The organism is Streptomyces sp. SD31, from assembly GCF_052068475.1.
Taxonomy (GTDB): Bacteria; Actinomycetota; Actinomycetes; order Streptomycetales; family Streptomycetaceae; genus Streptomyces.
The window spans coordinates 282,152-339,822 of record NZ_JBQHCX010000004.1 but is presented as its reverse complement, the minus strand read 5'-3'; the positions used below and the strand labels follow the sequence as shown (position 1 = coordinate 339,822).

Below are 57,671 nucleotides of genomic sequence, written 5' to 3'. Positions count from 1 at the left end.
GTCGACGTGGGCGTGGATCTCGTGACCCGGGAAGGCGCCCAGGCGCTCACCCTGCGGGAGATCGCCCGCCGGGCCGGTGTCTCGCACGGCGCCCCGCGCCGCTACTTCCCCACCCACCTGGAGCTGCTCTCGGCCATCGCACGCCGCGGCTTCGACGAGCTGGCGCGACGGGCTGCGGCTGCGGCTGCGGCTGCGGTCGGCGACGGTACGGCGAGTGCTCGTGCGGAGCTGGTCGCGCTGGGGCGCGTCTACCTGGAGTTCGCGCTGGGCAATCGCGGCATGTACGAGCTGATGTTCCGTCACGACCTACTGGCGAGCGGCCACTTGGGCCTGCGGGACACCAGCCTTCCCCTCTTCGGCCGCCTGGTGGAGCTGGTCGGCCGGGTACGTCCCGATGTCGACGCGCGGCTCGTGGCGGGCGCGCTGTGGGCCAACCTGCACGGCATCGCCCAGCTGTGGGGCTGGGGCAGCCTCCAACTCGCCACGGGCGCCGATGACTTCGCCCCCCTGCTGCGCTCGGCCCTGGACGCACACCTCGGGCCGGTGGGCGAGTGAACCCGCGCCTCACTCTCGCGAGCAGCGTCGTCGGCGCCGTGATCGTCGCGCTCGACGGCACCGTCCTGACCCTCGCCCAGCCCACCCTGCAACGCGACCTGGGCGCCTCCTTCGCTCGGGTCCAGTGGACCAGCACCGGGTATCTCATCGCGGTGGCGAGCCTGTTGGTGTTCGCCGGACGGCTCGGCGACCGGTACGGGCACCATCGCGTCTTCGGCATCGGCATGCTCGGCTTCGGGGCCGCGTCGGCCGGCATCGCCCTGGCGCCCGGTGTCGGCTGGGTCGTCGCACTGCGAGTCGTGCAGGGCGTGTTCGGGGCGCTGTCGCAGCCCGCCACGCTCGGAATGCTGCGGGCCGTGTTCCCGCCCGACCGGCTGCGGGCGCCGATCGCCGTACGGACCGCCGCGATCGGGGTGGCGGCGGCTGTCGGGCCGGTCCTGGGCGGCGCACTGGTGGCCGGGCCGGGCTGGCGGGCCGTGTTCCTGCTGAATGTCGTACCCGCCGTCGTGTTCGGTGGGCTCGCCCTCGCCGTACGGCCCGTGCGCAGCGCCTCCCCCGCCCGGCTCGACCTACCCGGCGCCCTTCTGCTCGCGGTGACCCTGGCCTGCCTGGTGCACGCCCTCGTCGCGCTGCCGGGGTGGCCCTGGACCGCCGCGACCGCCATGGTCACCGGCGCCGCCTTCGTCCGGCACGAGCGGCGCACCGCGAGCCCGCTCCTGCCACCCGACGTGATCGGCTCGGCGGCGATCGGTTCGGCGCTCGGCATGCTGGTGGCCGCGTCGGCGGCGCTGTCGGGAACGCTGTTCGTCGGCACGTTCCTGCTGCAGGGCACGCTCGGCCTGGACCCGTTGCGCAGCGCCCTGGTCAGCCTGCCGCTGGCCCTGCTGATGGTGCTCGCGGCGGCTTCGTGCGCGGTGCCGCTGCGCCGGGCCGGGGCCCGGCGTACGACGGTGGCGGCGATGACGGTCCTCGCACTCGGGATCCTCGCCCTCTCCCGCGCGTCGGCCACACCTGCCCTGTGCGCCGCGTTCGCCCTGGTGGGAGCCGGGTTCGGCACCGTGATGGTGACGGCGACGCACGTCGTCGTACGGGAGGCCGCCGTCGAGAGGGCCGGGGTCTCGGGCGGACTGCAGCAGACCGCGATGAACCTGGGGCCGGTGCTGGGCGTGGCCGCCGCGACCGCCCTCATGGGGTCGGGCGGTGGCCCCGAACTCCCGCTGAGCGTCCTCGCCGCCGTCGCCCTGGCCGGTGCGGCGCTGGGCCGGAAGCTGCCCGGACGCTCCGGAACGGCATCCGACGATCATGGCCAATCGAAGGACCGTACAGCTGTTCCTGCGCGACGATGAGATCCGAGGCCGGTCCGGCGGGGTATGCCGGAGCGCACCTCGTCGTACGCATTCGGAGGAGTAGCCATGGCACTGCTGACACAAGAGGTCGACCCGGGCGAGGTCGGACTGGACGGGAAGGCGCTGGACCGCCTCGACCAGCACTTCGCCCACTACGTCGACGAGGGACGTCTGCCCGGCTACCTGGTGTCCGTCGCCCGCGGTGGACGCGTCGCCCACCTCACCACGCACGGCCACCGGGACCTGGCGGCCGGGCTGCCCGTCGAGGCCGACACGCTGTGGCGGATCTACTCCATGACCAAGCCGGTCACCTCGGTCGCCGCGCTGCTGCTGGTGGAGGAGGGCAAGCTGTCGCTCGACGACCCGCTCGACCGCCATCTGCCCGCCTTCGCCGAGCCCCGGGTGTACGTCAGCGGATCGGGCGCCGACACCGTGACCCGCCCGGCGGACGGGCCGATACGCATCCGGCACCTGATGACCCACACCGCCGGACTGACCTTCGCCTTTTACCACACGCATCCCGTCGACGCCCTCTACCGCGACGCCAACCTGGACTCGGCGGTGCTGCCGGGCTCCGACCTGGCCGGGACGGTCGACGTGTACGCGCGCCTGCCGCTGCAGTTCGAGCCGGGGACGCAGTGGAACTACTCGGTCGCCTCCAACGTCCTGGGCCGTGTCATCGAGGTCGTGTCCGGCCGGCCGCTCGACGAGTTCTTCGCCGAGCGGATCTTCGGGCCGCTCGGGATGACCGACGCCGGCTTCTGCGTGAGCGACCAACAGGCGGGCAGGCTCTCGGAGTTGTACGGCGAGACCGAGGACGGCGGCATCGAGCCGATCCCCGGGCTCCCCCTGCACGGCCGCCCCCGCTTCCTGTCCGGCAGCGGCGGCATGGCGGCCTCCGCGCACGACATCCACCGCTTCATGGAGTTGCTGCGCCGCCGCGGCGAACTCGACGGCACCCGTCTGCTGGCCCCCGAGACGGTGGACCTGATGACGTCCAACCACCTTCCGGGCGGCGCCGACCTGCGTGCCTTCGGCAGCCGCCCCGCCCACGACGAGCCCGGCAACGACGGCCTCGGCTTCGGCCTGGGCGTCTCCGTGGTGATCGACCCGACCCGTACGAAGGCCCCGGCCGGGCTCGGCACCTACGGCTGGAGCGGGGTCGCGACCACGACGTTCTGGGTCGACCCGGGCCGTGACCTGACGGTGCAGTTCATGACGCAGGTACGGCCGAGGACCTCGCACACCATGTTCCAGGACCTCAAACGGCTCGTGCACGAGGCCGTCACGGCCGACTGAGCCCCTACTGGCCCATGTGTGCCCCTAGTTCTCCACGCGCAGCGTGAACTCCCTGCCCCCCCAACGGGAGTTCACCGACATGCGGCTCCGTCGTGCGGGCGCGACCAGCCACGACGGAGCCGCACACGACCGACGGCCCATCGCGGCCATTCCCATCGCGGCACAACCCAGCGGAGCGCCTCGTCAGGACAAGTGCGCGACCGCGTCCAGATGGGGCAGGTGGTGGTCGAGGCGCTCCCGCTTGGTGCGCAGGTAGGTGATGTTGTTCTCGCACGGCGGGATCAGCAGCGGGACCGTCTCGGCCACCTGGATGCCGTGCCGCAGCAACGCCTCGCGCTTGCGCGGGTTGTTGGACATCAGGCGGACGCTGTCCACACCCAGGTCGTGCAGGATCTCGGCGGCGACGCCGTAGTCGCGGGCGTCCACCGGCAGGCCGAGCGCGAGGTTGGCCTCGACGGTGTCCAGGCCCTCCGCCTGCAGCGCCATCGCCCGCAGCTTGGCGAGCAGGCCGATGCCGCGGCCCTCGTGGCCCCGCAGGTAGACGACGATGCCGCTCCCTTCGGCGACGACCGCGCGCAGCGCGGAGGCCAACTGGTCGCCGCACTCGCAGTGCTGCGAGCCGAAAGCGTCGCCCGTCAGGCACTCGGAGTGCAACCGGGTGAGCACGTCTTCCGTGCCTATCTCACCGTAGACGAGGGCCACTTGCTCGTCACCGCGGTCGTGGTCGAGGTAACCGATCGCGCGGAATTCCCCGTACACGGTGGGCAAGGGGGCATTCACCACGCGTTCCACGCCGGAACGCTGTGCACGCTGTGCGGACTTCTTGCCGAGGACGCCAATTTTTTCTGTCATGATTCTTCAGTTCCTAAGCAGAGACGAAAGGCCGGGAAAAGATGAGTGGTTCAAAAACGCGGCCGACGGCACACTCGTTGGTGCCTGCGGACACCACCGAAGACGTACGGACGCGAGGCGCGGGCGTTTCACGACAGGTCGCGGTCCTGCCCGTCGGAAGCTTCGAGCAGCACGGTCCGTTCCTTCCGCTGGCGACCGACACGCTCGTGGCGTGTGCCGTCGCGCGCGAGATAGCCGCCACGTATCCCGTGCACCTCCTTCCACCGGTGACGATCTCCTGCTCGCACGAGCACGCGGCCTGGCCGGGGACCGTCAGCATCTCCTCAGTGACCCTTCATGCGGTGATACGGGACATAGCGGCTTCGCTCCGCCGGTCCGGCGTGGACGCCCTGGTGCTGGTCAACGGGCACGGCGGGAACTACGTACTGGGCAATGTCGTTCAGGAGTCCTCCGCGCGCGGCGAGCGGATGGCGCTGTTCCCGGCCGCGGAGGACTGGGAGGCGGCGCGGGAGCGGGCGGGTGTGGAGACCTCGTTGCTCACCGACATGCACGCGGGGGAAATTGAGACCTCCATCCTTCTGCACACTCATCCCGAATTGATCCGACCCGGTCATGAGACTTCCGATTTCGTGGCGGACGACCGTCGCCATCTCCTCACCCTCGGTATGTCCGCCTATACCGATTCGGGTGTCATAGGCCGTCCTTCGCTGGGTTCCGCGGAAAAGGGGAAGCGGCTGCTGGCGAGCCTCGCGGATTCCTTCGGCGCGTATGTGTCACTGCTGACCTCCGCGGACGATTCCGTACGGGACACGGGAGACGCAAGGGCATAGCGGGCGGGTTCCGGGGCCGCCTCGCTCGCGGCAGTCCCGGAGCCGTTACGCAGGCCGGTGTACCAGCGGGCGACGAGGACGAGGGCGCCGGGCAGTGCGGCCACGAAGCTGAGCACGCCGTACACGACGGCGACGGCCAGCCCGGTGTCGGCACCCAGCCCCGCGGCGCCGAACGCCCAGGCGGTGACGCCCTCGCGGGGGCCGAAGCCGCCGACGTTCAGGGGCAGGCCCATGGCGAGCAGGGCGAGGACGGCGAGCGGCACCAGGACGGCCACGGAGGCGGCGGAGCCGGCGATCCTCGCGGCGAGCACGAACATCGCGAGGTGCCCGGCGAGGACGACGACGGAGGAGACGGCGACCCCGGGTCCGTTGCGGCGGGACAGCAGGGCCTCGCGGGCCTCGCCGAGCGTCGTGCGCAGAGCGGTCGGGTCGGTCCGGTCACGGCGGGAGGGCGCGCGGTTCATGCGCACGGCGGCCACCACGGCGAACGCGCCCACCGCGGCGAACAGCAGGACGGGGGTCAGGTTCCGGGCCTCGCTCAGCACCGGTGACGGCATGGTCAGCAGTACGGCGGCGCCGACGACCGCGAGGACGACCTGGCCGGCCGTCCGTTCGAGCACGACCGTGCGGACGCCGCGCCCCATGTCACCGGTGCTCTGCCCGTGCCGCACCGCGCGGTGCACATCGCCGAGGAGGCCGCCGGGGAGGGCCGCGTTGAGGAACAGGGCGCGGTAGTAGTCGGCGACGGCCGGCCCGAGCGGCAGCCGGATCCGCAGGCCTCTGGCCACCAACTGCCAACGCCAGGCGCTGAGCACGGTGGTGACGAGCCCGATCCCGAGCGCCGCGACCAGCGCCGGCCCGTCGATCCGCCGCAGCCCGTCGAGGAAGACACCGGTACCGAGCCGCCAGAACAGCACCGCGAGGATGACGACGCCGACGGCCGTGCCCAAGTGGGTGCGGAAGGCGGGAGTGTTGAGGCGGGACAGGAGGGTGCGTGGGGTCGTACGGGGGCGCGCCGCGCCAGGGGTGGGCGTTCCCGAGCGGGGCTCGGCGACGATGACGCCGATGCGGGAGGGGGAGACGGCTACAGGGGCGGGAGTGGTGGCGGAGGCGGGAGGTGCCGTGGGCTTGGTGGTGAGCCGGGCAGCGGAGGGCACCTCGGGGAGGGCGGCGACCGTGCTCACGGCCAGTGCCCTCACTCGCCGCTCTCGCGGCTTGGCGCCCCGCCGCGGGGCGCTCGCCTTCACCACCGTCTCCACGCTCATGACGCTCCGCCCGTCGGCCTGCACAGCGCCAGAAGGTCGCTGTGGTGGACCACGACGTGCAGCTCACCCGCCTGGCAGGCGGCGAGGCGGTCTTGCAGGTAGCGGTCGGCACGCTCGCGGAGTTCGGGGCGTTGCTCGACCGCCGCGCCGACCCAGCCGCGCAGCCACTGGGCGGTGAGCGCCGACTCGCCAGGGCCGAGACGCCAGGGGCTCGGGTGCACCTGGACGGTCGCGCCGTGCTCGGAGAAGGCCTCGGCCGCTGCCGTGATCGCGTCCGGGCCCAGCATGCCCGAGCGCCGCTGATGGGCGTTGAACGCCTCGGCGATCTCGGTGTCCAGCGGGTCGGACGGGGTGAGTTCGACGCGGCCGGCGACGGAGAGCGTCAGCAGTGCCGGGCAGCCGGCGCCCGCACACGCGGCGGCGAGGGTGTCGACCTCCTCGCGGGTGAGGACGTCCAGCAGTGCCGAGGCGGTCACCAGCGAGGCGCCGGCGAGGGCGTCCGGGGTGAGACGGCCGATGTCGCCGCGGCGCGTCTCGACCGTGACCCGGCTGCCGTCGGCGGAGGAGCGCGGGGAGGCCACGGCGGCGAAGTGCAGGAGGTAGGGGTCGCGGTCGTGCAGGACCCAGTGCTGGGAGCCGTCGAGGTGGGGCGCGAGCCAACGGCCCATGGAGCCGGTGCCGCAGCCCACGTCGTGGATGACCACTCCGGCCCGTCCCGGCATGTTGGCCAGCCGGATCCGCAGCGGGTCGAGCAGGTCGTGCGCCCGAGCGGCGGCATCGGCGCCTTCACGCAGCTCCAGCCACTCGGGGGCGTAGCGGGGCGGGTCGTCGGGACCGGCGTCCCTGAGCCGTACGGTGGCCCGCTCCCCGGGACGGAAGCTCGGCCCGGCCCCGAGGATCACGGCGTCCGTGTCGGACCCCGCCGGTACGGATACGCCGCCCATGTCGCCCTCCGCCGAAACGATCCCGCGCTGCGGGCCGGGCGGCTGCGCCGCAGCCGACGCGTTCGTCGCCTCCGTCGCGTCCCTGGGTCCCGGCTGTGCCGGAATCGTCCCCCCGCTCGGTGTCGTTGCCGTCTTCCTCATGCCGCCCTCCGGGGTTCGTTCGGCAGTCGGCCCAGTACCGCGGCCAGGCTGCGGGCCGTGCCGGCCCAGCCGTTCAGGGCGGCCCGGCGTCCCCGGGCCGCCGCCTTCAGTCGGCGTCGTACGTCCGCCTCGCCGAACCAGCCGCGCAGCTCGGCGGCGATCGCGGCGGGGTTCTCCGGCGGGACGAGGATGCCGGGGACGCCTCCGTCGGGCGCCCGGCCGACCGCCTCCGGCAGTCCGCCGACGTCCGTGGCCAGCACGGGGATGCCGCGTGCGAGCGCTTCCGTCACCGCCATGCCGTACGTCTCGGCGTAGGAGGTGAGCACCATGAGGTCGGCGGCGTTGTAGCTGGCGTCGAGTTCGGCGCCGGCCTGCGGGCCCGCCAGGATCAGTCGGTCCTCCAGGCCGTGCCGCGCTATCAGCGACCGCAGCCCGGCCACGTACTCGGGATCCTGGTTCAGCCCGCCCACGCACACACAGCTCCACGGCAGGTCGGTCACCGCCGCCAGCGCCTCCACCAGCCGGTGCTGCCCCTTGCGCGGGGTCACGGCGGCCACGCACAACAGCCGGGACACACCGTCCGTGCCGGACGCGAGGGGCGCGATGTCGGCGCCGGGGGCGGCGACATGGACCCGCTCGGGGGCGAGGCCGTGGTGGGCGACGAGGCGGCGGACCGCCCAGTCGCTGGTGGCGATGACCGCGGGGACGGCCCGCAGCACGGTGCGTTCGAGGGCGTCCAGCTCCGCGGCGACGGCGGGGTCGAGCCCCGTCTCGTCACCGAGCGGCAGATGCACGAGGACCGCGAGGCGCAGCCGCTCCACCTCCGGGACGATGATCTCGGGCACGCCGCAGGCGACCAGCCCGTCGAGGAGGACGACCGTGCCGTCCGGGAACTCCCGCAGCGTACGGGCGAGTTCCGCACGGGCCGCCGCCCCGGGGCTGGGCCAGCTCCCGTCCACCGCGTGCTTGTGGACCTGCCAGCCGAAGCCGGGCAGATCCAGACTCACCCGCCGGTCGTAGGCGTTGCCGCCGCTCGGCGCGGCCGGGTCGTCGACGCCGCCCGGCATGACGAAGTGCACGGAGCGCAGGGACATGGGAATGATGTCGGCATTCTTCAGAACGGAGTGCTGCATGGGCACGTAGCCGAGTCGCGCACCGTTCACGGTCACGTCGGTCCGGCTCACCATCGCGTCGGTGCGGCTCACCACCGCGTCGGTCCGGCTCACCACCGCATCGGTGCGGCTCACCACCGCGTCGGTGCGGCTCACCACCGCCCCGGTGCGGTCCACGGTCATGTCGGTCACAGCGCACGCTCATAACTCGCCCACGCGACATGCGACTCGTGCAGGGTGACGGTGAGCCCTGCGAGACCCTTCGCGCCCTCGCCCAGCGCGCCCTTCTCGATGCGCTCGGCGAGCCGGTCGGCGATGACCTTGGCCAGGAACTCGGTGGACGTGTTGATCCCGGCGAAGTCGGGTTCGTTGTCCAGGTTCCGGTAGTTGAGCTCGCCGACGACGGCGCCCAGTTCCCGCGTGGCCAGTCCGATGTCGACGACGATGTTGTCGTCGTCCAGCTGCTCGCGCCGGAACGTGGCGTCCACCAGGAACGTCGCTCCATGCAGGCGCTGCGCGGGGCCGAAGACGTCGCCGCGGAAGCTGTGGGCGATCATGATGTGATCGCGGACGGTGATGCTGAACAACGGACGACCCTCCAGGTGCGGTACGCCTAGTCCCCGGCTCGTCGCTGCCGGGGATGCCGTGTAGTACGGCTCTTCGCTTCCCGTTGTTCAGCCGTCTCTCACTCTTTTCTCAGGTCAGGCGCTCTTGTCGTCCCCAATTGAACGAGTCCGTCAGGGCGTGTCCGTGTACCTGACGCGATGACAGAGCGCCGGGATCTCCCCGGAGGTGAGCTTCGGCATGACCGCGGGCAGTTCCTCGAACGCGCTCTCCCCGGTGACGAGGGCGTCGAGGGCGGGGTCGGCGAGCAGGTCGAGGGCGAGGGCGAGCCGGTCGGCGTAGGTACGGCTGGCGCGGCGGGCCGGGGAGACGGTGCCGACCTGACTGCTGCGGATGACGAGCCGCCGGGAGTGGAAGGCCTCGCCCAGCGGGAGGCTGATCTGCCGGTCGCCGTACCAGCTGAGTTCGAGGACCGTGCCCTCGGCGGTGAGCAACTCCAGCGCCCTGGCGAGGCCCTGCTCGGTGGCGCTGGCGTGGACGACCAGGTCGCAGTCGCCGAGCGCGTCGTCGGGCGTGGCGAAGTCGATACCGAGAGCCTCGGCGACCTTCGCCCGGCCGGGGTCGGCGTCGACCAACTGGAGCCGTATGCCCGGGAAGCGGGCCAGCAGGGCGGCCACCGAGCAGCCGACCATACCGCCGCCGACCACGGCGATCCGGTCACCGATCAGGGGAGCTGCGTCCCAGAGCGCGTTGACCGCGGTCTCGACGGTGCCGGCGAGGACGGCCCGTTCGGCGGGGACGGTGTCCGGTACGACGGTCACCGCGCTCGCGGGGACGACGTAGCGGGTCTGATGCGGATGGAGACAGAAGACGGTGCGGCCGAGGAGTTCGTCCGGTCCCTCCTCCACCACGCCGACGCTCAGGTAGCCGTACTTCACCGGGGCGGGGAACTCGCCCTCCTGGAACGGCGCCCGCATGGCCGCGTACTGGCTCTCGGGGACCTCGCCCCGGAACACGAGCGTCTCCGTGCCCCGGCTGACTCCGGAGTACAGCGACCGCACGAGCACGTCTCCCTCGCCCGGTTCCGGCAGGATGACCTCCCGGATCTCTCCTTCACCCGGAGAGCTGAGCCAGAACGCACGTGCGGTGCGGTTCATCGGGATCCTCCTGAACGATCGGGAAGCTGTTCACGTACCGAGGTGTGCACAGGTCGCGCACAGTACGCGGCCTTGATCGACTCTGTCACCTGGCCGGAGGAATGTGCGGTGGCCCTGAACAACACGTACGAAGCAAGGCTGGTCCAGCAGGAGACCGCTGTGGGAGCGGGCGTGCAGATCCTGTTGCTGGCCCTGCTCGGTTCGGCGATCGGCCTGGGGCCGGCGGGGTGGCTGACCGGCCTCGTCTTCGCCATCGCCTCCTGGGCGCTGCTCTCGCTGGCCCTGCACCGGTCCGGGCTGCGCTCGTTCGGCCCGGCGAACCGGGTCACCCTCGGCCGCGCGACGCTGGTGGGCGGCGTCACGGCGCTGGTGGCGGACTCCTTCGAGAGTTCACCGCCGGTGACGTTGTTCGTCGGTCTGACGGCGGTCGCCCTGATCCTCGACGGCGTGGACGGCAAGGTGGCCCGCCGCACCGGGACGTCGACGGCGCTGGGCGCACGCTTCGACATGGAGGTGGACGCGTTCCTGATCCTGGTGTTGAGCGTGTACGTCTCGATGTCGCTGGGGCCGTGGGTCCTGCTCATCGGCGCCATGCGCTACGGCTTCGTCGCCGCCGCCCGCGTCTGGCCCTGGCTGAACGCCCCGCTTCCGCCGAGCACGGCCCGCAAGACGGTCGCCGCCATGCAGGGCGTGTTCCTGCTGCTGGCCGCGTCCGGGTTCCTCCCCTACATGGGGACGTTCGCGGTCGCCGCGACTGCTCTGGCGGCGCTGGTCTGGTCGTTCGGCCGGGACATCCTGTGGCTGTGGCGGACGTCGCGGGTGGAGCGGGTTTCCGTGGCGGAGGTGCGGGAGTTGGTGGCGTCCTGAGCGGCCTGCCTCCGGCGGTTGGGCGGGGGTGCCTGCGGCGGCCTGTTGCTGTTCGGTGGGGGTGCGTGTCGGGTGCCTGCGGCGCCTGTGCCGGTTCGGTGGGGGTGCGGGTAGCGCCTGCGGGTGGGTGGTGGGTCGGGGCCGTGCCGGGGGGTGTCCGTCCTCGGTCGGGCGGTGGGCGTTGCGCTGGAGGTGCCGTGTCTTGACGCCCGACTCTGCGGGCGGACACCCCCCGGCACGTCCCCTTCCCGCCGTACGCGACTGCGGGCCGTCCCGCCCAACCCGCGGGCAGTCGTGCCGCTGGGGCGGCACGGGTGGGCGCGGGCGGCACCCCGCTGGCGCCGGGTCGCGCGATCTACCCCCGCCCAGCCCCCACGCCGGGCCCGTCGGCAAGCGGGCGATGCCTATGACCCCGCCCGACCGACGGAGTCATTCCGCGCCGGGCCGCGCGACCCACCCCCGCCCAGCCCCACGCCGCGCATGCTTCCACCCGGCCGCGGCAACGCCGTCGCGGGGGCGCACCGCCTCTATCTGCGCGGTAGCAGGGCTATCGCCGCGACCGGTACGGCCGCCAGCACCAGCCAGGGCACGGCGGTCGGCAGACCGGTGTCTAGGAGGGTTCCCGTCGCCGAGCTGCCGACGAGGACGATCAGGCCGGAGACCGAGGACAACGCGCCGGTGTAGAGGCCGAGTCGGCCCTCCTCGGCGAGGTCGGGGACCCAGGCGCGGGCGACCGGCGCGACGAGCATCTGGCCGAGGGTGAGCAGGACGACGAAGCCGGCCGCGGGCAACAGACCTGCCGTGCCCGTCCAGTCGGCGGGTCGGGCGGCGGCCACGACCGCGAACCCCGCCGCGATCAGCAGCAGTCCGGCCACCATGGACCGGCGCAGGGTGAGCCGCTCCCCCACCCAACGGGTGACCGGCAGCTGGGCGACCACCACCAGCAGCGAGGACAGGGCGAACAGCCAGGCCAGCGCCGCCTGGGAGCCCGTGGCGCGCTCCACCTCGTCGGGGAGGGCGAGGTAGAGCTGGTTGTAGGCGAGCAGGTAGGCGCCGTACGCGCAGCACAGGGCGAGGAAGCGCCGGTTGCGCAGCAGCTTCCCCATGCCGCCGCGGAACCGGACGCCCCCTCGCCCGGGTATGTGCTGCGGCAGCAGCCACGCGTGTCCGGCGAGGACGAGTACGAAGATTCCGGCGCCGGCGAGGCAGACCGTGCGGAAGTCCACCGAGAGCAGGAGTGCGCCGATCAGTGGTCCGACGAACGCGCCCGCCTGTCCGGCCACCGTCAGCAGGGCGAGGACGCGGGTTCGGGAACCGGCCCCCGACTCCTCCCACAGCACCGCCTGCCGGGCGACCTCGGACTCCACGGCGGGTGAGAACAGCGCGGCGGCGAACCCGATCAGCAGCACCGCGCCGATGACCGCCCAGGTCTCGCGTGCGTACCCGAGCCATGCGAACCCCGCGATGCGCAGGACGCAGCCCGTGAGGACGACCGGCCGGATGCCGTACCGGTCGGCCAGCGCCCCGCCCACCACGAACAGCCCCTGTTGGCTGAAGGTCCGCAGCCCCAGCACGAACCCGACCAGCCAGCCCGCCATGCCGACGGCCTGTCCCAGGTGCTCGGAGAGGAAGGGCAGGACGGCGAAGAAGCCTATGTTGAAGGCGAGTTGGGTGAGGATGAGCAGACGGAGGAGGGGAGAGAGGCGGGGGCGGTCCGGCGCCTTGCGCAGGCCGTGCGACAGCAGCGAGGTCATCCGGTCTTCACCAACTCCCGAGTGGGTGACTGTGGTTCGGGCGACTGCGGGACGGGCTCGGCCCTGCGGTGTCGACGGCGGCCCCAGGACACTCCCCCCGCCGCCGTCACCGCCAGCGCGCCCAGCAGGGCGAGTACGGCGGCGGGGGCGAGGACCGCCCAGGGGGCGCGCTCGGCGTAGGGCTGGTTCTCGGCGAGGAGCAGGCCCCACTCCGGGGAGGGCGGCTGCGCGCCCAGGCCGAGGAAGGCCAGCGAGGCGAGCGCGAGGGCGATGCCGGGCAGACGGAGCAGGGCGTGGCGGGTGACGGGGGGCAGGACGGCGGGGAGGAGTTCGTGGCGCAGCAGGTACCAGGGGCCGGCGCCCAGCGCGCGGGTGGCGGTCAGGTGGAGTGCCGCGCGCTCCTGCCGTAGCAGCGCGGAGGTGTGGGCGGCCAGCGGCGCCCAGGCGACGGCGGCCACGGCGAGCGCGGGCGTGGCGGTTCCGCTGCCGACGACCGCGGTGACGAGCAGGGCGACGAGGACCGGCGGCAGCGCGGTGACGGTGTCGACGAGCGGGCCGGACAGCCGGGGCAGCAGGCCGAGCGCCAGCCCGGTGAGCAGGGTGGCGGTGGTGATCGCGAGGGCGAGCAGCAGGGTGTCGAGGGCGCCGTGGGCGACGCGGGCGAGGACGTCCCGGCCGAGGGCGTCGGTGCCGAACGGGTGCGCCGGGGAAGGGGCGGCGAGTCGCTCGGCGGTGTCGAGGGCCAGCGGGTCGCGGGGCAGGCCGAGGGCGATGACGGCGACCAGCAGGCTGCCGTAGGCGAGAGGCAGGATTCCGCGGGCGGGGGGCGACGGCCGGTGCAGGGACGGCAGTGCGCCGTCGCGCAGGGCCGGGCCGATCAGCAGGCGGGCGAGGAGGCGGGCCAGTCCGGCGGCCACCGCGGCGAGCAGGATGAGGGCGAGCGTGCCGACCTGGAGGACGGGCAGGTCCTGGGCGAGGGCGGCCTGGAGGGTGGTGCGGCCCAGGCCGGGGATGTCGAAGATCTGCTCGACGGTGACCGATCCGCCGGTCAGTCCTACGACGAACAGGCCGGTGTTGGGCAGCAGTCCGGGCATGCAGCGGCGCAGGGCCTGGCGGGCGACGGTGCGGCCGGGAAGTCCGCGTGCGGTGGCCGCCAGGGCCCAGGGCTCGGCGAAGGCGCCGGGCAGCAGGTCGTCGAAAAGGCGGCCGAGGACGGCCCCGGCGGGGAGGCCGAGGGCGAGGGCGGGGAGGATCGTCCACTGGGGGCCGTACCAGCCGAGGGCCGGGAGCCAGCCGAGTTGGACGCCTACGACGGTGGCGAGTACGGAGGCAGTGAGGAACTCGGGCAGTGCGGCGAGGACGGCGGAACCGCTGCCGCCCGCCCGTCGCCCGCCACCACCCCTCCAACGAGGCGCTCCGCGCCACACCTTCTGATGGCGTCGCCCGTCGAGTCGCCGGTGTGCGCCAAGCCACAGGGTGCGGGCGCAGATCAGCGCCGCGGTGACGGCGGCGACCGCGAGGGCCACCGCCATCAGCAGCAGGGACACGCCCAGGGCCTGGAGCACGGCGGGCGTGACCTCGGTGCCGGAGATCCACGAACGGCCGGCGTCCCCGTGCCACAGCCCACCCAGCCAGTCACCGAGGAGGTGGAAGGGGCCGTTGTCCAGGCCGAGTTGGGCTCGGATGTCCGCGAGCACCTCGGGGGTGGGGTCGCGGTCCGCCGAGCGGACCTTGAGCACGGTGAGGGCCGGGTCCGTGTGCGAGAGCCAGGGCAGTACGCCGATGGCGATGACGAGTGCGACCGCGATCCCGACCCGCCACAGGAACGTGGCCGTGCGCTGCCGCATGGGTCAGCGCCGGGTGCCGGTGCCGACGAGGGTGCGCTCGTACGGGTCGAGGAGCGCGCCACGGACGTCGGTCCCGACGCCGGTGATGATGCGCTGGTGGACCAGCGGTACGACGGCGTCCGTGCCGAGGATCCGGGCCTCGGCGGCCATCGCCGCGTCCTGCCGCTCGGCGGTGTCGGCGGTGCCCTCGGCCTTGGCCACGGCCCGGTCGACGTCCCTGTCGCACAGCTGGGCGATGTTGTAGCCGCCGTCGCAGGTGTAGTCGCTGGCCAGGACGGAGACGGGGTCGCCGGTGTCGACGAGGGTGTTGCGGGCGAGGACGAAGGCGTCGAACTTGCCGTCCAGCGCGTCGCTCTCCAGCCGTGAGTACTCGCGCACCTCCAGCGTGACCTCGAACCCGGCCTTCTCCAACTGCTGATTCAGCACCTGGGCGACTTCCGGGAGTTCGGGCCGGTTGTCGTAGGTGGCGAGCGTGATACGTGTCCCCTCGGGCTGTGCGGGCTTCGCCCGCCCGACCGGCTCGGTGCGCTTGCCGGCGGCCCAGGTGACGGCGGGCCCGTAGACGCCGACGCCGGCGTCGGCGTACCCCTCATAGACACCCGTGGCGAACGCGGAGGTGTCGACGGCCTGCCGGGCGGCGGCCCGGAGCGCGGCGTCCTTGAAGGCGCCCTTCTCGGTGTTGAGGAGCAGGCTCGTGGTGCGGGTCGTGGCGGTCGCCTCGCGGGTGGCCTTGTCGAGGGTGGCGGCCTGGCCGACGGGGATCGCCTCGGCGAGGTCGACCTGGTCCGTTCGCAGGGCGTTTGCGCGGGCGGTGCCGTCGGCGACGAACTTGACGTCGATGCCGGTGGCCTGGGCGCGGCCGCCCCAGTAGTCGTCGTAGCGGTCGAGGGTGGCGGCGGTGGCGCCCATGACCTTGGTGAGCTCGAAGGGCCCGGTGGCGGTGCCGACCGGGTCGACCTTGTCCTTGGTGCCGTACGCCTTGCCGGAGAAGACGGCGAGGGCAGGACTGGACAGACGCAGCGGCAGGACGGGGTCGGGGTCCCCGGTGGTGATCCGTACGCCGGTGCTGCCCTCGGCCTTCGCGGTGAGGGTGACGCCGGAGAGGGCGGCCGGGACGGGCTTGGCCTGCGTGGCGTGGGTGAGGGCGGCGGCGACGGCGGCCGGGGTGACGGCTGTGCCGTCCTGGAAAGTGGCCTCGCGCAGGGTGAACAGCCAGGTGCGGTCGTTCTCCTGCTGCCAGGAGGCGGCGAGGGCCGGAGCCGCGGCGCCGTTGGCGTCCAGCGCGGTCAGGCCCTCGGTGACGCCGAGGCGGCTGAGGATGGTGGAGTCGGCGCCGTACGGCGAGAGGTTCTCGGCGGGCGGGAAGGCGAGGGCGACGCGGAGGCGGGAGCCGTCCTGGGCGTCACCCGCGGCGCCGGTGCCACCGCCGGAGGCGAAGCAGCCCGCCAGGATGGGGGCCAGCACGAGGGCGAGGAGCGGGCGGAGTGGGCGCCGCACGTTCTGTCGCACGTTCTATCGCTCCATCGGTATCTCGAAGTGGACGACGCCGCAGGCGCCGTCGGGATCCACGCGTTCGTCGTGCACGACCTTGCCGCGCGAGCGCCAGAAGGCCTCGGCACCGGGCACGTTCGGGTCGGTGTGCAGATAGACGGACCGGTAGCCGCCGTCCGCCGCCGCGAAGGCGAGCAGTTCGTCGACCATCCGCCGGGCGAGTCCGCGCCTGCGGTGCTCGGGACGGACGTAGACGCGGCGCAGCTGTGCGGTCTCGCCGCAGGGGTAGCGCTCGGCGAGGTGGCGCGGGTTCGGCGGGTGGGCAGGACCGCGGGAGTCAAGGGCGGCGGTGGCCACGACACCGTTGTCGCGCGGGTCGAGCGCGACGAGGAGGGTGTGGCGGGGCGGGGCGAGGTAGGCGGCGGCCGGGTCGATGATGTCCGTGTGCCAGCGGGGCACATAGCCGGTGCCGAAGTCGCGGTAGACGGTGTCGAGCATCAGGGCTCGCGCACCGTCGAGGTCGTCCGGGCTTGCCGCCCTGATGCTGTAGTCGTGCACTTGCACATCATATGCATTAAGCATCAGGGCTGATCACGGCCGACCCCGCGACCCGCCCGCCACTCGCCCGCCGCCCACCCAATCCCCTTACAGGTCAGGCGATTTGACAGTGATCGCGAGCCGCCGACAACCTAGCCACATGACATCCATTTTCAACAAGGGCAGCCTGAAGGCTGCCGCCCTGGTCAGGAGGGCGGCCCTGACCACCCTGGCCGCTCCATCTGCTCCATCTGCTCCAGCCGCTCCAGCCGTGAAAGCGGGCGGCTGCTGATGCGTATCGCGTTCGTCGGCAAGGGCGGCAGCGGCAAGACGACCCTGTCGGCACTGTTCTCCCGCCACCTCGCCCGCGCCGGCGCGCCCGTGCTGGCCATCGACGGCGACATCAACCAGCACCTCGCCGAGGCACTGGGCCACGACGGGAAGGCCCCCCTGGACGCCCCGCCCCTCGGCGCCCACCTGAGGGACATCAAGGAGTTCCTGCGCGGCACCAACCCGCGTATCCCGTCCGCCGACGCCATGATCAAGACCACCCCGCCCGGCAGAGGCTCCCGCCTCCTGAACCTGCTCGGCGACGACGAACTGCACGCGCGGCACGTCCGGCACGTGGGGGACGTGCCGGTGATGGTGACGGGCGAGTTCGACGAGAGCGACCTGGGCGTGGCCTGCTACCACTCCAAGCTCGGCGCGGTCGAGCTCTACCTCGGCCACTTGGTCGACGGCCCCGGCGAATACGCCGTGGTCGACATGACGGCCGGCGCGGACGCCTTCGCGTCGGGCCTGTTCACCCGCTTCGACATGACGTTCCTGGTGGCGGAGCCCACACGCAAGGGCGTCTCGGTGTACCGCCAGTACCGGGACCACGCCAGGGAGTTCGGCATCCGCATCGCCGTCATCGGCAACAAGGTGACATGCGAGGACGACCTCCTCTTCCTCAAGGAAGAGGTCGGCGACGACCTCCTCACCCACCTGGTCCACTCCTCCTGGGTACGCGCGGCCGAGCAGGGCCGGGAACAGGGCGAGTTGGAGTCCCACAACGTCCACGCCCTCAACATCCTGCGCGAGGCGGTCGACGCCCACCCCAAGGACTGGCCCACGATCCACCGCCACGCCGTCGAATTCCACCTGCGCAACGCGCGCGCCTGGGCGGACGACAGGACGGGGCTCGACCTGGCCGCTCAGGTGGACCCGGAGTTCGTGCCCGGCCCGACGGCACTGACCTGACGACGACGTATCTCCCAGCACCACGGATCGCCACCACCGAACAGGAACATACGCACATGTCTCTCGACGTCTCCCCCAAGCTCCTCGCCGAAGCCGAACACGGTGACATCCGCGAGGAGGACTTCGTGGACACCGTCCGCACTTCACTGCCGTACGCCTACGACCTGATCGCCTCCCTCGCGACCGAACTGCGCGAGGGCACGGCCGAGTTCACCGACAACCAGACCCCTCCCCCGTCGGAGCAGGAACGCGGCCAACTCCTGCGCGCCCTGGCCAGCGACGCGATCCGCACCAGCCTGGAGCGCCACTTCGGCGTGACCCTGGCCTTCCAGAACTGCCACCGGGTGGCGGCGTTCCGGACGGAGGCGCGGGGTGGGGAGACGTATGCGCGGTTCACTTCGGTGCGGTCGCAGGTGCTGAATCAGTCGCCGGAGTTCAGGGACTGCTGAACTGACGCACCCGCTCGGCACCCGCTCGCAGCGATGGCCGTCCTGGGACGGCGGTGCTGGGGCTTCCCTGAGAAGGCGTCGCGACCCCGCCGACGGGGACGGCCCCTCCCGCGTGCGGCAAGGGGCCGTCCGTGGACGGCGGAGGGCGCTGTCCTCACGAAGGGACGGGCCCTGCTGCGCTACCGCGGTGCGGCGGCCACCGGCGCCGCCGCGTACCCCGTCGGCCGAGCCGTGAACGTCCCCCGCCCCTGCGTCCGGCTCCGCAACCGCGTCGCGTAGCCGAACAGTTCGGCCAGCGGCACGGTCGCCGTCACGGCCGCCGCGCCCGTGCGCGTGGACGAGCCCGAGACGCGGCCTCGCCGTGCAGCCAGGTCGCCGAGGACCCCGCCGACCGCGTCCTCGGGCACGGTCACCGTGACCTCGACGACCGGCTCCAGGAGGACCATCGCGCAGGTGCGCAGGGCATCCCGGAGGCCGAGTCGGCCGGCCGTGCGGAAGGCCGTGTCGGAGGAGTCCTTCACGTGGGTCGAGCCGTCGGTGAGGGTGACGCGCAGCCCGGTCACCGGGTGGCCGCCGAGCGGGCCTTCGGCGAGGGCGTCCCGGCAGCCGGCCTCCACGGCGCGTACGTACTCCTGCGGCACGCGACCGCCGACGACGGTCGAGCGGAACTCGAAACCCGCCTCCGTCTCCAGCGGTTCCACGTCGAGGATCACGTGCGCGAACTGCCCCGCGCCGCCGTCCTGTTTCACGTGTCGGAAGACGAAGCCGGACACCCCGCGGCCGACCGTTTCGCGGTGGGCGACTCGGGGGCGGCCGACGTTGACGTCCAGCCCGGCCTCCCGCCGGATCTTCTCCACCGCGACCTCCAGGTGCAGTTCGCCCATGCCGGACAGCACCGTCTGCCCGGTCTCGGCGTCGGTCCGCACGACCAGCGACGGGTCCTCCTCGGCCAGCCGGGCCAGCGCGGAGGCCAGCCGGTCGGTGTCGGTGGACCTGCGGGCCTCGACCGCCACGGACACCACCGGGTCTGCCACGCTCGGCGGTTCGAGGACGAGGGGAGCGCCCGGTGCGCAGAGCGTGGAACCCGTGCGAGCCGACTTCAGGCCGACCACGGCCACGATGTCCCCGGCGACCGCCCGGTCCACCTGGGCGTGGCGGTCGGCCTGGACCCGCAGGATCCGCCCGATCCGCTCACTGCGCCGCGCACCGGCGTCGAACACCGTGTCTCCCTTCTCGATCGTTCCCGAGTACACGCGCAGGTAGGTGAGCCTGCCGGTCGACGTGGCACTCACCTTGAACGCCAGCGCCGCGAACGGCGCCGACGGGTCCGCGGGCCGGTCCTCCTCCACCCCGTCGTGCAGACCGCGTACGGCCGGTACGTCGAGGGGCGACGGCAAATACGCCACGATCGCGTCGAGCAACGGCTCGATCCCGCGGTTGCGGTAGGCCGAGCCGCACAGCACGACCACGCCGTCGCCGCTGCCGGTCAGGTCGCGCAGGGCGGTGACGAGGGTCTCCGGCGAGAGCGCCGACCGCGCGCAGAACTCCTCCAGCGCGCCGGCATGCAGTTCGGCCACCGCCTCCTCCAGGAGCCGTCGACGCCGGTGCGCCTCCTCCCGCAGATCGTCCGGCACGTTCTCTTCTACGAGCGTCTCGGCGCCGTCGACCCACACCAGCGCCCGCATCCGCACGAGGTCCACGACACCGCGGAAGCCGTCCTCCGTGCCGATGGGCAACTGGACGACCAGCGGCGCCGGATGCAGCCGTTCCCGGATCGACGCCACGGCCGTGTCGAGATCGGCCCCTGCCCGGTCCAGCTTGTTGACGAAGGCGATTCTCGGCACGCCGTGCCGGTCGGCCTGCCGCCATACCGACTCGCTCTGCGGTTCGACCCCGGCCACGGCGTCGAACACCGCGACCGCGCCGTCGAGGACGCGCAGCGAACGCTCCACCTCGTCGGCGAAGTCGACGTGCCCCGGGGTGTCGATGAGGTTGATGCGGTGGCCGTCCCAGGCGCAGCTGACCGCCGCCGCGAAGATGGTGATCCCGCGATCACGCTCCTGCGGATCGAAGTCGGTGACGGTGGTGCCGTCGTGGACCTCGCCGCGCTTGTGCGTGGTCCCGGTGGCGTACAGGATCCGCTCGGTGACGGTGGTCTTTCCCGCGTCGACGTGGGCGAGGATGCCGAGGTTGCGGATGGCAGTGAGGGTGGTGAGGGTATCGAGGTTGATGCGCACGGCCCTTGGCCTTTCGGATGATCCGGAAGCGGAACGGAAGCGGGTCAGCGCGATTCCCGGACGACATGCAGGCGCACGTGAGCATGACCTGCTGCCCCGTCAGACTGCGGGGCAGCAGGAACGGCAAGGTACGGCAAGGGAGTTGACGTAACTCAGGCGCTCTCGGAGCTCTCAGGCGTTCGTCGCGGGCATCCGGTACCGGCCGCGCAGCGGGCACCGGGCGGACGAGGACACGAGGATCACCACGTACCGGCAGGGGGAGACGACGACAGCGGTGCGGTCACGCACGGCCCGGCTCCCCTCGACTCGTCACGACGACGCGCCGCCGGGTGGTGGGCGGCGCGTGATTGCGTGGTGAGTCTAGGGAGCCGGGCCAGGTCTGAGCACACGATTTTCCTGCCGGCGCCGCAACATGTGAACCGGTGCGCGAGCCGTCACCACCGTACGGGCAACGTCCGCAGTCCGCCGAGGAGAAGACTCTCCGCGCGATGCAAGTCCTTGGCCTACATGGCTAGTTGATGGGCCGCCTGATTACGGAGAAGGACCTCGCAGGTGACCTGGAGCCCGGTGCGCGCCAGGCTCTGCCCGAGGCACGAGTGCAGTCCGGCGTGGCCCTGGAGGAGTTCGGCCGGGTCGTCGCCCCGGGCGGGGCAGGCGTGATCATCTCCAGCATGGCCGGGTATCTCGGCTCGCCGAAGCCGCCCCTGGACCGGCGGCGCCCGCCAGCACCTCCGCAGGCCGACGATTCGTACAACCCATGCGATTCATACAGACGCCTGATGCGAATCTCATGGACTTCCGGTGACAGACGATCGATGTCCCGCAGCCCCTGTTCTGCCATCGTGGGAGGTCAGAGGCGCAGGTGAGGGGCCCCACCCCGCCGTTCGCCCGTCCCCCCGCGGGAGGCATACCGTGGACAAGCGGTACGAGGTGTACTGCCTCACTCACCCGCACTTCTACGACACGCCGTCCCACGGCCGGACGCGCCGCCGCTTCCACCAGACGCTCCGCCCGCCCCCTCCCTCGTGGTTGCGCGAGGAACTCGGCGACTGGGTGGTCTGCCGTCCCGTCGACAGGCAACTCCCCACGCAGGGCTGGAAGATCCACGCCTCGGCGTGTCCGGACAACGCGCAGGCGATCCTGGACGCGGTGTGGGACTACTGCGTCCAGCGTCGTATCGCCTTCAAGTTCCTGCCCGGCCTGGACACCCTGTTCCTCGCCAACGCCAAGTACGCGCATCGCGGATCCAGCGGCAAGTTCGTGACCATCTACCCGGCGGACGAGGCCGAGTGCCGGCGCGTGCTCACCGAGCTCGGCACCGCCCTCGACGGCCTGCAGGGGCCGTACATTCTGAGCGATCTGCGCTGGGGCGCCGGTCCGCTGTACGTCAGGTACGGCGCCTTCGCCGACCGGTACTGCGTCTCGGCCGACGGTGTGCTGGAGCAGGCGGTGGCGGACCCCTCCGGACGGCTGGTCCCCGATCTGCGTGGCCCCACCTTCCAGGTGCCGGAGTGGGTGCCGCTGCCCGCGTTCCTCGAACCCCACCTCGCCGAGAGCCGGCGGACCACCGTCGCCGACCTGCCCTACCGGATCGAGAAGGCGCTGCACTTCTCCAACGGCGGAGGGCTGTACGCCGCGGTCGACACCCGCACCGAGGAACGCGTCGTCCTCAAGGAGGCCCGGCCCCACGCGGGGCTCACGGCCGACGGCGCGGACGCCGTCACCCGGCTGGAGCGCGAGCGGACGGCCCTGGAACGGCTGCGTGGCCTGCCCTGCGTCCCCGAGATCCGCGATCACTTCGAGCTGGGCGGTCACCGGTTCCTCGTCGAGGAGTTCATCGAGGGAAGGGCCCTGCACAACGTGTTCGTCGAACGCTATCCGCTGACGAACCTGGACGCCGACGCGGCGGCCTTCGCCGACTACGCGTCCTGGGCCCTCGACATCCACCGGCAGGTGGAGGAAGCGGTCGCCGCGGTCCATGAGCGGGGCATCGTGATCGGCGACGTGCACACGTTCAACGTCCTGGTCCGCCCCGACGGCAGGGTGGTGCTGATCGACTTCGAGGGAGCGTCGGACGTGGCGCAGGCGGGGCGCCAGGTCCTCGCGGCCCCAGGTTTCATCGCCCCCGGCGGGGCCACCGGCTTCGACATCGACCGGTATGCGCTGGCCTGTCTGCGGATCTTCCTCTTCCTGCCACTGACAGGCCTCATCGAGCTGGACGGCAGGAAGGCCGGGCAGCTCGCCAGGGAGGCCGCCCGGCTTTTCCCTGTTCCCCGGCGGTTCCTCGACGACGCCGTCCGCACACTCACCGGCGACGGCGGGATGACCTGCGGGACGGACGACGAGCCCCGTCTCGAGCCCGACCCATCAGGCTGGCTGCGCGCCCGCACCTCGATGACCGACGCCATCCTGGCCGCCGCCACGCCCGAGCGCCACGACCGGCTCTTCCCGGGCGACATCGAGCAGTTCCTGCTCCCGGGCGGCGGCCTGGACGTGGCCCACGGCGCGGCCGGCGTGCTGTACGCGCTGGACGTGACCGGCGCCGGCCGCCGATCCGACCACGAGGACTGGCTGATCCGGCACGCGCTGAACCCGGAACCCGGAACCCGCCTCGGCCTCTACGACGGGCTGCACGGCGTCGCATACGTCCTCGAACACCTCGGGCACCACGAGGAGGCCGCCAAGGTCCTCGACATGTGCCTGGGCGAGCACTGGGAGGCCCTCGCCCCGGACCTCAAAGGCGGCCTGTCCGGCATCGGGCTCAACCTGCTGCACTTCGCCACCGCCCGCGGCGACGCCGCCTGCGCCGACGCCGCCCTTCGCGTGGCACAGACCGTCGCCGACCGCCTCGGCCCGGCCGACGCCGTGCCCGAGACCAGTGGCGGAGTCCACCCGAGAGCGGGGCTGATGTACGGCTCGTCCGGGCCCGCGCTGCTGTTCCTGCGTCTGTACGAGCGCAGTGGCGACCCGGCGCTCCTCGACCTGGCCGCCACCGCGCTGCGCCAGGACCTGCGCCGCTGCCTGGAGCGCGCGGACGGGTCGATGGAGGTGAACGAGGGCTGGCGCACCATGCCCTATCTCGCCGACGGCAGCGCGGGCATCGGCATGGTCCTCGACGAGTACCTCGCCCACCGCGCGGACGAGCGGTTCTCGGCCGCCGCCCACGCGATCCGCAGGGCCGCCGGCGCATCGTTCTACATCGAACCCGGTCTCTTCGACGGCGTGGCCGGAATGATCCTCCACCTCAGCCGCGGGCACCCGCCCGGCACCGCCGCCGCCCGCGACCCCGTGATCGCGGACCACGTACGCCACCTGGCGCGCCATGCCTGCCTGCTCGACGGCCGACTCGCCTTCCCGGGCGAGCAGTTGCTGCGGCTGTCCATGGACCTGGCCACCGGCACCGCGGGAGTCCTGCTGGCGCTGGGCGCGGCCTTCCACTCCCGGCCCACCGGACTGCCGTTCCTGACACCGGGCCTGCCCGCTCATGACCTCCCCGTCCCCACACAAGTACGAGAGAGGAGGTGAGGACACATGTCGCTCCTCGAACTGCAGGGTCTGACCATCGAGTCGGAGACCGGTTACGCGCCGCCGCCGGGCAGCCGGGCAAGCAAGGGCTGCGGTGGCAGCCGCCTCAGCCTGCTGATCTGCTAGTCCTTCCGACTAGTCCTCACCCACACGGCGGGGGCAGGCACACCGCGCGCCCCCGCCCCATTCGCTGGAACCGTACGCCGACGGGAGCAGCCCGTGGACCGACGCGCGGCGGACCGTCTGCTGCTGACGACGGTCCGGCGAGGCGGTGTGTGGGGCGGGATCCAGGCCGCCGTGTCCCTGCTGCTGGCAGGCGTCTACGTTCTCCTGCCCGCCGTCATGGGCCGCACGGTCGACGCCGTACTCGGGCGCGGCGACACCTCCCTGTGGCTGACCTTGTCCGCCGTCACCGTCGCCCTGCTGGTGGCGTGCGACGCCGCGGACGACTACGCGGGCGCCGTGGCCAACGCCCGCTGCACGGCATGGCTGCGGCACACCCTGCTCGGCCATGTCCTCGACCTGGGCGCTTCCGCCGGCCGCCGTCACACCCCCGGCGACCTGGTGGCCCGTCTGGTGGGCAACACCGCCCGGGCGGGCAGTGCCCCGTCGAGCCTGGTGTGGGCGGTGACCGACCTGGTCCCCCCGGTCGGGGCCGTGGTGGCCTTGGCCCTCATCGACCCCTGGTTGTGCCTCACCTTCGTGGCCGGACTGCCGCTGATCGCCCTGATGGTGCGCGCCTTCGTCCGCGACGTCTCCGACCTCAACGACCGTTACTTCGCCACGCAGGGCCGCGTCGCCACCCGACTCGTCGACGCCCTCACCGGAATCCGCACCATCACGGCGGCCGGGACCCTGACCCGCGAGACCGAGCGGGTACTGCAGCCGCTTCCAGAGCTGCACCGCCACGGCCTGGGCATGTGGCGCGCGGTCGCCCGGGTCTCCGCACGGGACGCGGCGATCGTCCCCCTGCTGGAGATCGCCGTACTGGCCGTCGCCGGGCTGGGGCTCGCCCAAGGCCGCATCACTCTTGGTCAGATGCTCGCCGCGAGCGGGTATGTGGTCCTGGCCACCGGCGTAAGTTCGCTGGTGGCCTCGGTGAACCGACTGGCCTTCGCACGCGCCACCGCGGGCCGGATCGCCGAGGTGCTGGGCGAGCCCACGGTCGCGTACGGCGACGCGCGCCTGCCCCGCGGGGGCGGCGGACGTCTGGAGTTCCGCCAGGTCACGGTACGCACAGCCGAGGGCGACGCCGCGCTGGACGGCATCGACCTGGACCTGCCGGCGGGTGCGCTGACCGCCGTCGTAGGACGCTCGGGAGCCGGCAAGTCCCTGCTGGCCGCGCTGGCCGGACGGCTGGCCGACCCCGACGAGGGCGAGATACGGCTCGACGGAGTGCCGCTGCGCGACGTGGACCGCACGGAGCTGCGGCACGCCGTCGCCTACGGCTTCGAACGCCCGGTGCTGCTGGGCGAGACCTTCGCCGACGCGATCGGATTCGGGCCGCGCACGCCCAGGGGTGGGGAGGTCCGCGCCGGGGCCACCGCGGCACGCGCCGACGCCTTCATCCGGACCATGCCCGAGGGTTACGGCACCCGGCTCACCGGTGCTCCGCTGTCCGGCGGCGAGTACCAGCGCATCGGCCTGGCACGCGCCTTCGTCCAGTCCGCACCCTCCGGCCGCCTCCTGGTGCTGGACGACGTGACGGCCAGCCTGGACACCGTCACCGAGCACCACATCAGCCAGGCCCTGACCGGCACCGGGCCACTCGCCGGCCGGTCCCGGCTGGTCGTGACCCACCGTGCCTCCACGGCCGCCGACGCGGAGGTGGTGGTCTGGCTCGACGCGGGGCGGGTGCGGGGGGTGGGCACGCATCGGGAACTGTGGATGGAGGAGGGGTATCGGGCGGTGTTCCGGCCGGAGCCGGGGGGTGACGGGGAGGCGGGTCCGCAGCTGGTTCGGCACCGGGGCGTACATCCGAAACCGGCATCGGCACCGGCACCGGATCGCGACGCAGCCGTGTGGGACGGAGGCGTGTGGTGAGCCCGGCGCCTGGGGCGTTGCTGCGCTCCACACTGCGCACGCGGCGCCGGGCGTACGTACGACTCACCGGCTGGTCGCTGGTCGAGGCCGTCCCCGCGCTGCTGTCGGGCTGGCTGGTCGCCCGTGCCGTCGACGAAGGCTTCCTCGCCGACCGCACGGCGGAGGGCCTCAGCTGGCTCGGCCTGCTGGCCTGCGCCGTCCTCGTCGGTGCCTGGGGCACCCGGCAGGCCACCCTCCAACTGGCCGCGGTCGTCGAGCCGCTCCGCGACGACCTGGTCAGGCTCGTCACCACCGGCACGCTGCACCGCTCCGCCCACGTGGGGCAGAGCGCCGACACGGCGGGCGTGGCACGGCTGACCGAACAGGTGGAGATCGCCCGTGAGTCGTACGGAGCGGTCGTGATGTTCGTGCAGAGCTTCGCGGTCACGACGGTGAGCGTGCTGCTCGGGCTCGCCGCACTGGATCCCGCCCTGCTGCTGTTCGTCGTGCCGCCCCTCATGGCCGGGCTCGTCCTCTTCCTGCTGGCCCTGCGGGCGATGGCGGCCCGGCAGCGGGCGGTCGTCCTCGCCGACGAGGCCATCGCCGAGCAGGTGAGCACGGTGGCCGGCGGCCTACGGGACGTGACGGCCTGCGGTGCCGAGGCGACGGTACGTCGTCGAGCCGGCGCCCGTATCGACGAGGCGGCGCGCGCTGCCCGCGCCCTGGCCCGGCTCACCGCGTTGCGCACGGCCGCGCTGGGTGTCGGCGGCTGGCTGCCGATCGTGCTCATCCTGGCCGGTGCGCCCTGGCTGGTACGCGGCGGGGTGACGGCCGGCGCGATCCTGGGAGCGCTGACCTACGTCGCGCAGAGCCTGCAACCTGCCCTGCGCGGCTTCGTCCAGGGACTCGGGGGCAGCGGGCTGTGGCTGCTGGTCACACTCGGCCGAATTCTGGAGGCGGCGGGGACGGGGGTGGGAGGAGCGGCGGGGAGGGCCGGGCCTGCAAGGGTGGCGGAAACTGCTGAGGCAGCGGGGATGGCGAAGCCGGCGGGGCCTGCGGGGTCGTCGGCGGGGGTAGCGACGGCGGCAACGTCGGACGGCAGACTCCCCCGCGACGGCCGTGTCGAGCTGCAGGGCGTCACCTTCGGCTATGCCCCCTGCGCCGAACCGGTCGTCCGGGATCTCGACCTGTCCCTCCCCTCGGGCACCCATCTGGCGGTCGTCGGCCCCAGTGGCGCGGGCAAGTCCACGCTCGCCGCGCTCATCGCGGGGATGCTCGACCCGCAGGTCGGCCAGGTACACCTGGGCGGCGTCCCGGTCCGCGCCCTGGACGTCGGCCGACTCTCCCGGTCCCGCGTGCTGATCCCGCAGGAGGCGTACGTCGTCGCCGGCACCCTGCGCGAGAACCTCGCCTATCTGCACCCGGCGGCCACCCCGCCCGACCTCGACGCGGCGGTCGACGCAATCGGCGCCACCGCGCTCGTCGAACGCATCGGCGGCTACGACGCCCCGGTGAACCCGGCCCTGCTGTCCGCCGGCGAGCGCCAGCTGATCGCCCTTGTCCGTGCCCTGCTTCCGCCCGCCCCGCTGATCCTGCTGGACGAGGCCACCTGCCACCTCGACCCGGCCGCCGAGGCAGGCGCCGAACGGGCCTTCGCCTGCCGCCGGTCCACCTTGATCGTCTGCGCCCACCGGATCAGCTCCGCCCTGCGCGCCGACCTCGTCCTCGTGATGGACGGGCCGCGTTGCCGCCTGGGCACCCACGACCAACTGCTGGCCGACTGTGCCCTGTACCGCGACCTGATCGGCCACTGGGACCAGATGGCGACTGACGTCCGACGCTGATGGCAGAGGTGCAGTGCGGCAGGCAGCACTTGCCTGCCGCCGGCCCGGCTACAGCCAGCCGGACTCCCGGGCGATCCGGATCGCGTCGATGCGGTTGCGTGCGCCGGCCTTCCTGGAGACCGCGTTCAGGTGATTGCGGACCGTTCCCACCGATAGCGACAGCCGGTCGGCGATCTCACGCGTGGGCGTGCCGTCCGCCGCCAGCCGCAGCACCTCGAGTTCCCTCCCGGTCAGCGGGTTCTCCACCGAGGAGAGCGCCAGCAGCGCGAGTCCCGGGTCGATGAACCGCTCGCCCGCCGCCACCTTGCGGACCCCCTGGGGCAGGATGTCGCAGGGGCTGTTCCTGCCGATGAGGCCCGCGACGCGACGCGCCAGCGCCCGCCGCAGATACTCGGAGGTGGCCGACCCGACCACCAGCAGGGTGCGGCACTCCGGCAGCCGCGTGGCCAGCTCCAGGGAGGTACCGAGCACGCTGTCCTCCCCGCCGTCGGCATCGATGACGACCACGTCGGGCCGGTACGACAACGCCTGAACGACCGTCTGACTGTGCTCCGGCGACGCCGGGACCACCTCGATGTCCTTCTCACGTGTGAGCAGGGCGGCGAGTGCCCCCCGCACGAGGCCTGCCTCCTCGACGAGAAGAACACGGATCAACATCGCTCCTACCCGGCCGGACCCGGCCTCCATGACGCAGCGCGCCCCGGACACTCCGGCGGCGCCATACGAAGTATCTCCACCTTTCCACCCATTCGCCGGGAGCCGCCCCGCCCACCCGCGACCGAGTCGAGGTCCTGCACATGGCTCAACCGCTGAACGCCGCCCGGCCGGATGCGGTCGTGGTCCGGCACGGCCGCCGCCTGCGGTTTCAGCCGGGGAACCCGGCCAACCGGCCCACCGACCCACAAAACAGTTCATGCGGGCCGAGGTAACCCTCGACCCGCATGAACTGGAAGTGATCTGTTGAATCTGTTGATCTGTGTCCGAGGGGGGACTTGAACCCCCACGCCCGATAAAGGGCACTAGCACCTCAAGCTAGCGCGTCTGCCATTCCGCCACCCGGACTAGGTGTCTGCCGCCTTGCCGGGGGTCTTCCCCGCGGCGACATGGACAACAATACCAAGGTTTCGGAGTGCCCTTCACCTGCATATCCGTCCGTCGGACGGCGGCCCGGCGGGCGCGCGAGGCGAGCCGGAGGCGAGGCCGTTCGAGGGGTTTCACCTCGCGTGATTCCGTGGTCACGCATGGCTGAGACCGGCCGGTGGCGTCCCTGCGGAGCGGGCGCACCACCGGCCCCCGTCCCGGCGCGGGGGATCACGTCACGGCATGCCCGATGCCGTCACGGCGTACCAGATGCCGTCACGGCATGAGGTGGTAGTCCGGGAAGTTCCCGGGCAACCGCTCCCCGGCCGGCCCCTGCGTCACCGCGCGCACCAGCAGCTCGCCACCGACGAACGCACCCCGCCAGGACGCGCCGAAGCCGCCGAACAGCTCGTCGCGGTCGCCGCGGGAGCGCGGTTTGCCGTGGCCGACCTTGAACGCGCGGATCTGCGGGGCCAGGCGGCCGTAGGTCTCCTGGTCGTCCGTGGACAGCGTGGCCACGAGCGCGCCGTTGGACGCGTTCATCGCCGCCAGCAGCTCTGCCTCCGTGTCGACCAGGACGATCGTGTCGACCGGCCCGAACGGCTCCGCGTGGTGCAGCGGGGAGGACGGGGGCGGGTTCAGCAGGGTGACCGGCTGGACGTACGCCGAGGTGTCCTGGCCGGGCAGGTATCGGGCGTCCGACAGCTGTCCCCGGTGCAGCGGGACGGCGCCTCGGTCGATCGCCTCGGCGACCTGGTCCTGGAGTTCCTTCGCCTTGGCGGCGTTGATCAACGGCCCGAAGTCCAGCCGCGGGTAGGGGTCGTCCCGCTGCTCGACAGCCAGGGGGTGGCCGACCGTCAGCGTGCGTACCGCCGGGAGGTACGCCGCGAGGAACTCGTCGAACAGCTCACGCTGGACGACGAAGCGCGGGTACGCGGTGCAGCGCTGCTTGCCGTAGTCGAAGAGCTTGGGGATGACCGCCGTGAGCGCGTCCCAGTCCGTGTAGTTCCAGATGCCCCAGGTGTTGAGTCCTTCCTGTTCGAGTACGTGTCGTTTGCCGAGGTCGGCGACGGCCGTGGCCACCGCGGCGCCGGTGTCGCGGCCGCCGACGAAGGAGACGCAGCCGATCTCGGGCGCCCGCACCAGCGCCTCCGACAGCTCGCCTCCGCTGCCGCTGACGAGGGTGACGGGAATTCCCTCGCGGGTGGCGAGCGCGCAGGCCAGGGTCAGACAGGCGACACCGCCGTCGGTCGGGGTCTTGGCGATGACCGCGTTGCCTGCCAATGCTTGTACCAACACTGCGTGAACGAGCACGCTCATCGGGTAGTTCCAACTGGCGATGTTGGATACCGGACCGTCCAGCGGGGCCCGGCCTGCCACCATTGGCTCGATGCCGTCGACGTACCAGCGCACGCCGTCGATGGCCCGGTCGACGTCCGCCTGGGCGAGCCGCCAGGGCTTGCCGATCTCCCAGACGAGGAGCAGTGCGAGCAGTTCCCGGTGCTGGGTCAGGGCGTCGAGGGTTGCCGCGACGCGGGCCCGGCGCTCCTCCAGCGGGATGTGCCGCCAGGCGCGGTGCTGGTCGAGCGAGGCGCGTACGGCCTGGTGGGCAGTGGCCCGGTCCAGGCGCGGCGGGCCGGCGATCGGGCTGCCGTCGACGGGGCTGGTGGCGGGCAGGGCTCGGCCGTCCGCCTGCCAGGTGGAGTTCCAGAGGTTGAGGACACGGTCGTCCCGGAAGGCCTCCGGGGCCACGGCGAGGCAGCGCTGCCAGGCGTCGGTCCAGGAGGTGCCGGATTTCAGGGTGAGGGTGGTTGCCATCGGGGTCTCCGCTCTCGGTGCACAGTCGAGAGAAAAAAGGGGGCCGTAGGACCCTTCCTTGAAAGGGTGGGGTGGGAGACGGGTGGGCGGTCGTACATGGCTGCGGCGGACGCTAGCGGGGCGCGGGCACAGCTGAAAGTGACCTCGCGTCGACTATGAGTGACGTCACGCTCGGGCTCCCAGGCGCTCCAGCACAAGGCGCGCGGTCTCGGTGGGCGTTTGGCCGACCCGTACCCCGACGGCCTCAAGCGCCTCCTTCTTCGCGGCCGCCGTACCGGAGGATCCGGACACGATCGCGCCCGCGTGCCCCATCGTCTTGCCCTCGGGCGCGGTGAACCCGGCGATGTAGCCGACGACCGGCTTGGTCACGTGGTCGCGGATGTACGCGGCCGCGCGTTCCTCCGCATCGCCGCCGATCTCCCCGATGAGGACGATGAGTTCGGTGTCGGGGTCGCCCTGGAAGGCGGCGAGGCAGTCGATGTGGGTCGTGCCGACGACCGGGTCGCCGCCGATGCCGACGCAGGTCGAGAAGCCGATGTCGCGGAGCTCGTACATCAGTTGGTACGTGAGCGTGCCGGACTTGGAGACCAGGCCTATGCCGCCGGGCTTGGTGATGTCGGCCGGGATGATGCCCGCGTTGGACTGGCCGGGGGTGATCAGGCCGGGACAGTTGGGGCCGATGACGCGGGTGCCCTTGGCCTTGGCATACGTGGTGAAGGCGACGGAGTCGTGGACCGGGATGCCTTCCGTGATCACGACGGCGAGTCCGATGCCGGCGTCGGCGGCCTCGACGACGGCCGCTTTGGTGAAGGCGGGCGGCACGAACACAACGGTCACGTCGGCGCCGGTGGCGCGGATGCCGTCGGCGACCGAGCCGAAGACGGGGACAGCACGGTCGTCGAAGTCGACGGTGCGGCCGGCCTTGCGCGGGTTGACGCCGCCGACGACGTTCGTACCCGCGGCGAGCATGCGCCGGGTGTGCTTCATGCCCTCGCCGCCGGTCATCCCCTGGACGAGGACCTTGCTCTCCTTGGTGAGGTAGATGGCCATGTCGTCATGTCTCCTCAGGCTGTGGCGGCGGCGAGTTGGGCGGCCCGCAGCGCGGCGCCGTCCATGGTGGTGACCTGCTGGACCAGGGGGTGGGCGCGTTCGTCGAGGATGGCGCGCCCGCGGACGGCGCTGTTGCCGTCGAGGCGTACGACGAGCGGCTTGGTCAACTGGACGCTGTCCAGGGCCCGCACGATGCCGTCGGCGACCGCGTCGCACGCGGTGATCCCGCCGAAGACGTTGACGAAGACCGACTTCACGGCCGGGTCGGAGAGGATGACGGACAGGCCGTCGGCCATGATCTGGGCCGATGCCCCGCCCCCGATGTCGAGGAAGTTCGCGGGGCGGGCGCCACAGCCCGCGACGACGTCGAGGGTGGACATGACGAGGCCGGCACCGTTGCCGATGATGCCGACTTCGCCGTCGAGCTTGACGTAGTTGAGGCCCTTGGCTGCGGCCGCCGCCTCCAGCGCGTCGTCGTGCTCCACGCCGTCGGCACCCCAACGCGCCTGCCGGAAGCGGGCGTTGTCATCGAGAGTGACCTTGCCGTCGAGGGCGATGATCTGCCCCTGCGCGGTGCGGACGAGCGGGTTCACCTCGACGAGGAGGGCGTCCTCGCGGACCAGCACCTCCCAGAGCCGCATGAGGACGTCGACGGTCTGCGGCGGCAGTCCGGCCGCCGCGGCGATCTCGCCCGCCTTCGCCGAGGTGACGCCCTCGGCCGGGTCGATGGGGATACGGGCCACGGCCTCGGGCCGACTGGCGGCGACCTCCTCGATCGCCATGCCGCCTTCGGCCGAGGCGATGGCGAGGAAACGGCCCGCGGCGCGGTCGAGAACGTAGGACACGTAGAACTCGGTCGCGATGTCCACGGGTTGGGCCAGCATCACCTTGCCGACCGTGTGGCCCTTGATGTCCATGCCGAGGATCTGCCGTGCCGTGATCTCCGCCGCCGCAGGGTCCGCGGCGAGCTTCACACCGCCCGCCTTGCCGCGGCCACCGGTCTTCACCTGCGCCTTGACCACGACCCGGCCGCCGAGTCGGCGTGCGATCTCGCGGGCTTCCTTGGGTGAGTCGGTCACCTCTGCCCGTGACACCAAGATGCCGTGTTCTTCGAAGAGTTCCCTTGCCTGGTGTTCGTACAGGTCCATTCCGGCTCCTGACTCAAAAGTGCCGCACGCCCCCTGGACACCACCCACCGGATGCGGGATAACAAGGTTCATACAGTATTCGTCGACTGTATGCAATGTACCGCGAGAGCCTTCCAACCCCCTACGAAGGGACAGGACTTCGCCATGCCCGACGACACTCAGGACGTCATTTCCGGTGGTCATCTCGTTGCCAAGGCGCTGAAGGCCGAGGGGGTCGACCGCATCTACACCTTGTGCGGCGGCCACATCATCGACATCTACGACGGCTGCGTCGACGAGGGCATCGAGGTCGTCGACGTCCGTCACGAGCAGGTCGCCGCCCACGCCGCCGACGGTTACGCCCGTATCACCGGCAAGCCCGGCTGTGCGGTCGTCACCGCGGGTCCCGGCACCACCGACGCCGTCACCGGCGTCGCCAACGCCTTCCGCGCCGAGTCACCGATGCTGCTCATCGGCGGCCAGGGCGCCCTCACCCAGCACAAGATGGGCTCCCTCCAGGACCTGCCGCACGTCGACATGATGACGCCGATCACCAAGTTCGCGGCGGCCGTGCCGGACACGGCGCGCGCGGCGGACATGGTGTCGATGGCGTTCCGCGAGTGCTACCACGGAGCGCCCGGACCCTCCTTCCTGGAGATCCCGCGCGACGTCCTCGACGCCAAGGTGCCGGTGAGCAAGGCGCGCGTGCCCAAGCAGGGCGCCTACCGTGCCTCCACCCGCTCAGCCGGCGACCCCGAGGCGATCGAGAGGCTCGCCGACCTGCTGGTCCACGCCGAGAAGCCGGCCATCCTGCTCGGCAGCCAGGTGTGGACGACGCGCGGCACCGAGTCGGCCATCGAGCTCGTGCGCACCCTCAACATCCCCGCCTACATGAACGGCGCCGGACGCGGCACGCTCGCGCCGGGCGACCCGCACCACTTCCAGCTGTCGCGCCGGTACGCCTTCTCCCACGCCGACGTCATCGTGATCGTCGGCACGCCCTTCGACTTCCGCATGGGCTACGGCAAGCGGCTGTCGCCGGACGCCACCGTCGTGCAGATCGACCTCGACTACCGCACCGTCGGCAAGAACCGCGACATCGACCTCGGGATCGTGGGCGACGCGGGGCTGGTGCTGAAGTCGGTGACCGAGGCGGCCTCCGGGCGCGTCAACGGCGGCGCGTCGAAGCGCAAGGAGTGGCTCGACGAGCTGCGCGCGGCCGAGCAGACCGCCCTGGAGAAGCGGCTGCCGAGCCTGAAGTCGGACGCCTCGCCGATCCACCCGTACCGGCTGGTCAGCGAGATCAACGACTTCCTCACCGAGGACTCCATCTACATCGGCGACGGCGGCGACATCGTCACCTTCTCCGGTCAGGTCGTGCAGCCCAAGTCACCGGGTCACTGGATGGATCCGGGCCCCCTGGGCACGCTCGGCGTCGGGGTGCCGTTCGTGCTCGCGGCCAAGCAGGCGCGGCCCGACAAGGAGGTCGTCGCGCTCTTCGGTGACGGCGCGTTCTCCCTCACCGGCTGGGACTTCGAGACTCTCGTCCGCTACAACCTCCCCTTCGTCGGCATCGTCGGCAACAACTCCTCGATGAACCAGATCCGCTACGGCCAGGCCCAGAAGTACGGCCTGGAGCGCGAGCGGGTCGGCAACACCCTCGGCGACGTCCACTACGACAAGTTCGCGCAGATGCTGGGCGGTTACGGCGAGGAGGTCCGTGACCCCGCCGACATCGGCCCCGCGCTGCGGCGCGCCCGCGAGTCCGGCAAGCCGTCGCTGATCAACGTCTGGGTCGACCCCGACGCGTACGCCCCCGGAACCATGAACCAGACCATGTACAAGTGAGGTGGCCTCCATGACTGGTACGCCGACCAAGGCCCTCGAAGGCATCCGCGTCCTGGACATGACCCACGTCCAGTCCGGTCCCTCCGCGACCCAGCTGCTCGCCTGGCTAGGCGCGGACGTCGTCAAGCTGGAGGCGCCGACCGGTGACATCACGCGCAAGCAGTTGCGCGATCTCCCGGACGTCGACTCCCTCTACTTCACGATGCTCAACTGCAACAAGCGGAGCATCACCCTGAACACCAAGACCGAGCGCGGCAAGGAGATCCTCACCGAGCTGATCCGGCGTTCCGACGTCATGGTCGAGAACTTCGGACCGGGCGCGGTCGACCGAATGGGCTTCACCTGGGACCGCATCCAGGAGATCAATCCGCGTATCGTCTATGCCTCCATCAAGGGGTTCGGTGACGGCCCGTACACCAACTTCAAGGCGTACGAGGTCGTCGCGCAGGCCATGGGCGGGTCGATGTCGACCACCGGTTTCGAGGACGGGCCGCCGCTGGCGACGGGGGCCCAGATCGGGGACTCGGGGACGGGTGTGCACGCCGTGGCGGGGATTCTCGCGGCGCTGTTCCAGCGCGAGAACACCGGGCGTGGGCAGCGGGTCAACGTGGCCATGCAGCACGCTGTACTCAACCTGTGCCGGGTGAAGCTGAGGGACCAGCAGCGCCTGGCACACGGGCCGCTTGCTGAATATCCGAACGAGGACTTCGGCACGGAAGTTCCCCGCTCGGGAAACGCGTCCGGCGGCGGTCAGCCGGGCTGGGCGGTCAAGTGCGCGCCGGGCGGGCCGAACGACTACGTGTACGTCATCGTGCAGCCCGTCGGCTGGCAGCCGATCAGTGAGCTCATCGGCCGGCCCGAACTCGCCGACGACCCCGAGTGGGCGACCCCGGAGGCCCGGCTGCCCAAGCTGAACAAGATGTTCCAGCTGATCGAGGAGTGGTCCTCGGCCCTGCCCAAGTGGGAGGTGCTGGAGAAGCTCAACGCGCACAACATCCCGTGCGGGCCGATCCTGTCCACCGAGGAGATCATCGAGGACTCGTCGCTGGTCGCCAACGAGATGGTCGTCACCGTGCCGCACCCCGAGCGGGGCGAGTTCGTGACCGTCGGCAGCCCGCTCAAGCTCTCCGACTCCCCCGTCGAGGTGAGCAGTTCACCGCTGCTCGGCCAGCACAACGAAGAGGTCTACATCGGCGAGCTCGGCCTCGGCGACGAGGAGCTGCGCCTGCTCAAGTCGAACGGAGTGATCTGACGTGATGGCCGAAGACCGCGTCCTGAGGGTGCGGACGCTCCTCGACTCCGTGCGGGCCGAGGGACGCACGGCGCTGACCGCGCCCGAGGGCAAGGTGATCGCCGACGCGTACGGGATCGCCGTACCGGGCGAGGAACTCGCGACGGACGTCGACGAGGCGGTGGCGTACGCGGCCCGCTTCGGCGGACCGGTCGTCATGAAGATCGTCTCTCCCGACATCCTCCACAAGACCGACGCCGGAGGCGTGATCGTGGGCGTCGAGGGGGCGACGGACGTACGGGCGGCGTTCCACACGATCGTCGACAACGCGCGCGCGTACAACGCGGATGCCCGCATCGAGGGCGTGCAGGTGCAGGAGCTGCTCCCCAAGGGGCAGGAGGTCATCGTCGGCGCGGTCACCGATCCGACGTTCGGGAAGGTCGTGGCCTTCGGGCTCGGCGGGGTGCTCGTCGAGGTCCTCAAGGACATCACCTTCCGGCTGGCTCCCGTGGCCGCCGACGAGGCGCTGTCCATGCTGGACTCGATCCGGGCGGCGGAGATCCTGCGCGGGGTACGCGGCCAGGCGGCCGTGGACCGGTGGGCGATAGCCGAGCAGATCCGCCGGGTGTCGCAGCTCGTCGCGGACTTCCCGGAGATCGCCGAGGTGGACCTCAACCCGGTGATCGCGACGGCGGAGGGGGCTGTCGCGGCCGATATCCGGGTGATCCTCTCCGAGGCGCCCGTGAAGCAGCGCCGCCGCTACTCGCGCGAGGAGATCCTCACCTCCATGCGCCGGTTGATGCAGCCGTCGTCGGTCGCCGTGATCGGAGCGTCCAACGAGCAGGGCAAGATCGGCAATTCGGTCATGCGCAACCTCATCGACGGCGGTTTCGCCGGGGACATCCATCCAGTGAACCCCAAGGCCGATGACATTCTGGGCCGCAAGGCGTACAAGAGTGTCACGGACGTTCCCGGTGAGGTGGATGTGGCGGTCTTCGCTATCCCCGCCAAGTTCGTGGCCTCGGCCCTGGGGGAGGTGGGACGCAAGAAGATCCCGAACGCCGTGCTGATCCCCTCCGGGTTCGCGGAGACCGGTGAGCACGAACTCCAGGCGGAGATCGTGGAGATCGCCGAGCGGCACGGCATCCGCCTCCTCGGCCCGAACATCTACGGTTACTACTCGACGTGGCAGGACCTGTGTGCCACGTTCTGCACGCCGTACGACGTCAAGGGCGGGGTGGCGCTGACCTCGCAGTCCGGCGGCATCGGGATGGCCATCCTGGGCTTCGCGCGGACCACTAAGACGGGCGTGTCGGCGATCGTGGGCCTCGGCAACAAGTCGGATCTGGACGAGGACGACCTGCTGACCTGGTTCGGTGAGGACCCGCACACCGAGTGCATCGCCATGCACCTGGAGGACCTCAAGGACGGGCGCGCCTTCGTCGAGGCCGCGCGGGCGACCGTACCGAAGAAGCCGGTCGTGGTGCTGAAGGCGGGACGTACAGCGGCGGGCGCGAAGGCCGCGGGCTCGCACACCGGAGCCCTCGCCGGCGATGACGCCGTGTACGAGGACATCCTGAAGCAGGCCGGTGTCATCCGGGCGCCCGGGCTGAACGAAATGCTGGAGTACGCGCGCGCGTTGCCGGTGCTTCCGGCCCCCAAGGGCGACAACGTCGTGATCATCACCGGGGCGGGCGGCAGCGGCGTACTGCTGTCGGACGCCGTGACCGACAACGGCCTGTCCCTGATGGAGATCCCGCCGGACCTGGACGAGGCCTTCCGGAAGTTCATCCCGCCCTTCGGGGCCGCGGGCAACCCGGTGGACATCACGGGGGGCGAGCCGCCGTCGACGTACGAGGCGACGATCCGGCTCGGTCTGGAGGATCCGCGCATCCACGCCCTGGTGCTGGGCTACTGGCACACGATCGTCACTCCTCCGATGGTCTTCGCGGAGCTCACCGCGCGCGTGGTGGCCGAGTTCCGGGAGCGCGGCGTGGAGAAGCCCGTGGTGGCGTCGCTCGCGGGTGACGTCGAGGTCGAGGAGGCCTGCCAGTACCTGTACGAGCGGGGGGTCGTGGCGTACCCGTACACGACCGAGAAGCCGGTGGCCGTGCTCGGCGCGAAGTACCGGTGGGCGCGGGCGGCGGGGCTGTTGGGGGGCGGTTCATGAGGTGAGTGGGCGCGGGTCGGCCGACGGTGCGCGTCGGCCGGCCCCGGGACCCGTGCGCACACGAAAGGCATTGGACAGGGGGCGCTGGCCAGAACTTTCGACGCAAGGGGTGCAACTAACGTGACAACTACCGATGTTCCACGGGTCGCCGCCTATCGAGAGGTGACCGACAAGAACGGACGCGTCTATCGCGTCGGTGAGTCCGACATCGACATCATGGGGCGCAAACGCAAGTGGATGGTGATCCTGCCCTGGATCGGCATGATGGGCATCTCCTCCGCCGAGTACGCGTTCGCGTCCGCCGAGGACACCCTGCACACGGCGCACCACTGGAACAGCATGCACATCTTCTGGATGATGACCGTCTGGGTCTTCTTCCAGGCCGCGGTGGCCTTCCCCGCGGGCAAGCTGCGTGAGAGCGGAAAGCTGCCGGCCCGCTGGGCGATGATGTGCGGGGCGGCGGGCACATTGCTGGGCTATCTGTCGCTGGCCTTCGCGCCGCATGTCGTCTTCGCCTACATCGGCTTCAGCATGTTCAGCGGCATGGGCGCGGGCATGGTGTACGCCACCTGCGTCAACATGGTGGGCAAGTGGTATCCGGAGCGCAAGGGCGGCAAGACCGGGTTCGTCAACGGCGGTTTCGCCTACGGCTCGGTGCCCTTCGTCTTCATCTTCAACGGCTACATGGACCTGACCAACTTCCGCTGGGTGCTGGTCTCGGTCGGTGTCTTCCTGGCCGGAATCGTCGCGTTCTCCGGCTACTTCTTCAAGGACCCGCCGAAGAACTGGTGGCCCGCCTCGATCGACCCGCTCAACCCGCCGAAGGACCCGCGCGCGGCCCGCTCGCTGCGGATGAACCCGCCGGCGGTCCGCCAGTACTCCCCCAAGGAGGCGTGGAAGACCGGCCGGGTGGCCCTGATGTGGTTCTGTCTGGCGTGCACGTCCGGCGTGAACATCTTCGGTATCGCGTTCCAGGTGGACATCGGCGAGGAGGCCGGCTTCGCGGGCGGGATCGTGGCCACGGCCATGTCCCTCAAGGCGATCGTCAACGGTACCGGCCGTGGCGTCATCGGCTGGCTCTCCGACCTCTACGGCCGCAAGCGGTGCCTGCTCGCCGTGTGCGTCATCCTGGGTCTCGCCCAGTTCGGCATCCTCTGGTCCGCGGACAGCAAGAACCTGACGCTGTTCCTGATCTTCTCCGCGATCTCCGGCTTCGGCGGCGGCGCCATCTTCCCGATGTTCGCGGCGCTCACCGCCGACTACTTCGGCGAGAACAACAACGCGTCCAACTACGGCATGGTCTACAGCGCCAAGCTCGTCTCCGGTCTGGGCGCGGGCATGGGCGCCGTGGTCGTCGGCGCCTGGGGGCACTCCGGTGCCTTCATCCTGGCCGGCTCGATCTCGCTCTTCGCCGGCTGCGTGGCGCTGTTCCTCCGCCCCCCGGGACGCGACAACGAAACGCGCATCGCCCCCAACCCCCAACCGCTCGGCGAGGACACGGCCTGACATGACGGCAGATCCGCACACGGCAAACAGCTCGTCCGCACAGTCCGACGCCGCACACCGTCCCTACCGCGAAGTGACCGACGCGCGAGGCCGCGTCTACCGCATCGGCGAGACCGACCGCGACGTCCTCGGCCACTCCCGCAAGCTCATGGTGTATCTCCCGTGGATCGCCATGATGGCCATCAGCGTCTTCGAATACGCGTACGGCTCCGCGGAGGACACCCTGTCCCACGCGCATGGCTGGACGCAGAGCAACACCTTCTGGATCCTCAGCGTCTGGGTGTTCTTCCAGGCCGGCATCGCCTTCCCCGCGGGCTGGCTGCGGGAGAAGGGCATCCTGACGGCCCGCACAGCGATGTACCTCGGCTCGGGCCTGTGCCTGCTGGGCTTCCTCGCTCTGTCGCACCTGAGCAACGTCTGGCTCGCCCTCCTCGGCTTCGGCGTCATCGGTGGCATCGGCGCCGGCCTGGTCTACGCGACCTGCATCAACATGGTCGGCAAGTGGTTCCCCGAGCGGCGTGGCGCGCGGACCGGGTTCGTCAATGGCGGGTTCGCGTACGGATCGCTGCCGTTCATCTTCATCTTCAACTACGGGTTCGACACCGCGAACTACCACCGGGTGCTGGACCTGATCGGCTGCTACGTCATGATCGTCGTTCTCGGATGCGCGTTCTTCTTCAAGGACCCCCCGAAGAACTGGTGGCCCGCGGACGTCGATCCGCTGACGTACACGGGCAACCAGAAGAACGCGACGAGCCTGGCCAAGAACCCTCCGGCGGTGAAGCAGTACACGCCCCGGGAGGCCATCAGGACGGGCATGCTGCCGCTGATGTGGCTGTCCGTCGTGCTGACCGCCGGGGTGTCGATCTTCGGCATATCCTTCCAGGTCGACTACGCCAAGGAGGTGGGCTTCGGCCCGCTGGTCGCGGCCTCCTCGATGGGCGTGATGGCGGTCATCAACGGCATCGGCCGTGGCGTCGTGGGCTGGCTCTCCGACCGGTGGGGCCGCAAGTCGACCCTGGTGTTCGTCATCGTCGTGCTGGGTCTCGCCCAGTTCGGCGTGATCTGGGCCGGCGCCGTGCAGAGCGAAGGGCTGTTCCTGTCCTTCGCGTTCCTCTCCGGCTTCGGCGGCGGCGCGTTCTACCCCCTGTTCGCGGCCCTCACCCCGGACTACTTCGGGGAGAACTACAACGCCACCAACTACGGCCTCGTCTACAGCGGCAAGCTGATCAGCGGCCTGTTCGGCGGCGGTCTGGGCTCCATGGTGGTCGCTGCCTGGGGCTACGACGGCGCGTACGCGCTGGCCGGGGGCGTGTCGCTGGTGGCGGCGGCGATCGCGTTGCTGCTGCGACAGCCGGGACGAACGCCGACACCCATGGTGGCGGGCTGACGAGTCGCGAACGTGAGGAGGCCCTCCCCGTCCGGGGAGGGCCTCCTCACGTCGGTACGGCCGTCAGCACTTCTCGCGCAGCGAGTGCAGATGCTCACTCGAACGCCGTGCGAAGGTGAGGGACTCGGTCGGGTTGTCGTGCTCCGCCTGCCAGTGGTGGGCGAATCGCTGACCGCGCAGCCTGGTCACGGCGGAGATGAACCGCTGGTAGTCGATGTCACCGTCGCCGACGTCGACCATGCGGAAGCCGTACTGGTTGGCGGGGTCGCTCACACCGTCCTTGACGTGGAAGAGCGGGTAGCGGTGCGGCTGCTTGAGTACGTAGTCCAGCGGCTCGAAGGGGGCGGCCGATCCGTCGGGTCGCTTCGAGAAGCGGAACTGGCCCGAGTACGCCCAGAAGATGTCCATCTCCAGGAAGACGAGGTCCGGGTCGGTCTCGGCGAGCAGCACGTCGTAGAGGCGGACCTTGGGGTTGTCGGTGGCGAAGGAGAACTCCTCGGAGTGGTTGTGCTGGTAGAACTTCATGCCGCGCGCCTTCGCCGCCGCGCCGTAGGTGTTGAACTCCTCGGCGGCGCGCTTCCAGGCGTCGACGGTGGAGCCGTAGCGGAACGGCCCGGAGGCGGTGCCTATGTGCTTCAGGCCGAGGGCCTGGGCGTCGTCGAGGACCTTGGTGAGGTTCTGGGCGAAGGTGTAGGCGCCCGGGTCGCTCGAGTAGTAGCCGACGTGGCTGCCGATCGGATTCAGGCCGTGGTTCCGGGCCAGCCGCTTGAGCTGGGCGAGGGTGATCGGGCCGGCCGAGCCCTGGGTGTATCCGGCGAACTCGACCTCGTCGTAGCCGTACTTCTCCAACTCGGCGAAGACCGGGGCGAAGCCGAGCGTGGAGACCTTGTCGCGCAGGCTGTAGAGCTGGATGCCGAGCCGGCCGGGGGGCAGGACGGGACGGCCGCGGCCGGCGCCACGGGGGGCCGTGCCGGTGGTGGAAGCGGTGCCGGGGGCGGCGGTCGCGGGGGCCGCGGCGGCTCCCAGCAGGGCGGCAGCTGTGGTGCCCGCAGCCACGCCGAGCATGCCTCGTCTGGTGAGGCGGTGGGTGAGTTCGGGATCCGTCTGGGAAAAGCGGCTCATGCCTGGAACTCCCTGTGATCGAAGGCCGTTGTCAGTGGTGAGTGCTTCACTGGTGACCAGTCGGAAGAGACGGGTCGGTGGGACCGGCGGGCTGGTGCGTGCCGGTCGTGACCGGTCAGCCGAGACCGGCGAGTTGGAGCAGGAGTGACTTCACATCGGTGGCCGCGACGCGGTCGCCGAGAGCGCGGGGGGTGGAGCAGATGAGGAGCGGACCGTCGTCGTCGCTCGCAGGTATGCGGCCATGGCTGCCGCGAATAGGTGACGGATCCAGGGGCACGACCGCCATGCGGTAGCGCATGCCCAGTTTCTTGCGGGCGAGTGCGGTCGCCGCCTTGACCTTGATGTAGGGGTCGAGGGGATCCAGGAAGAGTTCGACCGGGTCATAGCCGGGTTTGCGATGGATCTCGACCAGTCGCGCGAAGTCGGGCGCGCAGGCGTCGTCGAGCCAGTAGTAGTACGTGAACCAGGCATCCGGCTCCGCGACGGCGACGAGCTCGCCGGAGCGTGGATGGTCGAGATGGTGGGCCTTCTTGCCCTGGTCGTCCAGGAGTTGCTCGATGCCGGGTAGCCCGTCCAGGGCGGTCCGCGTCGCGTCGAGGTCTTCCGGTCGGCGCACATAGACATGAGCGATCTGGTGGTCGGCGACCGCGAAGGCACGTGACGTCATCGGGTCGAGGTACTCCATGCCGTCCTGGGTGTGCACCTCCAACAGGCCTGCCCGTCGCAGCGCGCGGTTGATGTCGACGGGCCGGTTCACGCGAGTGATGCCGTACTCGGACAGCGCGACGACGGTACGGCCCTCGGCGTGGGCGTCGTCCAGAAGCGGTGCCATGACGGCGTCCAGGTCGGCGGCCGCCTTCAGCGAGCGTGAATCGTCCGGGCCGAAGCGCTGCAGGTCGTAGTCGAGATGAGGGAGGTAGCAGAGCGTCAGGTCGGGGCGCCGGGTGCGGATGATGTGGCGGGTCGCGTCGATGATCCAGCGGCTGGAGACCAGGTCCGCTCCGGGGCCCCAGAAGTGGAAGAGCGGGAAGGTGCCCAGCTTCTCGGTGAGTTCGTCGTGCAGGGCGGGCGGCCGGGTGTAGCAGTCGGGTTCCTTGCGGCCGTCGGAGTAGTAGATCGGACGGGGGGTGACGGTGATGTCGGTGTCGGCGCCCATGGCGTACCACCAGCAGATATTGGCGACGGTGTAGCCGGGATACGCGCGGCGGGCGGCGTCCCAGAGTTTGTCGCCGGCGACCAGTCCGTTGTGCTGGCGCCACAGGAGTACGTCGCCGAGGTCACGGAAGTACCAGCCGTTGCCGACGATGCCGTGCTCCGACGGGTGAGTGCCGGTCAGGAAGGTCGACTGGGCGGCGCAGGTGACCGCGGGCAGGACGGTGCCGAGCGGCGCGCGGGAGCCGGACTGGGCGAGGGTCTTGAGGTGGGGCATGTGGTCGAGGAGACGCGGGGTGAGGCCGACGACGTCGAGGACGAGGAGAGGGGTGGGACCTCCCATGGTGGTGGCCTCCGTTCGGGGTGCTGGGCGGTCACGCGGCGAGGTGGGCGGGGCTGCCGGGTCCGGCCTCTCGGTCACGGCAGCTCCTTCAGGCCGAGGTCCGTCAACAGGTCGCGGGCGAGAGTGAGTTCGGCGGCGATGCCGTCGGCGAGCTGGCTGCGGGCGCGGGGTCGCAGTTCGGCCGGGAGGGCCTGCCAGGTGTACGTCTCGACCTCGAGGTGGCGAGTGAGCGGGTGCGGGCCGCCGACGAGCCGGGTCAGTGCGGCCTTGAGGACGGGGAGTGTGGAGGTGAGGGGCTCGGCGGGGGCCGCGTGAAGTGGGACGTGGAAGTGCGCGCGCCATGGGGAGGCGTCGGGCAGGGCGTCGCCTTTGAGGGCCTCGCCGAGGTCGTCGGTGCCGCGCAGGCCGGCGGCGGTGGCGGTGCGGGTCTGATGCAGGAAGCGGGGTTCGTCGAAGGCGGCGAGGGCCTCGCGGACATCGGGGAGATGGGGGTGTTCGGCGTGCAGGGCGGCTGAGAGCTGGGATTTGACGACGGGGACGCGGGCTTCGGTGAGCGCGTCCAGGGCGGTGTGCGGATCTTCGAAGGAGGTGGCGAGGTGACAGGTGTCGACGCAGATGCCGATGCGGTCGTGCCCGACAGCGGTGAGCGGGGCGATGGCGTCGGCGGTGGTCTCGACGATGCAACCGGGCTCGGGTTCGAGGCCGACCCGGATGTCGCGGCCGGTCAACTCCTGCAGGGCGTCGAGGCGTTCAGCGAGGGCGACCAGGGCGGTGCGGGCGGTCTCGGCCCGTCGGTCGTCGTAGGGGGTGCGCCAGGCGAGGGGCAGGGTGGAGATGCTGCCTTGGCTGACGTCGTCGGGGAGGAGACCGGCGAGGACGCGGGCCAGGGAGGTGGTGTGTTCGAGGCGTTCGGGGTCGGCCCAGTCCGGCCTGTACACGCGGTACTTGACCTCTTCGGCGCCGAAGCCCTCATACGGGAAGCCGTTGAGGGTGACGACCTCGAGGCCGCGCCGGTCGAGTTCGGTGCGCAGGCCGCGCAGGGCGGACGGGTCCGAGACGAGGGCGTGGGCGGCGTCCTTGGCGAGCCACAGGCCGATGCCGATGCGGTCGCGGCCGAGCCGTCGGCGGACGGGTTCGCAGTGGTCGCGGAGTTGGGCGAGGACGCCGTCGAGGGTTTCGGCCGGGTGGACGTTGGTGCAGTACGCGAGGTGGACGGTGGAGCCGTCGGGGTGTCGGAAGCGCATGGCTCACGCCTCCGGGGCCGGGGCGATTGCCGGGTCGTCCCACCTTCTTGGTTCGCCGAACGGGTCGTCCGACGCCCTCGGGGCACCGGCAAGTCCTTCCGGTTCCTTCGGAGCGCCACGGAGGATGGAGTTGCCCTCATGGGTGGACTCCGGGGACGCGGTCCCGATGTCGAGGGTGAGGCGGCCGCTGAGCCCGTAGAAGGCGATGGGGTTGCGCCACAGCACCAGGTCGACGTCATCCTCCCCGAAGCCTTCGGTCAGCATCAGATCGGCCACCTTGCGCGTCTTCAGGGGATCGCTCCTGCCCCAGTCGGCTGCGGAGTTCACCAGCACCCGCTCGGTCCCATACGCGCGCAGGATCGCGACCATCCGCTCCTCGTCCATCTTGGTGTCGGGATAGACGGAGAAGCCGAGCCAGCAGCCGCTGTCCTTGGCCTCCTTGACCGTCGTCTCGTTGAGGTGGTCGACAAGGACGCGGTCCGGGGGCAGCGCGGACTCCCGGACGACATCGAGGGTGCGGCGCAGGCCGGCCAGCTTGTCGCGGTGCGGGGTGTGGACGAGCGCGGGCAGTTCGTGCTCGGCGGCGAGTTGGAGCTGGGCGGCAAGGGCGGTGTCCTCGGCGGGGGTCATCGAGTCGTAGCCGATCTCGCCGACGGCGACGACCTGGTCCTTCACGAGATACCGGGGCAGTTCGTCGAGGACGGGGACACAGCGCGGGTCGTTCGCCTCCTTGGGGTTGAGGGCGAGGGTGCAGTGGTGGGCGATGCCGTACTGGGCGGCGCGGAAGGGCTCCCAGCCGAGGAGGGAGTCGAAGTAGTCGAGAAAGGAGGCGGGAGACGTGCGGGGTTGGCCTAGCCAGAAGGAGGGCTCGACGACGGCGCGGACACCGGCGGCGTGCATGGCCTCGTAGTCGTCGGTGGTGCGTGACGTCATGTGGATGTGGGGGTCGAAGAGGCGCATCAGGACTCCTTGCCGTCGGTGCCTCGGGTGCCGTCGCTGCCGTGGGTGCCGTGGCTGCCGCACCCAGCGGCGGGCGCGGGTGGGGTGGCCGTGCGGTCGGTGAGGGTCAGGACGCTGTACAGGTCTTCGGGCACGGGCCGACCCGCGGCGGTGCGTTCGGCGGCGTAGTCGCCGAGCATGCGGGCGAGTTCGGCGTCGGAGTGGGCGCGCCGGTTCAGGTCGGCCACCGCGATGATGGGCACCCCGGTGAACAGGCACTTCAGGACGGCGTGGCGCCACTGGTGGGGATCAAGGTGCCGGGCGGCGTAGGGGCCGACGGCGGCGGCGAGGAGCCGGGTGTCGTTGGTGCGCAGGGCGTCCTCGACGAGCGGGAGGGCCTGCGGGCCGGGCACGAGGTGGGGCAGTGCGTGCAGGACGGCGCGGCGTTCGGCGGCGGTGCCCTGGAAGTAGACCCGGGTGACAGCGTCCACATCGGCCTGGGCCGCGTGCAGGATGAGGACGCGGGCGGCGTCGGCGTGCTCGGCGCCACAGCGGCGCCCGGCCTCGGCGATGCGCAACTCCCAGACGGAGATGGGCCCGTGAGTGCCGGGATGGGCGGCGGCCTCGCGGAGGGCCCGGTGGAGCCACGCGCGGGCGGCGGTACCGAGGCGGGCGGTGAGGTGGCCACGCAGTTCGGCGGGCGGGGTGAGGGCGAGGGTGGTGCCCGGGGTGTCCGGTCGGCTCTCGACACCCGCCCGGTCCCCGGCGCTTGGCCGAGCCGCCCTGCCTACCTGGCCACCGGCACCGGCACCGGCACCGGCACCGGCACCGGGCGGAGCCTCCGTCTCTGCCCCCCTCCCGGCATCGGGCCGAGCCTCTGCTCCCCGTCGGCTCTCGGTACCCGCCCTGTCACCGGCGTCTGGCCGCGCCGCCGTGCCCGGTAGGCCCTCGGCACCCGAGGGACTGTCGGCGCCCGGGCGGGGGTCGGTGCCTGCATGGGGTTCGGTGCCTGGGCTGCCCTTGGTGCCTGCCTGAGGTTCGGGCAGTGGGCTGCCCTTGGTGCCTGCCTGAGGTTCGGGCAGTGGGCTGCTCTCGGGGTCCGCATCCGGGGTTGCCGGGGTGCTGCGGCAGGGGGTCATGCGGTGCTCCCTTCAGGGGTGGCGGAGGGATCGCCAGGGCGTGGGACGAGTACGGGTGACCCGGTGGCCGTGGATTCGGCGCGGCGGAGGAACGGGAGGGAGAGTTCGGCGAAGTGGGGGCCCGCGTGGGAGTGGCGGGGCAGTTCGACGACGGTCAGTCCCTGGTAACCGGTGGTGGCGAGGGCGGCGAGCACGGGCGGGAAGTCGACCTCGCCGTCGCCGAAGGGGAGGTGTTCATGGATGCCGCGGCGCATGTCCTCGATCTGGACGTGACGCAGCCAGGGGGCGGCGGCGCGTACGCAGTCGGCGGGAGGGAGGGGTTCGAGGCACTGGCAGTGGCCGATGTCGAGGGTCAGGCCGAGGTGTTCCGGGTCGCCGAGTGCGCGGCGCAGGCGGTGGAAGTCGGAGAGGGTGGCGAGGAGGTGGCCCGGTTCGGGCTCGACGGCGAGAGGGATGCCGACGGTGGCGGCGGCGTCCAGGACGGGAGTGAGTGTGTCGGCCAGGCGGTGCCAGGCGGTCTCCGGGTCGGTTCCCGGCGGTGTGATGCCGCTGAAGCAGTGAACGGCGTGGGCGCCGAGGTCGGCCGCTACCCGGACGGCACGGATCAGCAGGTCGACGCGACGGGCACGGTCGTCCGGGTCGGAGTCCAGGAGGGAGGGACCGTGTTTACGACGTGGATCAAGCACATAGCGGGCGCCCGTCTCCACGGTGACTTGCAGACCGAGGGTGTCCAGGCGGTGCGCGACGCGGCGGGTGCGTGCGGTGAGGTCGGGGGCGAGTGGGTCCAGGTGCATGTGGTCGAGGGTCAGGCCGACGCCGTCGTAGCCGAGGTCGGCGAGCAAGGCCAGGGCGTCGTCGAGGCGGAGGTCGGCGAGGCCATTGGTGCCGTAGCCGAAGCGGAGGGCCCCGCGCCCGCTCCCCTTCACCGTTGCTCCTCGGAGTGGCCGGCACGATCGCACGCGCCGAGCCGACTGGGAGTGTCACCCGGCGGCTCAGTCCCCTTCCCCGGCACCCCCAGCGGCTCAGCGCCGGCTCCCCGCGCACCCAACGGCTCAGCACCAACTTCCCGCACGCCCAACCGCTCACCCCCGACTCCCCGCACGCCCAACAGCTCACCCGCAGCTCCCCGCACACCCAACGGCTCACCCTCAGCTCCCCGTAGCCGCTCCGCGAACCGTCCCAGTGCCGCGTACTGCTCGCCCAGCGCCCCCGACCCGTCCCCCACCGGATCCTTGAAGTAGAAGCCCAGTTCGGCGAGGGGTCCGGACAGGCCCGTCTCGTGGGCGCGTGCGGTCAGACGGGCGAGGTCGAGGACCAGGGGTGCCGCGAGGGCGGAGTCGCAGCCCTGCCAGATGGTTTGGAGGATCATGCGGGTGCCGAGGAAGCCGTCGAAGGCGATGTGGTCCCACGCGGTCTTCCAGTCGCCGAGCGCGGGGACGTCGTCGATGTGGACCTCGCCCTCGGGCACCTCGCCCAGGACGTCCGCCAGCACTCTCTCCTTGCCGGCGTTCTTCGCCGCCGCGGCGGCCGGGTCGGCCAGGGAAGCGCCGTCGCCGCCGCCGAGCAGGTTCGTGCCGGACCAGGCGCGGACCGCCAGTGCCCGTTGGGTGAACATGGGGCCCAGGACCGAGCGGAGCAGTGTCTGGCCCGTCTTGCCGTCGCGGCCCGCGTACGGCAGGCCGGTCGACGAGGCCAGGCGGGCCAGCGCCGGGTGGTTCAGGCCCGTCGACGGGGTGAAGTTCACGTACGGGCAGCCCGCGCGCAGGGCCGCCGCCGCGTACAGCGAACTCGGGGGCAGGGCAGTGCCGGTGGGGGCGGGTTCGGTGGACGCCACGTTCACGACGACGGCGCGGGCGAGCTCGCGTCGCCGTATGAAGTCACGTATGTCCGAGGCGAAGGCGGCGATGAGCTCCTCCTCGCCACGGCTGTCTCCGGGGACAGGGCCGCCGGGCCTGATCTCGCCGTCGGTGGCGGCGAGTTCGGTCCGTACGGCCGAGGGGAGACCGGGAGGCAGGACGCCGCCTGCCTCCAGGGCCTCGGCGCGTTTGGGCAGGGGGTAGTCCACCGTGTCGTGGCCGCCGAAGACGAGGGACGACAGCGGAGGCAGGCCGCTGTCCGCGAACATGGGCGTCTCGGTGACCAGGCCCGTCGGCGGGTGCAGGCCCGCGGTGACGGCGGCGCACCCGGCGACGACGCTCGTGGCGACGGAGCCGCGCGCCCCGATCAGCCAGACACCGACGCGTGAGTCGGAGGGGAAAACGGACGCGGACATGGCGGCCTCCTTGTCGAACGCGTCGTCTGATCGACCCGACCCCACCGGCTCTGGCGGGGTCCGGTCGGTTGGGGAAAAGACGACGGGCGGGAGTCCGGCGTCCCCCGCCCGCCGTCGCTCAGTCGCCCTGCGAAGCCCTGGCTCCGTGCGAAGCCCTAGCTCCGTGCGAAGCCGAGGATTCGGATGACTTCGCGGGCAGTTCCTTGATCCGGACGTCGCGGATGGACACCTCGTCGTCGGCGCCGTGGTTCTGGATGCCGATGTGTCCGTCGGTGAGGCTCCGGGCCGGGTCGGTGTTGGTGAAGTCGTTGATCTTCACGCCGTTGAGATAGACGCGGAGGCGTTCTCCCTCCACGCGGATCTCGTACGTGTTCCACTCCCCCGGCGGGTTCAGCGCACGGTCGCGCTTGCCGAGGTCGGCGGACTGGAAGCCGTAGACGGAACCCGTCGTCTTCTCGGGCACGTCCGTGGCGTCGATCTGGATCTCGTAACCGTTGTGCACGGCCGACCACGGATCGTCCGAGGGCGGGAAGCCCACGAACACACCGGAGTTGTCGTCGCCGGCCATCCTCCAGTCGAGCTTCAGGGAGTACGAGCCGAAGCCTGACGCGGCGTACCAGAGCATGCCCATGCCGCCGGTCGACGTGAGCGTGCCGTCGTCGGAGAGGGTGAAAGAGCCCGGGCCGGCCTGGCGCCAGCCGTCCAGCGAAGCCTGCGTGCCGTCGAAGAGCGGGCGGTAGCCGTTCTCCGGGCGGCAGTCGGCCTCGGCGTCGCCGACGGCCCAGCGGATTCCACCGAGCAGGTGCTCGCGGAACTGGGGCTCGGCGTAGGACTCCTTGGTGTGGCCGCCGCCGGTGTAGAAGGCACGGCCGCCCTGATAGTTCTGGCACCAGGCGATCGGGTGGTCGCCGTTCATGGTGCCGCCGGTGTACGAGGACTCGTCGAGGGAGGCGAGGACATGTGCCCTCTCCCGGGGATTCGAGCGGTAGTTGTACCACTCGTCCGTGCGGTTCCACGTCTGCGCCAGACCCGAGGTCGCCGGGTGGGCGTGGTCCTCGACGTCCACGGTCGCAGGCTGGATCGCCGGGTGCGACTGGAAGTAGGCGCCGGCGAGGCCGCCGTAGAACGCCCAGTCGTACTCGGTGTCGGCGGCCGCGTGGATGCCGACGTAGCCGCCGCCGCGTCGGATGTATCCCTCGAAGGCCGTTTGCTGGGCGGCGTTCAGGACGTCCCCGGTGGTCGACAGGAACACGACGGCGTCGTAGCGGCGCAGGTTGCCGGCGGTGAAGGCCGCGGCGTCCTCCGTCGCGTCGACCGTGAAGCCGCCCGTCTCGCCGAGTTGCTTCACCGCGGCGATCCCGTCGGGGATCGAGTCGTGGCGGAAGCCGGCCGTCTTGGAGAAGACCAGCACCCTCTTGGCCTCGGCTCCGGGCCGCGAGTCCCGCGAGGACTGTGATGCGGCCGTCCCCGAGACACAGCCGAGAAGTACGGCGGCTCCCACGGCTGCCGTTGCCACGCGTCGAGTTGGGTGTATGCGCATCTCCGTACCTCCTCTCATCCCGTGGTGAAGGTGAAGTCGTCCACGTCGTACAGGGCGCCCGTGCCGCTCCCCTTGAAGACGAGGTAGAGCGTGGTCGTGCCCCTCGGTGCGCGGGACAGGTCGGCCGTGACGTCCTGGAAGGTCTCCCAGCCGCCGGTCACCGGCACGGTCGTCTTGCCGAGCAGGGTGCCCGTCGAGGACCCCGCACGGACCTCGAGCGTGCCGCCCGCGCCGGCGGAGGAGATCCGGGCGGTGATCTTCTTGGCGTTGCCCAAGGCGTACGGTGTGAAGGAGATCCAGTCGCCGTTGTTGATGTTGCCGACGGTCTTGCCGCCGTGTGCGGTGGCCTTGGTGATGATCGAGACGCCGGAGCCGTTGCCGAAGTGCTCGGCCTGGCGGTGCCTCGGCTGGGTGACGTTCTGGTCGTGCGTGGTGAGCGGGGCCTGGCCGCCGCCTCCGCCGTCGGTGTACTCGGCGTCCATGACGCCGAAGATGTTGGCGTCCTCGTCGTGGCCGCCGTCGGCGCTGGTCTGGATGGTGCCGGTGCAGCCGTTCGCGGAGGTCACCGGGTGGCCGTGGCTGTCGTGGCCGAGGATGAAGGTGACCTTGACCTTCGTGCAGTCGATCGTCCGGTCCTCGGGGTCGCTGACCCGCACCTTGAACGGGATCGCGTCACCGAAGCTGAACAGCTGCCCGTCCTGCGGGAGTTCCAGCGTCACCTTGGGCGCCGTGTTGCCGACGACGATCTGCACGCTCGCGCTGCCGGTGCGGCCCGAGGGGTCCTTGGCGGTCAGCGTCGCGGTGTAGGTGCCGTTCTTCTTGTACCGGTACGACGGGTCCGCTGCCGTCGACTTGCCGCCATCGCCGAAGTCCCAGCTGTAGGTCAGCGCGTCTGCGTCCTGGTCGGTCGTGCCCTCCGAGGAGAACTGCACCCTCAGCGGTGCCTGCCCCGAGGTCTTGCTCGCCGCGGCCTGCGCCACGGGCGAGTGCCCGTCGGTGGCGTTCTCGATGCGGTACAGGGCCGAGTGCTCGTCACCGCCGAACCAGGAGACGCCGTAGTCGAGGACGTACAGCGCGCCGTCCGGACCGAAGGCCATGTCCATGATCTGGGTGCCGGTCCAGGGGACGTCGTTGATCGACTGCACGGTCCCGGCGTCGTCGCTCACGATCCGCTTGATCCAGCGGCGCCCGAACTCCCCGGCGAAGAAGTCCCCGTCGTAGGCCTCGGGGAACTTCACCGGCGAGTCGAGTGAGGCGTCGTAGTGGTAGACCGGGCCGCCCATCGGCGACTCGGAGCCGGTGCCGAACTCGGGTACGGAACCGCCGTCGTACGGGATCCAGGCGGCCTGGGCCGGGGGCAGGTCGGTCAGACCGGTGTTGTGCGGCGAGGTGTTCTTCGGCGCGGCACAGTCGAAGGACGCGCCGGACTGGCCGGTCGCGAAGTCGTAGTCGACGTAGGCGTCGTTGTCGCCGGTGCAGTACGGCCACCCGTAGTTGCCGGGGCCGGTGACGCGGGCGAACTCGACCTGGCCGGCCGGGCCACGGGCCGGGTCGGCGGCGCCGGCGTCGGGGCCGTAGTCGCCGACGTAGACGATGCCTGTCTTCTTGTCGACGCTGAAGCGGAACGGGTTGCGGAAGCCCATCGCATAGATCTCGGGCCGCGTCTTGTCGGTGCCGGGCGCGAAGAGGTTGCCGTCGGGGATGGAGTACGAGCCGTCGGCGTTGACCTTGATGCGCAGGATCTTGCCGCGCAGGTCGTTGGTGTTGCCCGAAGAACGCTGGGCGTCGAAGGCCGGGTTGCGGTTGGCGCGCTCGTCGATGGGGGTGAAGCCGTCCGACTGGAACGGATTGGAGTCGTCGCCCGTTGAGAGATACAGATTGCCCGCCGCATCGAAGTCGATGTCGCCGCCGACATGGCAGCACAGGCCGCGGGAGGCGGGAATGTCGAGGATCTTCGTCTCGCTGGCTGCATCCAGCGTGCCGTCGGTCTTCAGGACGAAGCGGGAGAGACGGTTGACGCCGTCGAAGGCAGCGAAGTCGGCCGCCGTTCCCGTCTCGGGGGCGTCACCGGCCGGGGTGTCGAGCGGGGGTGCGTAGTAGAGGTAGATGAAGCGGTTCTCGGCGAATCCGGGGTCGACGCCGATGCCTTGCAGGCCCTCCTCGTCGTGCGAGTACACATCGAGCTTGCCTGCGAGCTTGGTGTTGCCCGCCGCGTCGGTGAGGCGTAGCTCGCCGTCGCGGGAGGTGTGCAGGACGGAGCGGTCCGGGAGGACGGCGAGCGACATGGGCTCGCCGACCTCCGGTTCGCCCTTGGCGAGGGTGACCTGCTGGAAGTCCTCGGCCGCGGCCGCCGCGGCGGTCCGGGGAGCAGCAGCGCCCCTCCCCTCGTCGGCGACGGCTGCGCCGGCCTGGGGTGCGGTGAAGGTGAGTGTGGCGCCCGCCAGCAGTGCGCCGCTGAGCAGCGCCACCGCCTTGCGGAAGGACGGGCGTCGTCTGTGGGTCTCGTTTCTGCCGGTGCTGGTGGTGCGGTCGTTCCCGTGCACGAGTGCCTCCAGAAAGGGGCCGGTTGTACGGGCGGGTGCGTACGCCGGGATGCGCCGTCATCCCGGAGAGTCGAACAGGGCTCGACGAGCCCCTGAACAGCTCAGAAGGGTCAGAACCGGTGAGAACAGGTCAGTTGCCGAACGCCGCGTCGAAGGAGGCCGACGGTGGCTCGAAGTCGTACGCCTTGAGGCGGGTCAGCGCCTCCGGGGCGCCCTGGAGCCGGTCCATACCGGCGTCCTCCCACTCCACGGAGATGGGGCCCTGGTAGTCGATGGAGCGCAGCATGCGGAAGACGTCCTCCCAGGGGACGTCGCCGTGTCCGGCCGACACGAAGTCCCAGCCTCGGCGCGGGTCGCCCCAGGGCAGGTGCGAGCCGAGGCGGCCGTTGCGGCCGTCGAGGCGTTTGCGGGCCTCCTTGCAGTCGACGTGGTAGATGCGGTCGCGGAAGTCCCACAGGAAGCCGACCGGGTCGAGGTCCTGCCACACGAAGTGCGACGGGTCGAAGTTCAGGCCGAAGGCGGGGCGACCGCCGACGGCTTCCAGGGCCCGCCAGGTCGTCCAGTAGTCGTAGGCGATCTCGCTGGGGTGGACCTCGTGCGCGAACCGCACGCCCTCCTCGTCGAAGACGTCCAGGATGGGATTCCAGCGGGTCGCGAAGTCCTCATAGCCGCGCTCGATCATCGACTCGGGTGCGGGCGGGAACATGGCGACGAGATGCCAGATCGCGGAGCCGGTGAAGCCGACGACGGTGTTCACGCCGAAGGCGGCCGCGGCGCGCGCGGTGTCCTTCATGCGGTCGGCGGCCCGCCTGCGAACCCCCTCGGGGTCGCCGTCGGCCCACACCTCGCCCGGCAGAATGGCCTGGTGGCGTTCGTCGATGATGGCGTCGCAGACGGCCTGGCCGACGAGGTGGTTGGAGATGGCCCAGCACTTGAGGCCGTACTTGTCGAGCAGCGCCTTTCGGGAATCGATGTACGTCGGGTCCGCGAGGGCCTTGTCGACCTCGAAGTGGTCTCCCCAGCAGGCGAGTTCGAGTCCGTCGTAGCCGAAGTCGCGGGCGAGCCGGCAGACCTCCTCCAGCGGCAGGTCGGCCCACTGGCCGGTGAAGAGCGTGAAGGTGCGTGGCATTCTCGTCGGCCTCCTCAGACCGCTATGGGCGTGTAGACGGAGTTCTTCTCGGCGCTCTCCTCCACCGCCGCCAGTACTCGCTGCACCTGCAGCCCCTCGGCGAAGGATGGTTCGGGTCGGCGGCCCTCCGCGATGGCGTGGACCAGGTCGCGGGCCTGGTGGACGAAGGTGTGCTCGTAGCCGAGGCCGTGGCCCGGGGGCCACCAGGCGTCCAGGTAGGGGTGGTCGGGTTCGGTGACGAGGATGCGGCGAAAGCCCGCGTGGGCTGCGGGTTCCGTGCCGTCGTGGTAGGCGAGTTCGTTGAGGCGCTCCAGGTCGAAGGCCAACGAGCCGCGTTCGCCGTTGAGTTCGATGCGCAGGGCGTTCTTGCGGCCGGTGGCGTAGCGGGTGGCCTCGAAGGAGGCGAGGGCGCCGGACGGGAAGCGGCCGGTGAACAGGGCGGCGTCGTCGACGGTGACCTGGCCGGTGGCACCCTCGGCCGAGACGGCGGAGAGCCCCTTCGCGGCCCCGCCGGGCAGCGGGCGTTCCTTCACGAAGGTCTCCGTCAGGGCGGACACCCCGGTCAGCCACTCCCCCGCCAGGTGCTGCGCGAGGTCGATGATGTGCGCGCCGAGGTCGCCGAGCGCGCCCGATCCGGCCAGTTCCTTGCGCAGCCGCCAGGTCAGCGGGAAGTCGGGGTCGACCAGCCAGTCCTGGAGGTACGTCACGCGCACATGCCGCAGCGCGCCCAGGCGTCCCTCGGCGACCATGCGGCGGGCCAGGGCGGTGGCCGGCACCCGGCGGTAGTTGAAGCCGACCATCGCCACCTGGCCGCGCGTGTACGCCTCTTCGGCCGCCCGTGTCATCGAGGTGGCTTCCTCGACGGTGTTGGCGAGGGGCTTCTCGCACAGGACGTGCTTGCCGGCGGCCAGGGCCGCGAGGGCGATCTCGGCGTGGCTGTCGCCGGGTGTGCAGATGTCGACGAGGTCGATGTCGTCCCGTTCGACGAGGGCACGCCAGTCGGTCTCGACGGACGCCCAGCCGTGTCGGTCGGCGGCCGCCCGCGCGGCAGCGGCGTCGCGGCCGCAGATCACGGCCTGCACCGGGTTCAGCGGCAGGTCGAAGACGCGGCCCGCGGTGCGCCAGCCCTGGGAGTGGGCGGCGCCCATGAAGGCGTAGCCCACCATTCCCACGCGCAGGGGTGGCTTGCCTGCCTCGGTCCCTTCTGACTGCTGCTGCGGCTGTCCCATGTGGGTGTCCTCCTCGTCCTGGTCGGGGTGGCGCACGTGGGGGGTGCGGGCGGAACGGATCACTTGAAGCCGGTGGACATGTACTGGTCGACGTTGGTCTTGTCGACGACCGCCGAGTAGAGCGTGATCGAGGCCGGGATCTCGAACTCGGCCATGCCGCCGATGCCCTTGCCCTGGCCCAGCGCGCGGGCCAGGTCGATGGCGGAGGCGGCCATGGTCGGCGGGTACAGGACGGTGGCCTTGAGGACGCCGTCGTCCTGCTTGATGGCCTGGAAGGCGGACAGCGCGCCCGCGCCGCCGACCATCAGGAAGTCGTCGCGCCCGGCTTGTTCGATGGCGCGCAGGGCGCCCACGCCCTGGTCGTCGTCGTGGTTCCACAGGGCGTCGAACTTCGACTGGGCCTGTAGGAGTTGGGCCATCTTGGCCTGTCCGGACTCGACGGTGAACTCGGCCGCCTGACGGGCCACCTTCTTGATGTTGGGGTAGTTCTTCAGTGCGTCGTCGAAGCCCTGGGTGCGCTGCTGGGTCAGCTCCAGGTTGTCCAGCCCGGCCAGTTCGATGACGCGGGCGTTCGACTTCCCCTTGAGCTTCTCGCCGATGTAGTGCCCGGCGTTCAGGCCCATCCCGTAGTTGTCGCCGCCGATCCAGCAGCGGTACGCCTGAGGGGAGTTGAAGACCCGGTCGAGGTTGACGACCGGGATCCTGGCCCGCATCGCCTTCAGGCCGACCTGCGTGAGCGCCTTGCCGTCGGCGGGCAGCACCACCAGCACGTCGACCTTCTTGTTGATCAGCGTCTCTATCTGGCCGATCTGCGCGGCGGTGTCGTTGGAGCCCTCGGTGATCTCCAGGGTGACGTCGGAGTACTTCTCGGCGCGGCTCTTGGCGTTGTCGTTGATGGCGTTGAGCCAGCCGTGGTCGGCCTGGGGTCCGGCGAAGCCGATGGTGACCGGCTTGCCGGACTTGTCGTCGGCGGCCGGCTGGTCGTTCGCGGCCGGTTCGTCGTCGGACTCGTTGCTCGTGCAACCTGTGAGGAGGGCACCGGCACCTACGGCGGCGGTCCCGAACAGCAGCCCTCTGCGACTGGTGAAGCGGCTCATGGTCTCTGGCATGGCGGTGAACCCTTTCCTCAGGTAGTGCTGAGCGGGAGCGACACGACCCTCAGGTCGTGCTCGCGGTACGGCGCTGGACCAGCACGGCGGCGACGATGATCGCGCCCTTGGCGATCTGCTGGACGTCGCTCTGCAGGTTGTTCAGGGCGAAGATGTTGGTGATCGTGGTGAAGATCAGGACGCCGAGCACCGAGCCGGTGATGGTGCCGCGACCCCCGCTGAGCAGCGTGCCGCCGATGATCGCGGCCGCGATGGCGTCGAGTTCGTAGAGGTTGCCGTTGGTGTTCTGACCGGATCCGGACAGGATGATCAGCAGGAAGGCGGCGATGCCGCAGCACAGCCCGGACAGCAGGTAGAGGTAGAGCCGCTGGCGCCGCACGTCGATGCCGGCGAGCCGGGCCGCCTCCGCGTTGCCGCCGACGGCGACCGTACGCCGCCCGAAGGTCGTGCGGTTCAGGATCAGCCAGCCGATGATCGTCACGACCGCGAACACCATGACGAGCGGCGGAATGCCGAGCACATACGCGTCGCGCTCGCCGAGGTCCAGCACGGAGGGCACGGTCACGATCTGCGTCTTGCCGTCCGTGATCTGCAGCGCCAGTCCGCGTGCGGAGGCCAGCATGGCGAGCGTGGCGATGAACGGGACCATCGCGCCGTACGCGATGAGCAGCCCGTTGACCAGGCCGCACCCCACACCGACGATCACCGCCGTGAAGAGGATGCCGGCGAAGCCGTACTCCTGGGTCGCGACGGTCGTCGCCCACACCGAGGCGAGCGCGACGATCGCGCCGACGGACAGGTCGATGCCGC

42 protein-coding genes, 1 tRNA gene and 2 pseudogenes (2 of these 45 running past the window's edge) are annotated in these 57,671 nt (G+C 71.2%); 16 read left to right on the top strand and 29 right to left on the bottom strand.

The features are described 5' to 3' along the window. The 3 genes from ACTMVF_RS11385 to ACTMVF_RS11375 form a co-directional block, all read left to right on the top strand. A protein-coding gene (locus ACTMVF_RS11385; RefSeq protein ID WP_441270823.1) for a TetR/AcrR family transcriptional regulator crosses the window boundary here: on the top strand, positions 1-555 show its 3' portion. Its footprint begins 36 nt before the window's first position; the window shows 555 of its 591 coding nt (coding positions 37-591); the start codon falls outside the window, past its left edge; its stop codon occupies positions 553-555. Then, positions 552-1,901 carry an MFS transporter gene (locus ACTMVF_RS11380; protein WP_441270822.1) on the top strand — a complete coding sequence of 450 codons (1,350 nt, stop codon included), beginning with the start codon at positions 552-554 and terminating at the stop codon, positions 1,899-1,901. Before ACTMVF_RS11385 ends, ACTMVF_RS11380 begins: the two co-directional genes overlap by 4 nt. 66 nt (positions 1,902-1,967) lie before the next feature. Then, the gene (locus ACTMVF_RS11375; protein ID WP_441270821.1) at positions 1,968-3,200 is read left to right on the top strand and encodes a serine hydrolase domain-containing protein; all 1,233 of its coding nucleotides are present in this window, start codon (positions 1,968-1,970) and stop codon (positions 3,198-3,200) included. A gap of 183 nt (positions 3,201-3,383) precedes the next feature. Here the strand turns inward: ACTMVF_RS11375 and ribA are convergent, their stop codons facing one another. Continuing rightward, positions 3,384-4,052 carry a GTP cyclohydrolase II gene (gene ribA / locus ACTMVF_RS11370; protein WP_441270820.1) on the bottom strand — a complete coding sequence of 223 codons (669 nt, stop codon included), beginning with the start codon at positions 4,050-4,052 and terminating at the stop codon, positions 3,384-3,386. A 41-nt stretch (positions 4,053-4,093) separates the two neighbouring features. On the opposite strand from ribA, the gene ACTMVF_RS11365 reads away from it, so the two are divergent. Further along, on the top strand, positions 4,094-4,882 hold the full coding sequence (locus tag ACTMVF_RS11365; protein ID WP_403344008.1) for a creatininase family protein: 789 nt from the start codon (positions 4,094-4,096) through the stop codon (positions 4,880-4,882). A gap of 146 nt (positions 4,883-5,028) precedes the next feature. On the opposite strand, the pseudogene ACTMVF_RS11360 reads toward ACTMVF_RS11365, so the two are convergent. The 5 genes and pseudogenes from ACTMVF_RS11360 to ACTMVF_RS11340 all read right to left on the bottom strand — a co-directional run. Beyond that, positions 5,029-6,147: pseudogene (locus tag ACTMVF_RS11360) on the bottom strand (lysylphosphatidylglycerol synthase domain-containing protein); the annotation flags it as partial. Further along, positions 6,144-7,232 (bottom strand): class I SAM-dependent methyltransferase, encoded by a 1,089-nt coding sequence (locus ACTMVF_RS11355; protein ID WP_441270819.1) that lies wholly within the window; start codon positions 7,230-7,232, stop codon positions 6,144-6,146. The pseudogene ACTMVF_RS11360 and the gene ACTMVF_RS11355, both read right to left, overlap by 4 nt. Further along, a complete protein-coding gene (locus ACTMVF_RS11350; protein WP_441270955.1) occupies positions 7,229-8,419 on the bottom strand; it encodes a glycosyltransferase family 4 protein in 1,191 nt (396 codons plus the stop codon). Before ACTMVF_RS11350 ends, ACTMVF_RS11355 begins: the two co-directional genes overlap by 4 nt. 113 nt (positions 8,420-8,532) lie before the next feature. Then, complete coding sequence (locus ACTMVF_RS11345) at positions 8,533-8,931, bottom strand: 6-pyruvoyl trahydropterin synthase family protein (protein ID WP_093747920.1); 399 nt, start codon at positions 8,929-8,931, stop codon at positions 8,533-8,535. A gap of 150 nt (positions 8,932-9,081) precedes the next feature. Continuing rightward, positions 9,082-10,065, bottom strand: a complete 984-nt coding sequence (locus ACTMVF_RS11340; protein ID WP_441270818.1) for a zinc-dependent alcohol dehydrogenase — start codon at positions 10,063-10,065, stop codon at positions 9,082-9,084. A 108-nt stretch (positions 10,066-10,173) separates the two neighbouring features. Between ACTMVF_RS11340 and ACTMVF_RS11335 the strand changes: the two genes are divergently transcribed. Then, on the top strand, positions 10,174-10,932 hold the full coding sequence (locus ACTMVF_RS11335) for a CDP-alcohol phosphatidyltransferase family protein (protein ID WP_441270817.1): 759 nt from the start codon (positions 10,174-10,176) through the stop codon (positions 10,930-10,932). A gap of 527 nt (positions 10,933-11,459) precedes the next feature. On the opposite strand, the gene ACTMVF_RS11330 is transcribed toward ACTMVF_RS11335, so the two are convergent. Genes ACTMVF_RS11330 through ACTMVF_RS11315 form a run of 4 tightly spaced genes read right to left on the bottom strand, consistent with a single transcriptional unit; the run spans position 11,460 to position 16,582 of the window. Continuing rightward, on the bottom strand, positions 11,460-12,686 hold the full coding sequence (locus ACTMVF_RS11330; RefSeq protein WP_441270816.1) for an MDR family MFS transporter: 1,227 nt from the start codon (positions 12,684-12,686) through the stop codon (positions 11,460-11,462). Continuing rightward, on the bottom strand, positions 12,683-14,533 hold the full coding sequence (locus ACTMVF_RS11325; RefSeq protein WP_441270815.1) for an ABC transporter permease subunit: 1,851 nt from the start codon (positions 14,531-14,533) through the stop codon (positions 12,683-12,685). Before ACTMVF_RS11325 ends, ACTMVF_RS11330 begins: the two co-directional genes overlap by 4 nt. A gap of 3 nt (positions 14,534-14,536) precedes the next feature. Beyond that, positions 14,537-16,042 (bottom strand): ABC transporter substrate-binding protein, encoded by a 1,506-nt coding sequence (locus ACTMVF_RS11320; protein ID WP_441270814.1) that lies wholly within the window; start codon positions 16,040-16,042, stop codon positions 14,537-14,539. Positions 16,043-16,045: 3 nt separating this feature from the next. Beyond that, positions 16,046-16,582, bottom strand: coding sequence for a GNAT family N-acetyltransferase (locus ACTMVF_RS11315; protein ID WP_441270813.1), 537 nt, complete (start codon positions 16,580-16,582; stop codon positions 16,046-16,048). A 270-nt stretch (positions 16,583-16,852) separates the two neighbouring features. Here ACTMVF_RS11315 and ACTMVF_RS11310 point away from each other — a divergent pair, with 270 nt between their 5' ends. Next, positions 16,853-17,803, top strand: coding sequence for a nucleotide-binding protein (locus tag ACTMVF_RS11310; RefSeq protein ID WP_441270812.1), 951 nt, complete (start codon positions 16,853-16,855; stop codon positions 17,801-17,803). 56 nt (positions 17,804-17,859) lie between these two features. After that, positions 17,860-18,252 (top strand): SCO5389 family protein, encoded by a 393-nt coding sequence (locus ACTMVF_RS11305; protein ID WP_441270811.1) that lies wholly within the window; start codon positions 17,860-17,862, stop codon positions 18,250-18,252. A 179-nt stretch (positions 18,253-18,431) separates the two neighbouring features. Here ACTMVF_RS11305 and fusA read toward each other — a convergent pair whose 3' ends face one another. Beyond that, positions 18,432-20,489 (bottom strand): elongation factor G, encoded by a 2,058-nt coding sequence (fusA, locus tag ACTMVF_RS11300; RefSeq protein ID WP_441270810.1) that lies wholly within the window; start codon positions 20,487-20,489, stop codon positions 18,432-18,434. A 912-nt stretch (positions 20,490-21,401) separates the two neighbouring features. Between fusA and lanKC the strand changes: the two genes are divergently transcribed. The 4 genes from lanKC (at position 21,402) to ACTMVF_RS11280 (ending at position 27,880) form a co-directional block, all read left to right on the top strand. Beyond that, on the top strand, positions 21,402-24,014 hold the full coding sequence (gene lanKC / locus ACTMVF_RS11295; RefSeq protein ID WP_441270809.1) for a class III lanthionine synthetase LanKC: 2,613 nt from the start codon (positions 21,402-21,404) through the stop codon (positions 24,012-24,014). Between the two features lie 6 nt (positions 24,015-24,020). Beyond that, complete coding sequence (locus ACTMVF_RS11290) at positions 24,021-24,140, top strand: SapB/AmfS family lanthipeptide (RefSeq protein ID WP_403345903.1); 120 nt, start codon at positions 24,021-24,023, stop codon at positions 24,138-24,140. Positions 24,141-24,233: 93 nt separating this feature from the next. After that, positions 24,234-26,057: an ABC transporter ATP-binding protein gene (locus tag ACTMVF_RS11285; RefSeq protein WP_441270808.1), complete on the top strand. Its 1,824-nt coding sequence runs from the start codon at positions 24,234-24,236 to the stop codon at positions 26,055-26,057. After that, positions 26,054-27,880, top strand: a complete 1,827-nt coding sequence (locus tag ACTMVF_RS11280) for an ATP-binding cassette domain-containing protein (protein WP_441270807.1) — start codon at positions 26,054-26,056, stop codon at positions 27,878-27,880. The genes ACTMVF_RS11285 and ACTMVF_RS11280 overlap by 4 nt, the downstream gene beginning before the upstream one ends. A 48-nt stretch (positions 27,881-27,928) precedes the next feature. Here the strand turns inward: ACTMVF_RS11280 and ACTMVF_RS11275 are convergent, their stop codons facing one another. The 5 genes from ACTMVF_RS11275 to sucC all read right to left on the bottom strand — a co-directional run bounded on the left by ACTMVF_RS11275 (position 27,929) and on the right by sucC (position 32,976). Beyond that, positions 27,929-28,534, bottom strand: coding sequence for a response regulator transcription factor (locus ACTMVF_RS11275; RefSeq protein WP_441270954.1), 606 nt, complete (start codon positions 28,532-28,534; stop codon positions 27,929-27,931). A 323-nt stretch (positions 28,535-28,857) separates the two neighbouring features. Beyond that, positions 28,858-28,942 (bottom strand) — tRNA-Leu (locus ACTMVF_RS11270). Positions 28,943-29,236: 294 nt separating this feature from the next. Beyond that, the gene (locus tag ACTMVF_RS11265) at positions 29,237-30,778 is read right to left on the bottom strand and encodes an aldehyde dehydrogenase family protein (RefSeq protein WP_441270806.1); all 1,542 of its coding nucleotides are present in this window, start codon (positions 30,776-30,778) and stop codon (positions 29,237-29,239) included. A 165-nt stretch (positions 30,779-30,943) separates the two neighbouring features. After that, positions 30,944-31,828 carry a succinate--CoA ligase subunit alpha gene (sucD, locus tag ACTMVF_RS11260; RefSeq protein ID WP_441270805.1) on the bottom strand — a complete coding sequence of 295 codons (885 nt, stop codon included), beginning with the start codon at positions 31,826-31,828 and terminating at the stop codon, positions 30,944-30,946. A 14-nt stretch (positions 31,829-31,842) separates the two neighbouring features. Beyond that, on the bottom strand, positions 31,843-32,976 hold the full coding sequence (gene sucC, locus ACTMVF_RS11255) for an ADP-forming succinate--CoA ligase subunit beta (protein ID WP_441270804.1): 1,134 nt from the start codon (positions 32,974-32,976) through the stop codon (positions 31,843-31,845). A gap of 144 nt (positions 32,977-33,120) precedes the next feature. On the opposite strand from sucC, the gene ACTMVF_RS11250 reads away from it, so the two are divergent. The 5 genes from ACTMVF_RS11250 (at position 33,121) to ACTMVF_RS11230 (ending at position 41,100) form a co-directional block, all read left to right on the top strand. Next, positions 33,121-34,803, top strand: coding sequence for a thiamine pyrophosphate-binding protein (locus ACTMVF_RS11250; protein ID WP_441270803.1), 1,683 nt, complete (start codon positions 33,121-33,123; stop codon positions 34,801-34,803). A gap of 10 nt (positions 34,804-34,813) precedes the next feature. Next, entirely contained in the window at positions 34,814-36,055 is a 1,242-nt protein-coding gene (frc, locus tag ACTMVF_RS11245; RefSeq protein WP_441270802.1) for a formyl-CoA transferase, read from the top strand. A gap of 4 nt (positions 36,056-36,059) precedes the next feature. Then, entirely contained in the window at positions 36,060-38,204 is a 2,145-nt protein-coding gene (locus ACTMVF_RS11240) for an acetate--CoA ligase family protein (protein WP_441270801.1), read from the top strand. A 120-nt stretch (positions 38,205-38,324) separates the two neighbouring features. Next, positions 38,325-39,710, top strand: coding sequence for an OFA family MFS transporter (locus tag ACTMVF_RS11235; protein WP_441270800.1), 1,386 nt, complete (start codon positions 38,325-38,327; stop codon positions 39,708-39,710). Position 39,711: 1 nt separating this feature from the next. Further along, positions 39,712-41,100: an OFA family MFS transporter gene (locus ACTMVF_RS11230; RefSeq protein WP_441270799.1), complete on the top strand. Its 1,389-nt coding sequence runs from the start codon at positions 39,712-39,714 to the stop codon at positions 41,098-41,100. A gap of 63 nt (positions 41,101-41,163) precedes the next feature. Here ACTMVF_RS11230 and ACTMVF_RS11225 read toward each other — a convergent pair whose 3' ends face one another. The 13 genes and pseudogenes from ACTMVF_RS11225 to ACTMVF_RS11165 all read right to left on the bottom strand — a co-directional run. Then, positions 41,164-42,222, bottom strand: a complete 1,059-nt coding sequence (locus ACTMVF_RS11225) for a sugar phosphate isomerase/epimerase family protein (RefSeq protein WP_441270798.1) — start codon at positions 42,220-42,222, stop codon at positions 41,164-41,166. Positions 42,223-42,337: 115 nt separating this feature from the next. Next, a complete protein-coding gene (locus tag ACTMVF_RS11220; RefSeq protein ID WP_441270797.1) occupies positions 42,338-43,717 on the bottom strand; it encodes a nucleotide pyrophosphatase/phosphodiesterase family protein in 1,380 nt (459 codons plus the stop codon). Positions 43,718-43,791: 74 nt separating this feature from the next. Beyond that, positions 43,792-44,961 carry a metabolite traffic protein EboE gene (eboE, locus tag ACTMVF_RS11215; protein WP_441270796.1) on the bottom strand — a complete coding sequence of 390 codons (1,170 nt, stop codon included), beginning with the start codon at positions 44,959-44,961 and terminating at the stop codon, positions 43,792-43,794. Positions 44,962-44,964: 3 nt separating this feature from the next. Continuing rightward, positions 44,965-45,921, bottom strand: a complete 957-nt coding sequence (locus ACTMVF_RS11210) for a TatD family hydrolase (RefSeq protein ID WP_441270795.1) — start codon at positions 45,919-45,921, stop codon at positions 44,965-44,967. After that, positions 45,921-46,634, bottom strand: a pseudogene (locus ACTMVF_RS11205) (EboA domain-containing protein); the annotation flags it as partial. The gene ACTMVF_RS11210 and the pseudogene ACTMVF_RS11205, both read right to left, overlap by 1 nt. Before the next feature lie 401 nt (positions 46,635-47,035). Beyond that, positions 47,036-47,965, bottom strand: coding sequence for a sugar phosphate isomerase/epimerase family protein (locus ACTMVF_RS11200; protein WP_441270794.1), 930 nt, complete (start codon positions 47,963-47,965; stop codon positions 47,036-47,038). Continuing rightward, the gene (locus tag ACTMVF_RS11195) at positions 47,962-49,311 is read right to left on the bottom strand and encodes an inositol-3-phosphate synthase (protein WP_441270793.1); all 1,350 of its coding nucleotides are present in this window, start codon (positions 49,309-49,311) and stop codon (positions 47,962-47,964) included. Before ACTMVF_RS11195 ends, ACTMVF_RS11200 begins: the two co-directional genes overlap by 4 nt. A 118-nt stretch (positions 49,312-49,429) precedes the next feature. Then, the gene (locus ACTMVF_RS11190; protein ID WP_441270792.1) at positions 49,430-50,851 is read right to left on the bottom strand and encodes a ThuA domain-containing protein; all 1,422 of its coding nucleotides are present in this window, start codon (positions 50,849-50,851) and stop codon (positions 49,430-49,432) included. A 14-nt stretch (positions 50,852-50,865) separates the two neighbouring features. Next, a complete protein-coding gene (locus ACTMVF_RS11185) occupies positions 50,866-53,394 on the bottom strand; it encodes a PQQ-dependent sugar dehydrogenase (RefSeq protein ID WP_441270791.1) in 2,529 nt (842 codons plus the stop codon). A gap of 130 nt (positions 53,395-53,524) precedes the next feature. Next, positions 53,525-54,523 (bottom strand): sugar phosphate isomerase/epimerase family protein, encoded by a 999-nt coding sequence (locus ACTMVF_RS11180; RefSeq protein WP_441270790.1) that lies wholly within the window; start codon positions 54,521-54,523, stop codon positions 53,525-53,527. A gap of 14 nt (positions 54,524-54,537) precedes the next feature. After that, positions 54,538-55,752 carry a Gfo/Idh/MocA family protein gene (locus tag ACTMVF_RS11175; protein ID WP_441270953.1) on the bottom strand — a complete coding sequence of 405 codons (1,215 nt, stop codon included), beginning with the start codon at positions 55,750-55,752 and terminating at the stop codon, positions 54,538-54,540. A gap of 59 nt (positions 55,753-55,811) precedes the next feature. After that, positions 55,812-56,849, bottom strand: coding sequence for a substrate-binding domain-containing protein (locus ACTMVF_RS11170; protein WP_441270952.1), 1,038 nt, complete (start codon positions 56,847-56,849; stop codon positions 55,812-55,814). Positions 56,850-56,910: 61 nt separating this feature from the next. Then, a protein-coding gene (locus ACTMVF_RS11165; protein ID WP_441270789.1) for an ABC transporter permease crosses the window boundary here: on the bottom strand, positions 56,911-57,671 show its 3' portion. Its footprint extends 259 nt past the window's final position; only the last 761 of its 1,020 coding nucleotides appear in the window; its start codon lies beyond the right edge, outside the window; its stop codon occupies positions 56,911-56,913.

What these genes read in the sequence shown, in the direction of transcription:
- ACTMVF_RS11225 (WP_441270798.1), bottom strand. Translation starts at nt 42,222, where the DNA reads ATGAGCCGCTTTTCCCAGACGGATCCCGAACTCACCCACCGCCTCACC.
- ACTMVF_RS11170 (WP_441270952.1), bottom strand. Translation starts at nt 56,849, where the DNA reads ATGAGCCGCTTCACCAGTCGCAGAGGGCTGCTGTTCGGGACCGCCGCC.
- ACTMVF_RS11265 (WP_441270806.1), bottom strand. Translation starts at nt 30,778, where the DNA reads ATGGCAACCACCCTCACCCTGAAATCCGGCACCTCCTGGACCGACGCC.
- ACTMVF_RS11305 (WP_441270811.1), top strand. Translation starts at nt 17,860, where the DNA reads ATGTCTCTCGACGTCTCCCCCAAGCTCCTCGCCGAAGCCGAACACGGT.
- ACTMVF_RS11290 (WP_403345903.1), top strand. Translation starts at nt 24,021, where the DNA reads ATGTCGCTCCTCGAACTGCAGGGTCTGACCATCGAGTCGGAGACCGGT.
- ACTMVF_RS11375 (WP_441270821.1), top strand. Translation starts at nt 1,968, where the DNA reads ATGGCACTGCTGACACAAGAGGTCGACCCGGGCGAGGTCGGACTGGAC.
- sucC (WP_441270804.1), bottom strand. Translation starts at nt 32,976, where the DNA reads ATGGACCTGTACGAACACCAGGCAAGGGAACTCTTCGAAGAACACGGC.
- sucD (WP_441270805.1), bottom strand. Translation starts at nt 31,828, where the DNA reads ATGGCCATCTACCTCACCAAGGAGAGCAAGGTCCTCGTCCAGGGGATG.
- ACTMVF_RS11330 (WP_441270816.1), bottom strand. Translation starts at nt 12,686, where the DNA reads ATGACCTCGCTGCTGTCGCACGGCCTGCGCAAGGCGCCGGACCGCCCC.
- ACTMVF_RS11175 (WP_441270953.1), bottom strand. Translation starts at nt 55,752, where the DNA reads ATGGGACAGCCGCAGCAGCAGTCAGAAGGGACCGAGGCAGGCAAGCCA.
- ACTMVF_RS11240 (WP_441270801.1), top strand. Translation starts at nt 36,060, where the DNA reads ATGGCCGAAGACCGCGTCCTGAGGGTGCGGACGCTCCTCGACTCCGTG.
- ribA (WP_441270820.1), bottom strand. Translation starts at nt 4,052, where the DNA reads ATGACAGAAAAAATTGGCGTCCTCGGCAAGAAGTCCGCACAGCGTGCA.
- ACTMVF_RS11195 (WP_441270793.1), bottom strand. Translation starts at nt 49,311, where the DNA reads ATGTCCGCGTCCGTTTTCCCCTCCGACTCACGCGTCGGTGTCTGGCTG.
- ACTMVF_RS11250 (WP_441270803.1), top strand. Translation starts at nt 33,121, where the DNA reads ATGCCCGACGACACTCAGGACGTCATTTCCGGTGGTCATCTCGTTGCC.
- eboE (WP_441270796.1), bottom strand. Translation starts at nt 44,961, where the DNA reads ATGCGCTTCCGACACCCCGACGGCTCCACCGTCCACCTCGCGTACTGC.
- ACTMVF_RS11180 (WP_441270790.1), bottom strand. Translation starts at nt 54,523, where the DNA reads ATGCCACGCACCTTCACGCTCTTCACCGGCCAGTGGGCCGACCTGCCG.
- ACTMVF_RS11190 (WP_441270792.1), bottom strand. Translation starts at nt 50,851, where the DNA reads ATGCGCATACACCCAACTCGACGCGTGGCAACGGCAGCCGTGGGAGCC.
- ACTMVF_RS11325 (WP_441270815.1), bottom strand. Translation starts at nt 14,533, where the DNA reads ATGCGGCAGCGCACGGCCACGTTCCTGTGGCGGGTCGGGATCGCGGTC.
- ACTMVF_RS11350 (WP_441270955.1), bottom strand. Translation starts at nt 8,419, where the DNA reads ATGGTGAGCCGGACCGACGTGACCGTGAACGGTGCGCGACTCGGCTAC.
- ACTMVF_RS11365 (WP_403344008.1), top strand. Translation starts at nt 4,094, where the DNA reads ATGAGTGGTTCAAAAACGCGGCCGACGGCACACTCGTTGGTGCCTGCG.
- frc (WP_441270802.1), top strand. Translation starts at nt 34,814, where the DNA reads ATGACTGGTACGCCGACCAAGGCCCTCGAAGGCATCCGCGTCCTGGAC.
- ACTMVF_RS11230 (WP_441270799.1), top strand. Translation starts at nt 39,712, where the DNA reads ATGACGGCAGATCCGCACACGGCAAACAGCTCGTCCGCACAGTCCGAC.
- ACTMVF_RS11310 (WP_441270812.1), top strand. Translation starts at nt 16,853, where the DNA reads ATGCGTATCGCGTTCGTCGGCAAGGGCGGCAGCGGCAAGACGACCCTG.
- ACTMVF_RS11340 (WP_441270818.1), bottom strand. Translation starts at nt 10,065, where the DNA reads ATGAACCGCACCGCACGTGCGTTCTGGCTCAGCTCTCCGGGTGAAGGA.
- ACTMVF_RS11355 (WP_441270819.1), bottom strand. Translation starts at nt 7,232, where the DNA reads ATGAGGAAGACGGCAACGACACCGAGCGGGGGGACGATTCCGGCACAG.
- ACTMVF_RS11210 (WP_441270795.1), bottom strand. Translation starts at nt 45,921, where the DNA reads ATGCGCCTCTTCGACCCCCACATCCACATGACGTCACGCACCACCGAC.
- ACTMVF_RS11220 (WP_441270797.1), bottom strand. Translation starts at nt 43,717, where the DNA reads ATGGGAGGTCCCACCCCTCTCCTCGTCCTCGACGTCGTCGGCCTCACC.